Annotated in this window: 50 protein-coding genes (1 of these 50 running past the window's edge); 22 read left to right on the top strand and 28 right to left on the bottom strand. The window is 69.4% G+C overall.

The window, feature by feature from the left end; genetic code table 11:
- Positions 1-616 carry the 5' portion of a GNAT family N-acetyltransferase gene (locus G401_RS52830; RefSeq protein ID WP_169734201.1) on the bottom strand. Its footprint begins 305 nt before the window's first position, so the window shows 616 of its 921 coding nt (coding positions 1-616); its start codon is at positions 614-616; the stop codon falls past the left edge of the window.
- Positions 617-1,078: 462 nt separating this feature from the next.
- Here G401_RS52830 and G401_RS52835 point away from each other — a divergent pair, with 462 nt between their 5' ends.
- Both G401_RS52835 and G401_RS0117230 read left to right on the top strand, forming a co-directional pair.
- Positions 1,079-1,819 carry an AAA family ATPase gene (locus tag G401_RS52835; protein ID WP_027343490.1) on the top strand — a complete coding sequence of 247 codons (741 nt, stop codon included), beginning with the start codon at positions 1,079-1,081 and terminating at the stop codon, positions 1,817-1,819.
- Entirely contained in the window at positions 1,816-2,547 is a 732-nt protein-coding gene (locus G401_RS0117230; protein ID WP_027343491.1) for an HNH endonuclease, read from the top strand. Before G401_RS52835 ends, G401_RS0117230 begins: the two co-directional genes overlap by 4 nt.
- A gap of 9 nt (positions 2,548-2,556) precedes the next feature.
- On the opposite strand, the gene G401_RS0117235 is transcribed toward G401_RS0117230, so the two are convergent.
- Both G401_RS0117235 and G401_RS0117240 read right to left on the bottom strand, forming a co-directional pair.
- Positions 2,557-3,219 carry a hypothetical protein gene (locus G401_RS0117235; RefSeq protein ID WP_157545813.1) on the bottom strand — a complete coding sequence of 221 codons (663 nt, stop codon included), beginning with the start codon at positions 3,217-3,219 and terminating at the stop codon, positions 2,557-2,559.
- A 21-nt stretch (positions 3,220-3,240) separates the two neighbouring features.
- Entirely contained in the window at positions 3,241-4,071 is an 831-nt protein-coding gene (locus G401_RS0117240) for an alpha/beta fold hydrolase (protein WP_027343493.1), read from the bottom strand.
- Positions 4,072-4,125: 54 nt separating this feature from the next.
- Between G401_RS0117240 and G401_RS0117245 the strand changes: the two genes are divergently transcribed.
- The 3 genes from G401_RS0117245 (at position 4,126) to G401_RS46330 (ending at position 7,863) form a co-directional block, all read left to right on the top strand.
- Positions 4,126-4,767: a TetR family transcriptional regulator gene (locus G401_RS0117245; RefSeq protein WP_027343494.1), complete on the top strand. Its 642-nt coding sequence runs from the start codon at positions 4,126-4,128 to the stop codon at positions 4,765-4,767.
- Positions 4,768-4,936: 169 nt separating this feature from the next.
- The gene (locus G401_RS0117250; protein ID WP_084557283.1) at positions 4,937-6,829 is read left to right on the top strand and encodes a glycoside hydrolase family 6 protein; all 1,893 of its coding nucleotides are present in this window, start codon (positions 4,937-4,939) and stop codon (positions 6,827-6,829) included.
- 125 nt (positions 6,830-6,954) lie between these two features.
- The gene (locus G401_RS46330; protein WP_084557284.1) at positions 6,955-7,863 is read left to right on the top strand and encodes a DUF559 domain-containing protein; all 909 of its coding nucleotides are present in this window, start codon (positions 6,955-6,957) and stop codon (positions 7,861-7,863) included.
- A 153-nt stretch (positions 7,864-8,016) separates the two neighbouring features.
- Here the strand turns inward: G401_RS46330 and G401_RS0117260 are convergent, their stop codons facing one another.
- Entirely contained in the window at positions 8,017-8,913 is an 897-nt protein-coding gene (locus G401_RS0117260; protein WP_027343496.1) for a Gfo/Idh/MocA family protein, read from the bottom strand.
- 58 nt (positions 8,914-8,971) lie between these two features.
- Between G401_RS0117260 and G401_RS0117265 the strand changes: the two genes are divergently transcribed.
- Positions 8,972-9,484: a YbhB/YbcL family Raf kinase inhibitor-like protein gene (locus G401_RS0117265; RefSeq protein WP_027343497.1), complete on the top strand. Its 513-nt coding sequence runs from the start codon at positions 8,972-8,974 to the stop codon at positions 9,482-9,484.
- Positions 9,485-9,514: 30 nt separating this feature from the next.
- Here G401_RS0117265 and G401_RS46335 read toward each other — a convergent pair whose 3' ends face one another.
- The 3 genes from G401_RS46335 to valS all read right to left on the bottom strand — a co-directional run bounded on the left by G401_RS46335 (position 9,515) and on the right by valS (position 13,176).
- Positions 9,515-9,958 carry a MarR family winged helix-turn-helix transcriptional regulator gene (locus tag G401_RS46335; protein ID WP_051366757.1) on the bottom strand — a complete coding sequence of 148 codons (444 nt, stop codon included), beginning with the start codon at positions 9,956-9,958 and terminating at the stop codon, positions 9,515-9,517.
- 103 nt (positions 9,959-10,061) lie between these two features.
- Positions 10,062-10,586 carry a DinB family protein gene (locus G401_RS0117275; RefSeq protein ID WP_027343498.1) on the bottom strand — a complete coding sequence of 175 codons (525 nt, stop codon included), beginning with the start codon at positions 10,584-10,586 and terminating at the stop codon, positions 10,062-10,064.
- Between the two features lie 103 nt (positions 10,587-10,689).
- Positions 10,690-13,176: a valine--tRNA ligase gene (gene valS, locus G401_RS0117280; RefSeq protein ID WP_034591927.1), complete on the bottom strand. Its 2,487-nt coding sequence runs from the start codon at positions 13,174-13,176 to the stop codon at positions 10,690-10,692.
- Between the two features lie 464 nt (positions 13,177-13,640).
- On the opposite strand from valS, the gene G401_RS55880 reads away from it, so the two are divergent.
- The 3 genes from G401_RS55880 to G401_RS0117295 all read left to right on the top strand — a co-directional run bounded on the left by G401_RS55880 (position 13,641) and on the right by G401_RS0117295 (position 15,207).
- Positions 13,641-13,880, top strand: a complete 240-nt coding sequence (locus G401_RS55880) for a hypothetical protein (protein WP_157545814.1) — start codon at positions 13,641-13,643, stop codon at positions 13,878-13,880.
- Positions 13,881-14,181: 301 nt separating this feature from the next.
- Entirely contained in the window at positions 14,182-14,727 is a 546-nt protein-coding gene (locus G401_RS0117290) for a hypothetical protein (RefSeq protein WP_027343500.1), read from the top strand.
- 3 nt (positions 14,728-14,730) lie between these two features.
- Positions 14,731-15,207: an RDD family protein gene (locus G401_RS0117295; RefSeq protein WP_027343501.1), complete on the top strand. Its 477-nt coding sequence runs from the start codon at positions 14,731-14,733 to the stop codon at positions 15,205-15,207.
- Positions 15,208-15,347: 140 nt separating this feature from the next.
- On the opposite strand, the gene G401_RS0117300 is transcribed toward G401_RS0117295, so the two are convergent.
- The 6 genes from G401_RS0117300 to G401_RS46345 all read right to left on the bottom strand — a co-directional run bounded on the left by G401_RS0117300 (position 15,348) and on the right by G401_RS46345 (position 22,405).
- Complete coding sequence (locus G401_RS0117300; RefSeq protein ID WP_027343502.1) at positions 15,348-16,985, bottom strand: glycoside hydrolase family 13 protein; 1,638 nt, start codon at positions 16,983-16,985, stop codon at positions 15,348-15,350.
- A gap of 123 nt (positions 16,986-17,108) precedes the next feature.
- Positions 17,109-17,984: a carbohydrate ABC transporter permease gene (locus G401_RS0117305; protein WP_027343503.1), complete on the bottom strand. Its 876-nt coding sequence runs from the start codon at positions 17,982-17,984 to the stop codon at positions 17,109-17,111.
- Between the two features lie 39 nt (positions 17,985-18,023).
- Entirely contained in the window at positions 18,024-18,965 is a 942-nt protein-coding gene (locus G401_RS46340) for a carbohydrate ABC transporter permease (RefSeq protein WP_084557286.1), read from the bottom strand.
- Positions 18,966-19,021: 56 nt separating this feature from the next.
- Positions 19,022-20,401, bottom strand: coding sequence for an ABC transporter substrate-binding protein (locus G401_RS0117315; protein ID WP_034591929.1), 1,380 nt, complete (start codon positions 20,399-20,401; stop codon positions 19,022-19,024).
- Positions 20,402-20,871: 470 nt separating this feature from the next.
- Positions 20,872-21,864, bottom strand: a complete 993-nt coding sequence (locus G401_RS0117320) for a LacI family DNA-binding transcriptional regulator (protein ID WP_027343505.1) — start codon at positions 21,862-21,864, stop codon at positions 20,872-20,874.
- A gap of 244 nt (positions 21,865-22,108) precedes the next feature.
- Positions 22,109-22,405, bottom strand: a complete 297-nt coding sequence (locus G401_RS46345; RefSeq protein ID WP_034591931.1) for a DUF433 domain-containing protein — start codon at positions 22,403-22,405, stop codon at positions 22,109-22,111.
- 200 nt (positions 22,406-22,605) lie between these two features.
- Here G401_RS46345 and G401_RS0117330 point away from each other — a divergent pair, with 200 nt between their 5' ends.
- Both G401_RS0117330 and G401_RS0117335 read left to right on the top strand, forming a co-directional pair.
- Positions 22,606-24,126, top strand: a complete 1,521-nt coding sequence (locus G401_RS0117330; protein WP_027343506.1) for a long-chain-fatty-acid--CoA ligase — start codon at positions 22,606-22,608, stop codon at positions 24,124-24,126.
- A 10-nt stretch (positions 24,127-24,136) separates the two neighbouring features.
- Positions 24,137-24,919 carry a DUF1684 domain-containing protein gene (locus tag G401_RS0117335; RefSeq protein WP_027343507.1) on the top strand — a complete coding sequence of 261 codons (783 nt, stop codon included), beginning with the start codon at positions 24,137-24,139 and terminating at the stop codon, positions 24,917-24,919.
- A 509-nt stretch (positions 24,920-25,428) separates the two neighbouring features.
- Here G401_RS0117335 and G401_RS46350 read toward each other — a convergent pair.
- Positions 25,429-26,205, bottom strand: a complete 777-nt coding sequence (locus tag G401_RS46350) for a hypothetical protein (protein WP_034591933.1) — start codon at positions 26,203-26,205, stop codon at positions 25,429-25,431.
- Positions 26,206-26,262: 57 nt separating this feature from the next.
- Between G401_RS46350 and G401_RS0117345 the strand changes: the two genes are divergently transcribed.
- The 4 genes from G401_RS0117345 to G401_RS0117360 all read left to right on the top strand — a co-directional run bounded on the left by G401_RS0117345 (position 26,263) and on the right by G401_RS0117360 (position 32,390).
- Positions 26,263-27,600 (top strand): alpha/beta hydrolase, encoded by a 1,338-nt coding sequence (locus tag G401_RS0117345; RefSeq protein WP_027343508.1) that lies wholly within the window; start codon positions 26,263-26,265, stop codon positions 27,598-27,600.
- Positions 27,601-27,616: 16 nt separating this feature from the next.
- Positions 27,617-30,166 (top strand): rhomboid family intramembrane serine protease, encoded by a 2,550-nt coding sequence (locus tag G401_RS0117350; RefSeq protein WP_157545816.1) that lies wholly within the window; start codon positions 27,617-27,619, stop codon positions 30,164-30,166.
- 225 nt (positions 30,167-30,391) lie between these two features.
- Positions 30,392-31,213 carry a hypothetical protein gene (locus tag G401_RS46355; protein WP_051366758.1) on the top strand — a complete coding sequence of 274 codons (822 nt, stop codon included), beginning with the start codon at positions 30,392-30,394 and terminating at the stop codon, positions 31,211-31,213.
- Between the two features lie 157 nt (positions 31,214-31,370).
- On the top strand, positions 31,371-32,390 hold the full coding sequence (locus G401_RS0117360; RefSeq protein ID WP_027343510.1) for a hypothetical protein: 1,020 nt from the start codon (positions 31,371-31,373) through the stop codon (positions 32,388-32,390).
- A gap of 3 nt (positions 32,391-32,393) precedes the next feature.
- Here G401_RS0117360 and G401_RS46360 read toward each other — a convergent pair whose 3' ends face one another.
- Positions 32,394-33,605, bottom strand: coding sequence for an FAD-dependent oxidoreductase (locus G401_RS46360; protein WP_051366759.1), 1,212 nt, complete (start codon positions 33,603-33,605; stop codon positions 32,394-32,396).
- A 179-nt stretch (positions 33,606-33,784) separates the two neighbouring features.
- Between G401_RS46360 and G401_RS0117370 the strand changes: the two genes are divergently transcribed.
- Both G401_RS0117370 and G401_RS0117375 read left to right on the top strand, forming a co-directional pair.
- Positions 33,785-34,702: an ABC transporter ATP-binding protein gene (locus G401_RS0117370; protein WP_027343511.1), complete on the top strand. Its 918-nt coding sequence runs from the start codon at positions 33,785-33,787 to the stop codon at positions 34,700-34,702.
- Entirely contained in the window at positions 34,699-35,538 is an 840-nt protein-coding gene (locus G401_RS0117375) for an ABC transporter permease (RefSeq protein WP_027343512.1), read from the top strand. Before G401_RS0117370 ends, G401_RS0117375 begins: the two co-directional genes overlap by 4 nt.
- 35 nt (positions 35,539-35,573) lie before the next feature.
- On the opposite strand, the gene G401_RS0117380 is transcribed toward G401_RS0117375, so the two are convergent.
- The 3 genes from G401_RS0117380 to G401_RS58340 form a co-directional block, all read right to left on the bottom strand.
- Positions 35,574-36,176, bottom strand: coding sequence for a suppressor of fused domain protein (locus G401_RS0117380; RefSeq protein ID WP_034592048.1), 603 nt, complete (start codon positions 36,174-36,176; stop codon positions 35,574-35,576).
- Positions 36,177-36,374: 198 nt separating this feature from the next.
- Positions 36,375-37,109 carry a lysozyme gene (locus G401_RS0117385; RefSeq protein ID WP_051366760.1) on the bottom strand — a complete coding sequence of 245 codons (735 nt, stop codon included), beginning with the start codon at positions 37,107-37,109 and terminating at the stop codon, positions 36,375-36,377.
- Positions 37,110-37,865: 756 nt separating this feature from the next.
- The gene (locus tag G401_RS58340; RefSeq protein WP_281174190.1) at positions 37,866-37,991 is read right to left on the bottom strand and encodes a hypothetical protein; all 126 of its coding nucleotides are present in this window, start codon (positions 37,989-37,991) and stop codon (positions 37,866-37,868) included.
- 88 nt (positions 37,992-38,079) lie between these two features.
- On the opposite strand from G401_RS58340, the gene G401_RS0117395 reads away from it, so the two are divergent.
- Positions 38,080-38,688: a hemerythrin domain-containing protein gene (locus G401_RS0117395; RefSeq protein WP_027343515.1), complete on the top strand. Its 609-nt coding sequence runs from the start codon at positions 38,080-38,082 to the stop codon at positions 38,686-38,688.
- Positions 38,689-38,777: 89 nt separating this feature from the next.
- Here G401_RS0117395 and G401_RS56755 read toward each other — a convergent pair whose 3' ends face one another.
- Positions 38,778-38,954: a hypothetical protein gene (locus G401_RS56755; RefSeq protein WP_169734202.1), complete on the bottom strand. Its 177-nt coding sequence runs from the start codon at positions 38,952-38,954 to the stop codon at positions 38,778-38,780.
- A 98-nt stretch (positions 38,955-39,052) separates the two neighbouring features.
- Here G401_RS56755 and G401_RS0117405 point away from each other — a divergent pair, with 98 nt between their 5' ends.
- Positions 39,053-42,259 (top strand): penicillin acylase family protein, encoded by a 3,207-nt coding sequence (locus G401_RS0117405; RefSeq protein WP_084557289.1) that lies wholly within the window; start codon positions 39,053-39,055, stop codon positions 42,257-42,259.
- 123 nt (positions 42,260-42,382) lie between these two features.
- Here the strand turns inward: G401_RS0117405 and G401_RS52840 are convergent, their stop codons facing one another.
- The 3 genes from G401_RS52840 to G401_RS0117420 form a co-directional block, all read right to left on the bottom strand.
- The gene (locus tag G401_RS52840) at positions 42,383-44,278 is read right to left on the bottom strand and encodes a M23 family metallopeptidase (RefSeq protein WP_027343517.1); all 1,896 of its coding nucleotides are present in this window, start codon (positions 44,276-44,278) and stop codon (positions 42,383-42,385) included.
- Positions 44,279-44,382: 104 nt separating this feature from the next.
- Positions 44,383-45,909 (bottom strand): MFS transporter, encoded by a 1,527-nt coding sequence (locus tag G401_RS0117415; RefSeq protein WP_027343518.1) that lies wholly within the window; start codon positions 45,907-45,909, stop codon positions 44,383-44,385.
- 164 nt (positions 45,910-46,073) lie between these two features.
- Positions 46,074-46,676: a TetR/AcrR family transcriptional regulator gene (locus G401_RS0117420; RefSeq protein ID WP_027343519.1), complete on the bottom strand. Its 603-nt coding sequence runs from the start codon at positions 46,674-46,676 to the stop codon at positions 46,074-46,076.
- A 300-nt stretch (positions 46,677-46,976) separates the two neighbouring features.
- Between G401_RS0117420 and G401_RS52845 the strand changes: the two genes are divergently transcribed.
- Positions 46,977-48,206 carry a hypothetical protein gene (locus G401_RS52845; protein ID WP_051366761.1) on the top strand — a complete coding sequence of 410 codons (1,230 nt, stop codon included), beginning with the start codon at positions 46,977-46,979 and terminating at the stop codon, positions 48,204-48,206.
- Between the two features lie 25 nt (positions 48,207-48,231).
- Here G401_RS52845 and G401_RS0117430 read toward each other — a convergent pair whose 3' ends face one another.
- The 5 genes from G401_RS0117430 to G401_RS0117450 all read right to left on the bottom strand — a co-directional run bounded on the left by G401_RS0117430 (position 48,232) and on the right by G401_RS0117450 (position 53,656).
- Positions 48,232-49,140, bottom strand: coding sequence for a ribonuclease Z (locus G401_RS0117430; protein WP_027343520.1), 909 nt, complete (start codon positions 49,138-49,140; stop codon positions 48,232-48,234).
- A gap of 363 nt (positions 49,141-49,503) precedes the next feature.
- A complete protein-coding gene (locus tag G401_RS0117435) occupies positions 49,504-50,523 on the bottom strand; it encodes a LacI family DNA-binding transcriptional regulator (protein WP_027343521.1) in 1,020 nt (339 codons plus the stop codon).
- Between the two features lie 48 nt (positions 50,524-50,571).
- A complete protein-coding gene (locus G401_RS0117440) occupies positions 50,572-51,411 on the bottom strand; it encodes a carbohydrate ABC transporter permease (protein WP_027343522.1) in 840 nt (279 codons plus the stop codon).
- A complete protein-coding gene (locus tag G401_RS0117445) occupies positions 51,408-52,370 on the bottom strand; it encodes a carbohydrate ABC transporter permease (RefSeq protein ID WP_027343523.1) in 963 nt (320 codons plus the stop codon). The genes G401_RS0117440 and G401_RS0117445 overlap by 4 nt, the downstream gene beginning before the upstream one ends.
- A complete protein-coding gene (locus G401_RS0117450) occupies positions 52,367-53,656 on the bottom strand; it encodes an extracellular solute-binding protein (RefSeq protein ID WP_027343524.1) in 1,290 nt (429 codons plus the stop codon). Before G401_RS0117450 ends, G401_RS0117445 begins: the two co-directional genes overlap by 4 nt.
- A gap of 233 nt (positions 53,657-53,889) precedes the next feature.
- Here G401_RS0117450 and G401_RS0117455 point away from each other — a divergent pair, with 233 nt between their 5' ends.
- Positions 53,890-55,533, top strand: coding sequence for a glycoside hydrolase family 43 protein (locus G401_RS0117455; protein WP_051366762.1), 1,644 nt, complete (start codon positions 53,890-53,892; stop codon positions 55,531-55,533).
- Positions 55,534-55,563: 30 nt separating this feature from the next.
- Positions 55,564-56,718 carry an endo-1,4-beta-xylanase gene (locus G401_RS0117460; protein ID WP_027343526.1) on the top strand — a complete coding sequence of 385 codons (1,155 nt, stop codon included), beginning with the start codon at positions 55,564-55,566 and terminating at the stop codon, positions 56,716-56,718.
- A 40-nt stretch (positions 56,719-56,758) separates the two neighbouring features.
- On the opposite strand, the gene G401_RS0117465 is transcribed toward G401_RS0117460, so the two are convergent.
- Entirely contained in the window at positions 56,759-57,262 is a 504-nt protein-coding gene (locus G401_RS0117465; RefSeq protein WP_051366763.1) for a GNAT family N-acetyltransferase, read from the bottom strand.
- Positions 57,263-57,408: the final 146 nt, after the last annotated feature.

The raw sequence follows: 57,408 nt of genomic DNA on the forward strand, positions 1-57,408 counted from the left end.
GCGTACCCTCCGGCAGCAGCTCGTGGAACTGCTTCTCGGAATGCGCCTGGGCGGCCTCCGGCGTCATCAGCCCGTTGAGCACGAACGACTCCGCGTACCCGTCGACCTCCTGTGCGTACCAGCCCTGGTATTCCTCGTCGGTCATCGGGCGGGAGACCAGGCCGTCGGCCAGCGCCGGAACCTCCGTCAGGCTCTTGATCATGCGCTGGGCGCGTACCGGATAGGCGGCGAAGAGCGCCTGATGCACAGGATCACCACCGTTGACCGACATCGACAGCGGCAGCCCGCGCTCGTGCGCCCACTCCTCGGCCAGCCCGACCGCCGCCCGCCCGATGCCCTGCCGCCGGTGACCCTCGTCCACGTGGACGTCGTCGAGCCGCGCCTCGGGCGTACCCATGTCCTCGCCCTGGCACAACGCGAGAAAACCGACCGGCTCGCCGTCGACCAGGAGCCGCAGCACGGGAGCGTCCACCGCGTCGGCCCGCCGGCGCAACCGCTGCTCCATCCGCGCGTCCTGATCCCACGGCGCCAGCATCGCCTCGATCCGCCGCTGCCACAGGTCCTGCCACTGGTCGACTTCGGCGGCGGTGGCCGCGCGCGTCCTCACTTCAGCCATGCGCTGAACGATACAAGTCGGCGGCCAATCCCAAGATCCGTCAATCAAGTTCAAGATCCTTTTAAGATCATTATGTCCCGGGTTCGTCGACCTCACCTCCGCTCCTCCCGCGGGAGACCGCTCCGCCCCCTCGCTTCGCTCCGGGGACTCCACTGCCAGGTGAGCGGGGCGACGCATCATCCACCGCTGTTCGGTCACTGCTCCAACCCAACCCCGCCCGGCCCTTTGTCGTGACTGTCCGATATGCATGTCGGACACTCGCGACAGAGCTCGGAGCGAACTATCGACGGCCGCATCATCGGCAGCGAGGGCGGTTCAGCCTTTGGTCATGGTGAACTCGGCCGGCAAAGGGTCGCGAGTCGGCGCCGGGCGACGGTGAACGATGCGTCGCCCCACTGTGCCGGCAGTGGGATCTCGAAGGTGCCTGAAAAGATCTTGATGTCCCCCGATACGCTCTCCATCATGTACGCGGCACGCATCCGCCCGCCGGGCACCGGCCGCTGGCTGGACCTGACCGGGCCGGGCGGCGTTCCGGCGGGCTGGGTCGCGATCGTCGGGCCGAACGGCGCCGGCAAGAGCGTGCTGCTGGAGAACATCGCGGCCGGCGCGGCCGATGTGGAACTGGCCGGCGGCGGTGGTCCCGCGCTGTTCTACCGCGACGACCGGCACCTGTCGGGCCTCGACCGCCTCGCGGCACTGTCCGACGACATCGCCCGCCGGCTGGCCGCGGAGCCCGCCGGGCTCGTGCTCATCGACGAGGTCGAGGCGCATCTGCACCTCTCCGCGCAGCAGGAGGTCGGCTTCCTGCTCACCGCCCGCTTCCCCGCCGTGCAGTTCATCGTGAGTACGCACAGCCCCTACGTCTGCCAGGCGGCGGATGTGATCGTCCGGCTGGATCCGGCCTACGTGGCCGACGACGATCTCTGGGCGCGGGCGGCGTACGGCAGCGGGGACGACGCCGCCCTGTCGGATCTGTTCGGCCTGGCGTCGCCCTACTCCGTTCCCGCCCGCGAACTGCGCGAGGAGCTCGTACGCCTGGAGATGGCCGTGCTCGACGGCACGGCGGACGGCATCCAGCGCGAGCGATTCCGCGACCTGCAGGCCCTGCTGACCAGTTCGCCGTCGGCGCGGGCCGAAGAGGTGAAGGCGCGGCTGCGGCAGCGGGCGGCGTCGCGGGGCGGTCGACCGGGCGGGACCGGATGATCAGGTTGCAGCGGCTGGCCCTGCCGGCCGACGCGACCACCCGCATGACCACCCATACCGGAGAGATCGCCGGAATCCCCCACCAGCGACGATCCGCCGCGGCCCGCAAGATGTGGAGCGGCGACCGGACGCTGCGCGCGGTCATCCGCGCCCGGCTGGCCGAGATGGCGCCGGGCCTGGAGCGCTGCATGTACTGCGGCGACAACCAGGGGTCCGATGTGGACCATTTCGAGCCGTTGTCGCGCAACCCTTTGCGTACCTTCGACTGGCTCAATCATCTGCTGGCCTGCTCGATCTGCAACAGCCACTACAAGCGGGACCGCTATCCGCTCGCCGCCGACGGTACGCCGCTGCTGGTCGATCCGACGGCCGAGGATCCGTTCGACCACATCCGGCTGTCGCTGACCGTCGGCGCGTACGCCCCGTTGAGCGACCGCGGCGCGGCGACGATCGAGGTGTGCGGGCTGAACCGGCCGGTGCTGACGCGCGGGCGGCTCGCGGCGCGGACCGCGGTCGAGCGGGCGCTGCGGATGTGGGACCGGGCCCGGACCCTCGGCGACCCCGAACTGGCCGACGAGATGATCGTGACCGTACGCGAGCAGCCGTTCGCCGACGTGTGCCAGGCGATGCTGCGGACGGTGGACCGGCCCGGGGCGGCCGACGTGCTCGCCCCGGAGATCCTGCGGTTGCTGCGGTCGAGTGCGCTGCGCCGCCGCCTGCTGGCCTGAGCGGCCCGCCTATCCGAGGACGCGGGTCAACTCGATCGCGTAGTCCTGGGTGTTCTCGACGAGCTTGTCGCCGTTGCAGGCGAAGTACTCCGGCCCGACCGAGCCCCGCAGCGGCTCCGAGTCGATCTGATGCCCGTTGCGCTTCCAGGTGGTGGTGCCGGACCCCTTCGGATCGGCGTAGAAGATGATCCCCGGCTCGGTACGGTAGCTCCAGGTGATCTTGCCTTTGTTGATCACCGTGTAGGTGTCGCCGTTCGCCTTGCCGGTCTGGGTGCTGCCGGTCGGCCCCATGTCCAAAGTGATCTTGCCGTCGGCGGTGAACCTCTGGATGCGACCGCTGGTCTTCAGCTGGACGTCGACCCCGTTGATCGTCGCCGAACCGGTGTGCGAGGTCTCCCGCCAGGTGCCGACCAGGCACGCGGCCCCGCTCAACGGCTCCTCCGAGGAGACCTCGCCGGTCGGCGCGGCCGAGGGCTGCAGCCCGCCGGGCCCGGTCGCGCTCGGCCGCGGCGACGGCACGTCGCCCTGGTCCTTGTCGTTCTGCCGCTGGATGACGAAGATCCCGCCGCCGATGCAGCAGACGCTCAGCAGAACGGCGACGACGCCCCCCGCGATGATGAACGGCAGCGGATCGCGCTTCTTCGGCGCCACGGGCGGCGTACCAATCGTCACCGTCGAACTCTATCCGGCTCCTCAGGGCGCGGTGAAGAACCCTCGGAGCGTACGCGCGACCAGCAGCGGGCCGCCGTCGTCCTCGGGCCCCTCGTGGGTCAGCCCGTCGAAGCTGACCCGGTCCGCCGCCGGCAGCACCCGTTGCAGCGTGTCGAGCGGCTCGCGCAGGAAATGCGGGCTCTTCGTGCCGTCGAGGAGCAGTACGCGCGGAGTCAGACCGGCGTACTCGGCCTGGGTGTCGGCCATCTCGCGGATGAGCTGGAAGTCGTAGCGCTCGGTGGGGACCAGCTCCCCGATGGTCTTGTCCAGCCGCAGTCCCACGGCGATCATCGGCGTCAGCACGGCCCGGGGCAGCCGGGTGAACAACGGGTCGGCCTCCAGTCCTCTCAGGACGGTGATGAGCGCGGCGGCGTTGCGGCCTTCGTCGATTTCGCGCTCGTAGCGGGCCATGAAGTCGACGGGGATCCCGCCGGCGATCTGCAGCGGCGGCTCGTAGAGCGCGATCCGGTCCAGGGCACCGGCGTCCGCCAGCGCCGTACGCAGCAGGACCAGGGCGCCGGAGCTGAGCCCGAACCCGAGCCGGGCGCCGGTCGCCGCGAGGATCGCCGAGACGTCCTGCACCTCCTTGTGCATGCCGTAGCCGTCGCCGTGCGGCCCGCTCATCCCCCGGCCCCGGCGGTCGGGCACGTAGACACGGAAGTCGGCGGCGAGCTCGGTGGCCAGCCGGTCGAAGTCCCGGGCGCTCTTCATCCCGCCGTGCAGGGCCACGATGCCGGGTCCGGTCTCGCCGTAGACACGCATGCCGATACGCGTACCGTCGGCCGACTCGATCTCGTGCTGTGAATGTTTCATGCCGCCAGCTTAGGTAAACTCGGTATACTTTTCAACCCGGTGTACTCTAGCCGGATGGTGGACGAGGTCGGACTCCGGGAGCGGCAGCGGCGGCGTACCCAGCAGGCGATTCAGGACGCGGCAACGGATCTGTTCCTGCGCTCCGGCTTCGACGCGGTCGGCGTCAACGAGATCGCGGCCGCGGCCGAGGTGTCCAAGCGCACGCTGTTCAAGTACTTCCCGAGCAAGGAGGACCTGATCGTCGGCTCGTTCGCCGACCACCAGGACGAGAACGCACGGGTGGTGGCCGGCCGGCCCCCGGGCCAGGATCCGCTGACCGCACTGCGCGAGCACTTCCTCGACGCGCTCGCCCGGCGCGACCCGATCACCGGGCTCGACGACCGGCCGCAGGTCCTGGCCTTCGTCGCCATGGTGCTCGCGACCCCGTCACTGCAGGCCCGGCTGCTGCTCTACCAGCTCGACGCGGAACGGGCGCTGGCCGCCGCGCTGGACGAGATCCAGCCGGACGCCGGGGTGGGACGGGTGGCGGCGTACCAGATCTTCGCCGTGCAGCGGGCGCTCGCCGACGAGAACCGGCAGGCCCTCACCGACGGCATCACCGCCGACGACCGGTACCCGGCGGCGGTGGCGGCCGCGACCCGCGCGTACGCCTTCCTCGCCACCGGCCTCGCGGCCGCTCTCGCGCCACGGCATTGATCACGGCCGAAGGCCGCGCACCTAGGACAATGGTGACTATCGTTTCGATGAAGTTACACCACTGTTGCTATGGGAGCGTTCCCATGCCATGATGACGGTCACTTCCTGATCCGCCGCCGCCCAGGTGCCACAGGGTGCGGTGGCGGAACAACGCCCTAGGAGTGTCCACATGAGATCAGTCCCCCTCCGCGGAAAGGTCCGGCAAGCCCTGCGCTCTCCCGTTCGCCGCGCAGTGGTCGTGGCCAGCGTGATCGCGCTGAGCTCAGCCGGTGTCGTCGCCATGGCCACCTCGGCCAGCGCCGCCGCCGGCTGTTCCGTGACCTACAACAACCAGAACTCGTGGCCGGGCGGTTTCACCGCCAACGTCACGATCACCAACCTCGGTGACGCGATCACCAACGGCTGGAACCTCGGGTTCGACTTCCCGGCGGCCGGCCAGGCCGTGCAGCAGGGCTGGAGCGCCACGTGGACCCAGTCCGGCCAGCACGTCAACGCTGCGAGCCTCGACTGGAACAAGGCCCTCGCCACCAACGCGTCGACGTCGATCGGCTTCAACGGCCTCTGGACCAGCAGCAACCCGGTCCCGACCAGCTTCACGCTGAACGGTGTCGTCTGCACCGGCGGCGTGACGACCAGCCCGAGCGCGAGCAAGAGCGCCTCGGCGAGCCCGTCGGCCAGCGCGAGCCGTAGCGCGAGCGCCAGCCCGTCGGCCAGCGCGAGCCGCAGTGCCAGCGCCAGCCCGTCGCCCAGCGTCAGCACCTCTCCCCCGCCGCCCGGAACCCACGTGGACAACCCGTACGTGGGCGCCACCGGCTACGTCAACCCGGAGTGGAAGGCGCACGCCCAGGCCGAGACCGGTGGAAGCCGCGTCGCGAACAACTCCACGGGTGTCTGGCTCGACCGGATCGCCGCCATCGCGGGCAGCAGCACCTCGATGGGCCTCAAGGCGCACCTGGACGCGGCCGTCACGCAGGACGCCGCCAACGGCAGCACCCCGCTGACGATCCAGTTCGTGATCTACGACCTGCCCAACCGCGACTGCTCGGCACTCGCGTCGAACGGTGAGCTCACGGTCGCGAACGACGGCATCAACAAGTACAAGACGCTGTACATCGACCCGATCGCAGCGCTCATGTCCCAGTCGGCGTACGCGAACCTGCGCATCGTGACGGTCATCGAGATCGACTCGCTGCCGAACCTCGTGACCAACACCGGCATCGCCGCCTGCGCCGAGGCGCAGTCGTCGGGCGCGTACGTCCAGGGCATCCAGTACGCCCTGAACAAGCTGCACGCGATCCCGAACGTCTACACCTACATCGACGCGGCGCACCACGGCTGGATCGGCTGGAGCTCCAACTTCGGCCCGACCGCCGACCTGCTCGCCTCGACCGCCCGCGGCACCACCGCCGGGTACGCGAGTGTCGACGGCTTCATCGTCAACACGGCCAACTACTCCGCCCTGCAGGAGCCGTACTTCTCGGCGACCACCTCGGTCAACGGGACGACCGTCCGGCAGTCGAAGTGGGTTGACTGGAACGACTACGTGGACGAGCTCTCGTTCGCCCAGGCGTTCCGCACGAAGCTGGTGTCCGAGGGCTTCTCCTCGAACATCGGCATGCTGATCGACACCTCGCGCAACGGCTGGGGCAACTGTGTCGTCAGCCCCTGCCAGTCGATCCAGACCACCCGGCCGACGGCCGCGAGCACGTCCACCAACGTGGACACGTTCGTCACCGAGTCCCGGATCGACCGCCGCATCCACGCCGGCAACTGGTGCAACCAGGCCGGCGCGGGCCTCGGCGAGCGGCCGCGGGCGAACCCGGCCACGGGCATCGACGCGTACGTGTGGATCAAGCCGCCGGGCGAGTCGGACGGCTCCAGCAGCCTGATCTCCAACGACCAGGGCAAGGGCTTCGACCGCATGTGCGACCCGACCTACACCGGCAACGACCGCAACGGCAACAGCCTGACCGGCTCGCTGCCCAACGCCCCCATCTCGGGTGCCTGGTTCTCGGCCCAGTTCCAGCAGCTGATGGCGAACGCGTACCCGCCGCTCTCGTAAGGGAGAACGGGTAAGGCAGGAAGCGGCCCCGGGGTTCCCGGGGCCGCTTTCCACATTCGGCGGCCGTCCACACCCCGATCTTCTGCCGACTCGCGACCGGCCCACGGCCGGACGAGGCTCACGGCATGCACCCCGCCCTCGCCACCGCACTCAGCCGTGGCCCAGTACGCGCGGCCTCCCTACCGGCGAACATGCCCGGCTGGGCGTTGACGAACGCCGTCCGCGCCGGGCACGTCGTCCGCGTCCTTCCCGGCGTGTTCGCCGCCGCCGGAACCACTCCGGATCTGGTCCGGGCGGCTGCCGCCTATGTGGACGGACGTGGCGCCGTCAGCCACACGACCGCACTCGGCCTGTTCGGATGGACACTGGCAGACGGGAGAGTGCACGTGACGGTGCCGCCCCGGGTCCGCCTTCAGGGTTCCGACCTGATCGTCGTCCACAGTCGCAAGGACTTCGAGGTCGAAGCGCCGTGGGTGGTCCGGCGCAAGGGTTTCGTCGTGACCAATATCGAAGACTCGCTGGTCGCGGCCTGGCCCCTCGGTACAGAACCGTGGCGTACGGGAGTGGTCGTGGAAGCGGTGAATTCCCGTAGGACGACGGCGCTACGACTCGCCACCGCGCTCGCCGGAGCTCCCCACCTGCCCGACCGCCACGCATTGCGGCGCATCATCGATCTGCTGGCCGGCGGCTGCCGGAGCCCGTTGGAGATCTTCGGAGCAGAGCGGGTCTTCCACGGCCTGCCCGGACTCCGCCGTCAGGCCCCGATCACGATCGGCGGCCGCACCCACTACCTCGACCTCTACGCCGAGGCCGAACGCGTCAACATCGAAATCGACGGGGCGAGCTGGCACGCACGATCTGACCAGCGTGAACGAGACCTTCGACGGGACGCGGCGCTCGCGACCCGGGGCATTCTCGTCGTACGGTTCAGTTATCGCCGACTCATCGACACGCCGGCAGCGGTCCGCCTGGAGACCCAGCGAATCCTGGACACGCGACGGGACGGCCCACGATCGACAGCGGCTGTCCTGTAATTTTCGACCGTTCGCCATGATCGATAACGCCGCACATGCATGGGAGAGCCCGATCCTGCATGGGGGACGCTATCGATCATGACGAAATGGCAGTTCTTACAGCCCAGACGCTGTTGATCATCGAGCGCCGGCCGAGCCGCGCGAGCAGGTGTCCTACAGCGACACTGCTCGTCCCGACGCGATCGACTCCTCCGCGGCTGCCAGCACCCGGACGACCTCGACCCCGAACGCGACGTCGCAAGGATGCCGTGGCACCCCTTCCCCACTGGCCGCGATCAGCTGGTCGACCGCGTTCGCGTACGCCTCGACGGCCGTCACCGACGGATCCGCGACGTCGAGAACACCGGTGCCGCCGAAGAACGAGGATCCGGAGAATCCGAGGTCGGCCGGCGCGTCGATCGACAGCATCAGCTCGCTGACCGCTCCGCCTTCGTGGGCGACGAGCACGTGGGCCGTTGCCGCCGCGCCGAGGAAAGCTGTCACCGAGGTGGCCGGGCCGAGGACGGGCAGGACCCGCGACAGCGCGTGCGGCCCGACGTCCCACAGGCCGCCGAACTCGTGGCGCCATTGCGACTGGGCGTACGGGCTGCCGGGGCGGTGGATCGAGCCGATCATGGCGGCCCGGGCGCCGATCCAGCCGCCGGTGGCGGCGGCCTCGTCGAGGGATGCCGTGATCGCGGGGTCGAACCGGCCGGTGAAGAAGACGACGCTGGCGATGTTGGTCTCGCCGGCCGCCGCGGCCACGTCCTCGGCCGCGGCGACCGTCAGCGCGAGCGGTTTGTCCAGCAGCAGGTGGCGACCGGCCCTGGCGGCCTGCGCCGCGAGGGGGGCCTGGACCGCGGGCGGCAGGGCGATCGCGACGGCGTCGACGTCCGCGAGCAGCGCTTCCATCTCCGCGTACGCCTTGGCGCCCAGCTTGTCCGCCACCCCGGCCGCTTTCGCCGGGTCGCGGCCCCACACGCCGACGAGGTCGGCCTCCGGGTGGGCGGCGAGCGCCCGGCCGTGCACGTTTTCCGCCCAGTAACCAGTGCCCACCAGTCCGAATCGCATGCGGAACACGGTACCGGGACTAGGGTGGGCAGAGTCTGTCAGGACTTCTGGAGGTTCCATGCGAGCCAAGGCACAGTTTCCCTACGACGCCCTGCCCGAGGTGCCGGCGTTCGAGGTGGTCAGCGACGACGTACGGGCCGGCGACGCGATGGCGATGGTGCACGTGCATCCGGGGCTGGGCGGTGAGAACCGCAGCCCGCACCTGCGCTGGTCGGGTTTCCCCGCCGAGACGGCCGGTTTCGCGGTCACCTGCCTCGACCCGGACGCGCCGACCGGCAGCGGATTCTGGCACTGGTCGGTGGTCGGCATCCCGGCGGGCGTCACGGAGTTGCCGGCCGGCGGTCCGCTGCCCGAGGGCGCGTTCTGCGTACGCAACGACTACGGCGAGCGTGACTACGGCGGCCCGTTCCCGCCGGCCGGTGACGAGCCGCACCGCTACATTTTCGCCGTGCACGCGTTGAAGGCGCCGTTGACGGACGTCGACGCGGACGCGACTCCGGCGGTGGTCGGCTTCAATCTGACGTTCGCCACGATCGCCCGCGGATTCCTGGTGCCGGTCTTCGGGCAGTAGGGCCGCCCGCTCTTCGACCGCCGGCTGGGATCAGTCGAGGTGCTTGCCCAGTTCGTCGGCGAGGGCCCCGGCCAGTTCGCTGAGCCGGGCGAGGTCGGCCTCGGGCAGTCCGGAGAAGCGCAGCCGGTTGGCCGCGGCGTGGTACGCCTTCGCCGCCGCCAGCCGGTCCGCGCCGGTCTCGGTGAGGTACACCTTGACCAGCCGCTGGTCTTCCCGGTCCGGGCCGGTACGCACGAGCCCCGACTCCACGAGCCGCTGGACGAGCCGGGTCGCGTTGCCGCGCGTACAGAGCATGAGTTCGGCCAGGCGGGTGACGGTCACACCGGCCTGCCCGGCCGGGTCGAGCAGGCCGAGCAGCGTGAAGTGGGTCGGGGTCAGCCCGACCGCCCGCAGCGCCCGCCGGTCGCCGTCGTCGAGCAGCACGTAGATCTGCTGCAGGCGCCGGTAGAGCTCGCTGTGCGGATCGGCGGTCACCGGACACCCCTCGCAGCTCATCGTCGCAGCTCATCGTCGAGGCGGTCCCCGGAGACCCCTCGCATCCTTATAGTTGACGCGTCACCCAAATGACGCGGCGAGACTACTCCCCGACCGCCCCGTCCGCCAGTTCGCGGGCGATGTCCAGGTGTCCGGCGTGGCGGGCGTACTCCTGCAGGACGTGGAAGTGGATCCAGGCCAGGGTCGGCGCCTCGGCAGCGGTGGCGAACCGGCCGCCGAGGGCCGCGGTGTCCGCGAGATCCGCACCGGCGATAGCGAGATGCGACCGGGCGGGCTGAGCGGCGTACGCGGCGAACACCTGGGTGCTGCTCATGTCGGCCGGGATCGCCCAGGAGTCTTCCGGACCGTGGTCGGCCCAGGGGTCGTCGAACGGGCGGCCGGCGAAGCCCCACTCGTACCAGCGGCGTTCCATGCAGCGCAGGTGCCACAGCAGGCCGAGCGGCGTCCAGCCGGACGGCAGCCGGCTGCCCCGCAGCTCCTCTTCGGACAGTCCTTCCAGCTTGCGCAGGATGACCTGCCGGTAGAAGTCGAGGTACGCCTCGAAAAGCTCGGCGGGATCGGCCAGGTGCTTGGGCGGCTCCGTCTCGGGGCCGAGCGTGAACTCCATGATCGGTGATCGTAGACACCTGCCCCGGCCGCCGCATGCCAAACGCGGGCAGCCCCACGAGCACGGCAGCCCCCAAAGCGCGGTGGCCGGGGCAGGGCGGCGGTCAGGCCAGCGTCACGGTGATCGCGTCCGGCCCGTCGGCGAGATCCAGTTCCGCGATGTGCCCGGCGGCGCGGAGATCGTCGGACACTGTACGCAGCGCGTCCAGGAAGGCGGCCGATCCGCGCACGGACACGAGCGACACGGCCGCCTTCTGGGACACCTGGGCCGACGACTTCGTCTTCCGGACCGCCGCGATCACCGTCGAGGCCGCGGTCAGAGCGGCGTCACCGGGGCCGGCGGACGTGGGCGAAGCAGTGGGCCAGGCGGCCCGGTGCACCGACCCCGTACGCCACCACGACCACACCTCTTCCGCCACGAAGGACAGGACGGGCGCGAACAGCCGCAGCAGCACGTCGAGGGCCGACCGCATGGCGGTCACCGCCGATCCCGACGCGGCGGGAGTGAACGGTTCGCCGTAGGCGCGGGCTTTCGCGAGTTCGAGGTAGTCGTCGCAGAACTCCCAGAAGAACTTCTCGACCACGCCGAGCGCACCGGTGTAGTCGTAGTTCTCGAAGAGCGCCGACGCCTCGGCCACCACGCCGTCCAGCCGCGCCAGCATGGCGAGGTCGAGGGGTTCGGTCGCCGGCACGTCCACGGCGGGCAGGGACAGGATCAGCTTGGCCGCGTTGAGCAGCTTCGTCGCCAGCCGCCGCCCGATCCGCAGCTGCTCGTCGGAGAGCGCGGTGTCCACGCCGGGCCGCCCGGAGGCCGCCCAGTAGCGCAGCGCGTCCGGCCCGTACGCCTCGATCGCGTCGAGCGGCCGGGCGATCGTGCCCCGGCTCTTGGACATCTTCGTCCTGTCCTCGGCGAGCACCCAGCCCGAGATCACGGTGTCCTTCCAGGGCAGCACGCCGTGCTCGAGCTCGGCCCGCAGCACCGTCGTGAACAGCCAGGTACGGATGATCTCGTGCGCCTGCGGCCGCAGGTCCATCGGGAACACGTCGTGGTCCCCGGCGGCGAGATGCGGGCTCAGCGACGACGTCGCCCACGTGTCCATCACGTCGGGATCGGCCGTGAAGCCGCCGGGGCGGTCGCGCCGGTTTTCCGCGTACCCCCGGGGGGTGTCGGCGCGGGGATCCACGGGCAGTTGGTCGTCGTCGGGCGTGAGAGGCTTGGCGTAGATGGGTTCGCCCTGGTCGTCGAGGGGGTACCAGATCGGGATCGGCACGCCCGCGAAACGCTGGCGGCTGATCAGCCAGTCACCGGTGAGGCCGTTCACCCACGACTCGTAGCGGGCGCGCATGTGCGCGGGGTGCCAGGTGAGCTCGGCGCCGCGGGCCAGCAGCCGCGCGCGCAGCTCCGGGTCGCGGGAACCGTTGGTGATGTACCACTGGCGGCTCGTCACGATCTCCAGCGGCAGGTCGCCGCGCTCGTAGTACTTCACTGCGTGCCGCACCGCCCGCTGCCCGGTCACGGCCGGTCCCAGCAGCTCGATCATGCGCCGCCGCGCCTGCTTCGCGGTCAGCCCGGCCAGCTCCGCGTACCGGTCGCCGTCCACACCGGACGGTGCGTCGGGCAGCAGCCGCCCGTCCCGCCCGATCACGTTGCGGATCGGCAGGTCCAGGTCACGCCACCACACCACGTCGGTGAGGTCACCGAACGTGCACACCATCACCAGGCCCGAGCCCTGCGCCGGGTCCGCGTCCCGGTGCGCGCGGATCGGGATCTCCACCCCGAAATACGGCGTACGCGCAGCCGACCCGAACAGTCCCCGATACCGCTCGTCCTCCGGGTGGGCCACCAGCGCCACGCAGGCCGCCAGCAGCTCGGGGCGGGTGGTGGCGATCGTCAGCGGCCCGTCCGGCCCCTCGAAGGCGAGGTCGTAGAAGGTGCTGTCGGCGTCCCGGTACTCGATCTCGGCCTGGGCCACGGCCGTGCCGAACGTGGTGTCCCACAAAGTCGGCGCCTCGGCCAGGTACGCCTCGCCGCGCAGCACGTTGCGCAGGAACGCGCGCTGGGCGACGGCCCGCGAGCGTTCGCCGATCGTCTGGTACTTCAGCGACCAGTCCACGCTGAGTCCCACCGCGCGCCACACGTTCTCGAAGTGCCGCTCGTCGTGGTGGGTCACCGCGTCGCACAGTTCGAGGAAGTTGCGCCGGCTCACCGGCAGCCGGTCGCCGGCCTTGGCCGGTTTCTCCAGCGTTCCCGGCGTGCTCAGGTCCGGGTCGTAGGGCAGTCCCGGATCGCAGCGCACCCCGAACACGTTCTGCGTACGCTTCTCGGTCGGCAGGCCGTTGTCGTCCCATCCCATGGGGTAGAACACTTCCCGCCCGGTCATCCGCCGCTGCCGGGCGATCACGTCGGTCTGGGTGTAGGAGAACGCGTGCCCCATGTGCAGGGAGCCGCTCACCGTCGGCGGTGGGGTGTCGATGGCGTACACGCGCTCGCGCGGCGCCGACCGGTCGAAGGTGTAGATGCCGTCGGCGGCCCACCGGGCCGCCCACTTCTCGCCGATCCCGTCCAGGGCCGGCTTCTCAGGCAGATGCATTGTGTGCACCTTTCGATCTTGGGTTGTCAGGAAATGCGCGCGAGTTCGGCGCGCTGTACGAAGGCCGGGGTCAGCCGGCGGTCCGTACTCGGCGTACGCCTACGCCGCATACCTCGACTACCGGCCGCGGCTGTGCCTGCGGGACTCGGTTCATCGGGTTCGCGGTCGTGCGCACGTTCCCTCCCAGATCGATATGTCGGTGCGAAGAATCCACGATATCAGGCCGACTTCAAGATCTTTAAGATCAATTTCATGTCCCGGGTTCGTCGATCTCACCTCCGCTCCTCGCGCGGGAGACCGCTACGGCCTCTCCGCTCCGCTCCGAGGCCTCCACTGCCAGGCGAGTGAGGCGAAGCATCGTCCGCCGTCGCCCGGCGGCTGCTATGGATCTTCCGAGGGGTGGGACGTGCACCGGACTTTGTCCGGACTTTCGGGTTCCGCGGCCGCCTGGCCATGATCATGTGATGCGTATACGTCGAAAACCCGCGCCCGACGACGTATGTGCAGCACATGATCATGGGGACGTCGAAGGTGCCGCCCTGACTCCGCCTGGCCCTTTGTCGCGACTGTCCGACATGTACGGCGGGGTGCGCCGCGACCCCTTGATCATGTACCGCTACTTCGGCAGCGGGGCGCATATTTCCTTGATCATGTACCGCCATTTCGGCGAGAAAGCGCTCTCCCGCCGTTATAGCGGCACATGATCAAGGACCTCGGCGCGATCATGCCGTACACGCGGCCCGACCTGCCGCACATATCGGACAGTCGCGACAAAGGCCGGTCGAGGTTCAGGCTGAGACCGCGACCGGATCGCGGTGGACGATGCGTCGCCCCACCCACCTGGCAGTGGAGGCCTCGGAGCGAAGCGGAGAGGCCGGAGCGGTCTCCCGCGCGAGGAGCGGAGGTGAGATCGACGAACCCAGGACAATTTGATCTTGGATTTGATCTTGGTCGAGACGTCGATTCACACCGAATAAAAGCGTTACCCGCCCTAAACTGTGGCTTATGTCCGAGAGCAATCGTGCGTCCCTTCCCGAGCTGGCGCTGGGTGGCGCCGTGCTCGCCGCCGACACGGTCAGCGAGGCCGTGTCGGGATTCGCCCGGCGTACCGTCGCGGCCGGGCGGAAAACGGTCGCCGGCACCATCGGCGCCGGCAGCCGCGCCGTCACCGGAGCCCGCGACACCGCCGTGCAGAACCTCTACCGCCGCCGCGACGCCGGCCTGTCCAAGCTGCGCTCGACCGCCGAGGCCCAGCTCACCTGGGTCGAGACGACCATCGTGCCGCGCGTCGTCGACGACCTCATGCCCTACCTGACGAGCAGCGTCCTGCCCCGCATGATCGACGCGGCCCTGCCGCAGATCCGCGAGAAGGTCGTCCCGATCGTCATCGCCGACCTCGCCGAGAGTGAGGAGCTGCGCGAGCTGATCACCGAACAGAGCCGCGACGTCGTCGCCGACGCCGCCAGCGACCTGCGCGACAGCACGGCCGCCGCCGACGACCGGTTGGAGACCGGCTTCCGCCGCATCTTCCACCTCTCGGCCGCCCGGTAACGCGTGAGCACCGCCGGGGTCACGCTGAGACATTCGGCGTACGCGGGCCTGGTGTCGCGGATCGGCGGCCTGATCGTGGACGCGCTGATCGCCGCCGTCCTCGTGGCCGTCATCGCCAAGGGGATCCCGGAGCTGTGGAAGCTCGTCGCCGGGGAGCTGCCCGGCTGGGTACAGACCGTGCTGCGGTACGCGGCCGATTTCGCGCCGCTCGTCTACTTCGCCGGGGCGTGGCGGCTGACCGGCGAGACCATCGGCGGCTACCTGTTCGGCACCGTCGTACGCCGCACGGACGGCCGCCGCATCGGCGTGATCCGGGCCGTCCTGCGGGCCTTCATCGGCCTGCTGTTCGCCCCGGTCTGGCTGCTGGCCATGGTGACGGTGCTGTGGGACGAGCGCCGCCGCTCCCTGCTGGACATGGCCTTCGGGACCGTCGTCACGTACGCCCCCCGCCCCGGAACCCCCACTCCCCACAAGCCGTGATCCCGACGCCGTGATCCCGACGCCGTGATCCCGACGCCGTGATCCCGTTTGGATCAGGGAAATCACCCGAATCTTGGTCCAAGATTACGTGCCGATCCCTGATCCAAACGGGATCATGGAGCTGACGGTGGCCCCGGCGGTCAGGCGATGCGCAGCCAGACCGCCGTGTCGACCGGCAGCTCACCCTCGGCGGTCAGCGGTCCGCTGGTCAGCAGGATCTCCGCGTGCGGCGCGAGCGCCACCGGTCCCTCGGAGAGGTTGACCATGCACACCACCGGCTCCGCGCCGGGCCGCTCGAACGACAGCACGCCCGCGGGGGCGGCCAGCCAGTTCATCGGTCCGTCGCCGAGCACCGCGAGGGTACGCCGCAGTGCGATCGCCCGCCGGTAGAGGCCGAGCATCGAGTCGGGGTCGCCGGCCAGCGCCTCGACGGTGCGGTCGGCCCAGGTCGCCGGCTGCGGCAGCCAGGGCGAGTCGGTGGCGTCGGCCGGGCTGAACCCGAACGGCGCCGCCGAACCCGACCACGGCAGCGGGACGCGGCACCCGTCCCGGCCGGGGTTGGCACCGTGCGTACGGAAGAACATCGGGTCCTGGCGAAGCTCGTCCGGGATGTCCTCGACCTCCTCCAGACCGAGCTCCTCGCCCTGGTACAGGTAGACCGAGCCGGGCAGGGCCAGGTTGAGCAGCAGCGCCGCCCGGGAGCGGCGCAGTCCCAGCTCCCGATCCGTGTACGCGCCCAGCTGCCGGTAGTCCAGCGTGAACGACGTGTCGGCCCGGCCGTAGCGGGTCACGTGCCGGGGAACGTCGTGATTGGACAATACCCAGGTGGCGGGAGCGCCGACCGGGGCGTGCACCGCCAGCGTCTCGTCGATCACGGTACGCAGCGCGTCCGCCTGCCAGGCACAGCCGAGGAAGGCGAAGTTGAACGCGGTGTGCAACTCGTCCGGCCGCATGTACGCCGCGAACCGGTCCGCGTCCGGCAGCCACACCTCGCCGATGAGCGCCCGCTTGTCCGGGTAGGAGTCGGCGATCTCCCGCCACACCCGGTAGACGTCGTGCACCTCGTCCCGGTCCTCGAACGGATGCGGGTTCGGCGGGTCGGCCTGGTCGAAGTCGGCCAGCGTACGGTCCTTGAGCAGCAGGGCGGCCGAGTCGATCCGGACGCCGTCGGCACCCCGGTCGAACCAGAACCGCAGGACGTCCTCGAACTCCTCGCGGACCTTCGGGTTGTCCCAGTTGAGGTCGGGCTGCTCGGCGGCGAACAGGTGCAGGTACCACTCGCCCGGCGTACCGTCCGGGTTCTTGGTACGCGTCCACGCGGGACCGCCGAAGATGGACTGCCACTCGTTGGGCGGCAGTTCGCCGTCGGCGCCGCGCCCGGGCCGGAACCAGAACAGGTCCCGCGCGGCCGAGCCCGGCCCGGTACGCAGCGCCTCCTGGAACCACGGGTGCTGGTCGGAGCAGTGGTTCGGCACGACATCCGTAATGATCTTGATACCCAGCGCGTGCGCTTCCTGGATCAGCTCCTCGGCCTCTTCGAGGCTGCCGAACACGGGGTCGATCGCGCGGTAGTCCGACACGTCGTAGCCGGCGTCGGCCTGCGGAGAGGCGTACCACGGGTTGAACCACACCGCGTCCACCCCGAGTGCGGCCAGATGATCCAGGTGCGCGCGTACGCCCCTCAGGTCGCCGAGGCCGTCGCCGTTGCCGTCGGCGAAGCTCCGGGGGTAGATCTGGTAGATGACGGCGGAGCGCCACCAGGCGGCGGTGTCGTCCACGGTTGACCTCTTCCTTTGGTCGTCGGCCCGGACATGGGAGCGATCCCACGATAAGGGCGTGAAACGTGACTGTGCACGAGGCGGGCGGCGCCCATGCCGCCCGCCGGGGGTCGAACCGTTCTGCTACTCCTTGAGACCGCCCGTGGTCAGGCCGGCCATGATGCTGCGCTGGAAGATGAGGAAGAAGATGACGGTCGGGATCGCCGCGATGACGGCGGCCGCGATCACCACGTTCTGCGGCGTCCCGCCGGCGAAGGCGAAGATGCCGACGCTGATCGTGCGGGTCTCCGGCGAAGGCTCAACGAGCTTGGGCCACAGGAAGTCCTTCCACACCGCCGTCACCGCGAAGATGGACACCACGCCGAGGATCGGCCGCGAGATCGGCAGGATGATCGACCACAGCACCCGCAGCGGGCCCGCACCGTCGATGACCGCCGCCGACAGCAGGTCCTCGGGGATGGAGTCGAAGAAGCGCTTCAACAGGAAGATGTTGAAGGCGTTCGCCACCGCCGGCAGCCAGATCGCGAACGGCGAGTCCAGCAGGCTGATGTGCAGGAACGGCACGTCGATCGCGGTGAGGTACTGCGGGACGATGAGCACCATCGCCGGGATCATCAGGGTCGCCAGCATCGCGCCCAGCACGACGTTGCCGAACCGGGGACGCAGCTTCGACAGCGCGTACGCTGCCGCGGTGTCGAGCACCAGCTGGAACAGCAGCGCGCCGCCGGCGTAGTAGATCGTGTTGAACAGCAGCTTGCCGAGGTTCAGGTTGTTCCAGGCGTCGCTGTAGTTCTGCGGGTTCGGGTGCGCCGGCCAGAACGACGGCGGCGTCTGCGCGACCTCCTGGCCCGTCTTCAGCGCGCTGGTGACCATCCAGTACAGCGGGCCGATGAAGGCGATGGTGAAGATCAGCACGATCGAGATCAGCAGGACCCAGTAGACGACGGGACCCTTGCCCCGGGTCAGTTGGGTGTGCGAGATCAGCGTACGCGTGCCCATGTAGCGGTCGATGTTCTTCTTGGTAGCCACGTCGGTCCCCTAGTCCTGCTTCGCGCTCAGCCGCACGTACGCGAATGAGAAGCCGCCGAGCACCAGGAGCATGATGACGCCGAGCGCGGCCGCGCCGTTGAGGTCGTTCTGGAAGAAGCCGTGCTGGTAGATCAGGTACGCGACCGACGTCGCCGAGTCCTGCGATCCGGCGCCGTTGGCCAGGATGAGCGGCTCGATGAACAGCTGCATCGTCGCGACGACCTGGAGCATCGCCATCAGCGACAGGATCAGCTTGGTCTGCGGGATGGTGACGTGCCGGATCCGCTTGAACAGGCCGGCGCCGTCCAACTCGGCCGCCTCGTAGAGGTCGCCCGGGATGTTCTGCAGCGCGGCGAGGTAGATGAGGATCGCGCCGCCCATGTTCATCCAGGTGGACGCGAGAACCATCGCCGGCACGGCCATCTTCGGGTCTTGCATCCATTGCGACGTCGGCAGGTGCAAGAACCGGAGGATCGCGTTGAAAAGACCTGCGTCACTCGGGTCGTACGCGTAGTACTTGAAGAGGAACAGCGCCGACGCGGGCGGCAGCATCACCGGCAGGTACACCAGGACGCGCAGGTAGCCCTGGGCGTGGCGGAACTCGTTGAAGATGATGGCGACCACGAACGGCACCGCGTACCCGAGGATCAGGGCGAGGGCCGTGAAGTAGGCCGTGTTCTTCCAGGCCGTCCAGAAGCTCGGGTCCTGGACGATGCGGACGTAGTTGTCCCAGCCGACCCAGGTGGTCACGCCGCGACGGGTGCGCTGGAAGCTCATGATGATCCCGCGGATCATCGGCCACCAGCTGAACAGCGCGAAGCAGATGATCGCGCCGATGAGGAACGCGTACCCCGTGAGGTTGTTCCGGGTCTTGCCGGAACGGGACCGGCGCCTGAGCACCGCGGGGTCCGCGGGCAGCGTGGTCTCGTGGTGCATCGTCGCCGACGTCATCGAAGAAGCTCCTGCAGGTGAGGGTGGGGGCCGGCGAGGCCGGCCCCCACCGGGGATCACTTGGCGGCGGCGAGGGCCTGGTCGACCTTGTCGGACGCCTTCTTGAGCTGGTCGTCGATGTTCGCGTTCGGGTCCGTGAGGATCGCCGACATCGCGCCGTCGAGGATCGCGTAGATCGCCTGCGCGTTGGCCGGCTCGAACTTGATCGGAACCGGGTTGTTCGCGAAGAGGGCGAAGTCCTCCACGGTGACGTTCGCGTTCGCCATCTTCAGGTCGTTGTCCTGCTTGAAGGCGTCGCTGCCGGGCGTGAAGAGCTGCGGCTGCGGCAGACCCACCGGGTTGTTCTCCGGCTTCGACCGCACGTAGTCGAACTGGCCCTTACCGGGGGTCAGCTTCTCGTACGCCAGCCACATCAGGCCGGCCTTGACCTGGTCGGCCGACAGGCCCTTCTTGAAGAAGTAGCCCTCGCCACCGCCCAGGGTGCCCTTGGCGGCGCCGTCCTGGCCGGGCAGCGGAGCCATCGCCCAGTCCTGGTACTTGCCCTGGAACTGCGTGACGATCGCGGTCGTCGCGTCGGGCGCGCCGACGAACATGCCGACCTTGCCGGCGCCCGCGTTGGTCAGCAGGTCCGGCCACTGCAGGAGCTGCTTGGAGCCCATGCTGTTGTCGGTGTAGCGCATGTCCTTGAGGTTCTGCAGAACCTGCTTGCCCTGCGCGTTGTTGAAGTTGGCCTTCTTGCCGTCGTCCGTCACCGGGTTGCCACCCTGCGAGAACAGCTCGGCGGTGAAGTGCCAGCCGCCGGTGTTGCCGGCGCTGTAGTCGGAGTAACCGGCGATCCCGTTGCCCAGGGCGGCGATCTTCTTGGCCGCGTCGCGAACCTCGGCCCACGTCTTGGGCGGGTTCTTGACGTCGAGGCCGGCCTGCTGGAACAGGTTCTTGTTGTAGAGCAGACCCATCGAGTAGTTCTTGGTGGGGATGCCGTAGATCTTGCCGCCGTCGGTGAAGGCGCCCTTGGCCCCGTCACTGATGCTGTCCCAGGTCGGGATCGTGTCCTTGGTGACGTACTGCGTGATGTCCTGGGCCTGGCCCGAGTCCAGCACCTGCTGCAGGTCGGTCATGTAGCCGTAGAACACGTCCGTCACGGTGCCGCCGGCGAGCCGGGCGGTGAAGTCCGGCGGGTTGTCGCACTGCGCGCCCACCGAGACGCTCTTGATCGTGATGTTCGGGTGCAGCTTCTGGAACGCGTCGACGTCGGCGTTCCAGTCGCGCAGCAGATCCTTCTGCGCACCGACGGGCTGGCAGTCGACCGTGATGGTCACCTTGCCGTCGGCGCCCGTGGAGCTGTCACCCTTCGTGGAACAGGCCGCGAGGGCCAATCCCACGCCGGCCACGAGCGCGATGCTCGCGACCTTGCGGTATCGCGGTACGGACAACATCTATCCATCCCTTCGGGGAACGGGTTTGTCGCTGAGTGGAGTCACTGTAACTATCTCGACTCACGACGGCAATAGTCTGACAACCTTATGCAAAATTACGACTCGGTCACGACGACTGGGTTACGGACCCGGCCAGGGCAGGGTCTAGCTGCGCAGGACCGGTTTCAGCGCGATGACCTCAAGCAGCAAAAGGGGCGAACCGGGTACGCCTGACGCGACGCGGCCGCACCGTCGAGGAAGGGACGGCGGGGCAGCCGAGCGTCAGCCCGTTCGCAAATCGTAGAACTTGGCCCGCAAGAAATCCATAGAACACTGCAAGATTCTTACTGTCGGCCTTGGCCCGCTCCGGGAGACACCTCGACGGGAGCGGGCCGTTACGGCTGTGGTGCAAGGAAAAGCGTTCTCGTGCAAGAACCGGGGTGGGGCAGGAACAGGGTCGTGCGTCAAGCCACCGGACAGGAGGAAGGCGCTCAGGCCGACGGGGCCGGCCCGGTCGAACCGCGTACCACCAGTTCGGGTTCGAACAGCAACTCGTCGGTGGGCACCGGGTTGCCGGCGATCGCGCTGACGAGCAGGGCCACGACCGCCTGCCCCATCGCCTCGATCGGCTGGCGGATGGTCGTCAGCGGCGGGTCCGTGCACGTCATGAACGAGGAATCGTCGTATCCCACCACCGACACGTCGCCGGGAACGGACTTGTTCAGCCGGCGGGCCGCCCGGATCGCGCCGAGGGCGAGGACGTCGGAGGCGCAGATGAGCCCGGTCGCCCCCTTGGCGAGCAGGCGGCTGCCCGCGGCGTGGCCGCCCTCCAGCGAGAAGATCGTGTGCTCGTACAGCTCCGGATCGGCGGCCTTCGGCGTGAACCCGGCCAGCTTGCGCATGGAGGGCATGTGGTCCTCCGGGCCGACGATCAGACCGATCTTCTCGTGGCCGAGCGCGACCAGGTGCGCGTACGCCTGCTCGACCGCGTGGATGTCGTCGGTGGAGACCCGGGGGAACTTCACCCCCTCTATGGCGGCGTTCACGAGCACGGCGGGCAGCCCGCGATCGGCGAGCCGGTGGTAGTGCTCGTGTTCGGCGGCCGCCTGGGCGTAGTTGCCGCCGGCGAAGATCACCCCCGACACGTGCTGTTCGAGGAGCATGTCCACGTAGTCGCCCTCGGACACGCCGTGGGTGGTACGCGTACACAGCACCGGGGTGAACGCCCGGCGCGCGAGGGCGTCGGCGACGACCTCGGCGAAGGCGGGGAAGATGGGGTTGCCCAGTTCGGGCAGGACCAGGCCGACGAGGCGGGCTCGCTCACCACGCAGCTTGGTGGGGCGCTCGTAACCCAACACGTCGAGCGCTGTCAGCACGGCGGTACGTGTGGCCTCGGAGATGCCGGGCTTTCCGTTCAGCACCCGGGACACCGTGGCCTCACTGACCCCGACGTACTTTGCTACCTCAGCAAGTCTGCGCGTCATGTGTGCAAGCGTAATGCATCAGCGTGCAAGTGGCTTGCACGGATCCCTCGTCTAGTGGGTGAGAACTGATCCCCCATCCGGAGGATGTCCCTGATCTGCGGATTCACCCTGGGCCGAATCCATGATCTGCGAGGTCCGCGGCGGGCACGAGGCCGACTGGGACGTTACCGCTCCGATCGCGTACTTGCCACCCGTCACCCGTCCGGCGTCCCCGGAACGGCCGGTACGCCCGGGATCGCCCCGCCTACCAGCGGCGGTTGGGAACCGAGACGCCGGCGCGGACCAGGACGGTGCCGGGGCGGGTCAGCGGCCGGGAGGCCCGGGCCCGCAGCGGTCCCCCGCGCTCGCGCAACTGGCCGTAGTGGTAGACGAGCGCCGCGACGACGTCCCTCTTGCTGATGTCGGGCAGCTGCGCGCGGATCTCCCGCGGCGTCATCCCGTCGGCCACCATCGCGACCACGCAGCTCACCGGCACGCTCCCGCGTACGCAGGGCGCGCCCCCCATGACCAGGGGATCGACACTGATCCGGCTGTGTGCCATGGGCGCAATCTACCCCGCGGCCGCCGAAGTCACGCACCGTGTACCCGTTCATTCCCCCGGAAGGGCCTTCGGAGGGACCCTCGGATCGCCCGCCGAACCGGCCGGACGGATCTTGGATGGCCGCCGGGCACGCGCTATCGTCGCAGGCGTGACGCCCGTCACACGAAGCGCACAGTCCGACAGAGCCGTCCGGAGCCGACATGCCGAACCTCGCCCGCAACCTCGCCGCGACCGCCGAGCGCCTGCCCGGCAACGTCGCCGTACGCCTCGACGACCTCGCGGTGACCTATGCCGACCTGGCCGCCCAGGCCCGGTCGACCGCGGGCGCGCTGCGGGAGCTGGGTGTGCGGCCGGGTGACCGAGTCGGGCTGATGCTGCCGAACCTGCCCGCCTTCCCCGCCCTGTACTACGGGATCCTGTGGGCCGGCGGCGTGGTCGTGCCGATGAACCCGCTGCTGAAGTCGCGCGAGATCGAGTACTACCTGAGCGACTCCGGCTCGCGGATCCTCATCACGTACGCCGACGCCGCGACCGAGGCCAAGACGGGCGCCGACGCGGCCGGCACGACGCTGCTGATCGCCCACCCCGTGACGGGGATCGAGGCGGGCGGCGAGCCGGCGGGCGACGTGACCGAGCGGGACGACGAGGACACGGCCGTCATCCTCTACACGTCGGGGACCACCGGCCGGCCGAAGGGCGCCGAGCTGACCCACGCCAATCTCGGCCGCAACGCCGAGGTCGCGGCGCGTACGCTCTTCGAACTCACGTCCGACGACGTGATCATGGGCTGCCTGCCGCTGTTCCACTCCTTCGGCCAGAGCTGCGGCATGAACACCGCCGTGCTCGCCGGGGCGGCGCTGACCCTGATCCCCCGGTTCGACCCGGCCAAGGCGCTGCAGGTGATCGGGCGCGACCGGGTCACCATCTTCGAGGGCGTCCCCACCATGTACGCGGCGATGCTGCACCACCCCGACCGGGCCCAGGCCGACCTGAGCTCGCTGCGGCTGTCGGCCTCGGGCGGATCGGCGCTGCCCGTGGAGATCCTGCACGGCTTCGAGCAGGCGTTCGGGGCGGCGATCCTGGAAGGCTACGGCCTGTCGGAGACCTCGCCGGTGGCGTCGTTCAACCACCCGGACAAGCCCCGCAAGCCCGGCAGCATCGGTACGCCGATCGAAGGCGTCGAGATGAAGCTGGTGGACCTCGACGGCAGCGACATCCCGGCGGGACCGGGCCCGGACGGCGACCCGGACGGGCTGAGCCCGGTCGGCGAGATCGCGATCCGCGGCCACAACATCATGAAGGGCTACTGGCGCAACCCGGAGGCCACCGAGCAGTCCATTCCGGACGGTTGGTTCCGCAGCGGCGACCTCGCCCGGCAGGACGCCGACGGCTACTACTTCATCGTCGACCGCAAGAAGGACCTGATCATCCGGGGCGGTCTCAACGTCTACCCGCGCGAGGTCGAGGAGGTGCTCTACGAGCACCCGGCAGTGGCCGAGGCCGCCGTCGTCGGCATGCCGCACGCCACCCTCGGCGAGGAGATCGGCGCGGCCGTGGCCCTCAAGCCCGGCGCGTCGGCGACGCCCGAGGAGCTCAGCGCCTTCGTCAAGGAGCGGATCGCGCCCTACAAGTACCCCCGCCGGGTCTGGATCGTCGAGGCGCTGCCCAAGACCAGCACCGGCAAGATCCTCCGCCGCGAGGTGTCCGCGCCCGAGGCGTAGCCTCCCCCGCATGACCGATGACTTCACCGTTCGCTGGCACGCCTGGCACGACCGGCGCGAACAGCGGCTGCGCGCACCCTACGGCTGGCTCAGCCTCACCGGGCTGCACTGGCTCGGGCCGGATCCGCTGACCGTCGACGGGCTGCCGGGAGTGTGGCGTACCGACGCCGGCGCCGTCGTGGTCGAGGCCGCCGCGGACGCCGCGCTCGCCTACGGCGGCACCCTCCTCGACGGCTCGCTGCGCATCGCCACCACCGACGGCGAGGCCGAACACCCGGTCATGCTCGGCGAGCGGCGGATCGAGGTCATCGAGCGCGGCGGCTGGCTGGGGCTGCGCGTCCGCGATCCGCACTCGGCCACCCGCGCTTCCTTCACCGGCATTCCGGCGTACGCTCCGAGCGGCGACTGGGTCCTCGAAGGACGGTTCTCGGCGTACGCGCAGCCGAAACCGGTGCTCGTCCCGTCCGTCGTGGACGGCCTGAGCCAGCCCGACAACGAGACCGGAGTGATCCATTTCGAGTACGCCGGGAACGCGTACTCGCTGGTGGCCCTGGACGGGGGCGACGGCGCGCTGGACGTGCTGTTCCGCGACGCGACCAGCGGCGACACGACGTACGGCGCGGGCCGCACCCTGACCGTCGCGGCGCCGGACGCGGGCGGGCGGGTGACGCTGGACTTCAACCGCGCCTACAACCTGCCCTGCGCCTTCACCGAGTACGCGACCTGCCCGGTCGCTCCCCCGGAGAATCGCCTCCCCTTCCCCGTCACCGCCGGCGAACAATCCACCCACTGACCGATCTCCCCGTCCCTAGCCTTTGTCGCGACTGTCCGATTTGCACCTGCGGACGTCCGACGATCTTGCGCGAATGTCTCAATCTCCGTCCGGAATGCCCGATGTGTCCGGACATTCGCGCAAGATCGTCGGCAGGGTTGCGGGTTGGGGGGGCACTGTTCGGCTTGGCGTGGTCGGACTTTGTCGCGACTGTCCGATACAGGTTCGGCGGGCCGGCTCATCGGTGATCGTTCGCGGTGTGGATGTAGTTTTCGGCCCATCCCCTCGATCAACTGCAGTTGGTATGTAGCTACGGGCCGACTTCCTCCATCCGAACCGCTTTCGATCTTGGGCGAGGGTGCGATTTTTACATCTCGGCCGCTGTGGATCACGCCCGAGCCGCTCCGCCGCCAGCCCAGTCCGCAACGACCCTGATCTTCTCGGCGATCTTGCGCGAATGTCCGGGCATTTCGGGTACTCCGGACGAAATTCGAGGCGTTCGCGCAAGATCGTCGGGTGGCGACGGGGAGTCAGGAGTCGCGATCGGGGCGGCCCGCCAGCAACTCCTGGAGTTTGATCTTTCCCTGGATGAGCGGGCGGCGGAGCCGCCGCTCCCGCCACTGCGCTTTGGCCATCTTCTTGCGGCCCTTCGCGGTGTACGCGTGGTAGCGCCAGCGCGCCCACGGTGAGTCGGGCCGGGCGAGGCGGATCGCGCCGATGATGAGCAGGACGGGGATGAACAGGCCGACGAGCCCGGTCCAGATCTTGCGTTTGAGCAGCGTGATCAGGGCGAGGACGAGGTTGAGGACCGCGCCGATGATGCCGGTCGCGTAGAGCAGCGGTCCCCCGCCCTCGTCGTGGGCTTCCACCAGATCGGACACGCCGATCGGCTGGAAGCCGAGCAGCAGCAGGCCGGAGACGGCGACCGCGACGAAGATGGCGTCCACCGAGGTACGCCCCTTCTCCGACCAGTAGACGTCGTCGAGGTGCAGGATCAGGGCGAACTCGTCGAGGACGAGGGCCGAGCCGATCCCGAAGATCGCCGCGACGACGGAGAGCGCGGCGGTCTGGGTGTTCGGCAGGACGATCGCGGCGACGCCGCCGACGAGCATGAAGACCACGCCGAACACGACGTGGTGGATGTGCAGGCCGCCGGGGGTGACGTTGCCGGGCCACCAGCTCACGTTCGCGCGGATCAGCCGGACCGACAGCCGGATGAAGCCGAAGCCGACGATGACCCCGCAGAAGAAGCAGAACAGCGGCAGTCGGCCGGTCGCCACGATGTGCTGGTGGAACCATTCCCCCATCCCTCAATTCTGGGCAATCCACGCATCTTGCGTTCATGGAATCCGTAGCCTCAGGACATGCGCGACTGGTCACTCGTCACCGGGGTCGTCCCCGGGGTCGTCGTGATCATCGGTGCGCTCGCGCTCGTCTACCTGCTCGCGCGGCGCAGCCGGCGGTGGTGGCTGGTCCAGGTCCCGGTCGCGGCGGCCGTCTCGGCCGGGCTGGTGCTGCTGGCGGCGTACCTGGTGAACAACGTGTTCCAGCTGTTCCCGGATCCGCTGCCGACCGAGGTGCTGGTCTGGCTCGGCGTGGCCGTCTTCGCGCTGCTGCTGGCGGTCATGCGGCCGACCGCACGTCTGGCGGCTCGGGACAAGCCCTCCCCGGCTCCGGGGTCGCGCTGGTACGCGTGGATCGCCTCGATCGTCGCCGCGCTGCTGGTGATCCTGGCCTGCGGCGCCCAGATCAATTCGTTCTACGCGCAGTACCCGACGCTCGGGTCGCTGTTCGGCACGGACGCGCCCGAGCTGACCGCCTTCGGCGACGTGAACGGCAAGCAGGTCACCCTGATCGCGCCGCCGCCCGGCGGTACGCTCAGCCAGGTCTGGTCGCCCCCGGCGGGGATGCCGGCCCAGGGCGCGGTGTCGGAGGTGCCGATCCCCGGCACGATCTCCGGATTCCCGGCGCGGCCGGCGTACGTATATCTGCCGCCGGCGTACCTGGTGCAGCCGCGGGCGCAGCTGCCGGTGCTCATGCTGCTGCCGGGCCAGCCCGGCGGTCCGTCGGACTGGTTCGACACAGGACAGATCACGAAGACGCTCGACGCGTACGCGCGCTCGCACAAGGGGCTCGCTCCGGTGGTGGTCGCGCCCGACGCGACCGGGTCGACGTTCGCCAACACTCTGTGCGCCGACACGAGCCGAGGCCACGCGGCGACCTACCTGACCCAGGACGTACCGAACTGGATCAAGGACAACCTGCAGGTGGCCGGGGACCGGGGCGGGTGGGGCGTCGGCGGCTACTCGTTCGGCGGCACGTGCGCCCTGCAGACCGCCCTGTACGCGCCGGCCACCTTCGCGTCCTTCATCGACATCTCCGGTCAGGACGAACCGACGCTGGGCTCGCGCGAGCGGACCGTGAACGAGGCGTTCGGCGGGGACGCGGCGGCGTTCGCGAAGGTGAACCCGGCCGACATCCTGAAGTCGGTCCGGTTCCCGGCGACCGCGGGCTACTTCGCCGTCGGCGACCACGACTCCACCTACCGCCCACAGCAACAGGCCATGTACGCCGCCTGCCAGTCGGCCGGCCTCGCCGCCGAGTACCACGAGTTGCCGGGCGGCCATTCGTGGGGCGTCTGGCGACCGGCCATCGCCCAGGCCCTGCCGTGGTTCGCCGCCCGGGCCCAGCTGAGCAACTGAGTCCCACTGAGTCCCCGTGGAAGCGACCGACCGAGCCGAGGAGGGCGGCGTGACCGACCAGGCCGTCGAGGAGATCGAACCGGCGGCGCCCGCCGCACCGGAGCCGGTGTCGCGCTGGCGGGCGCTGGTGGCGTGGTTCGCCGACGTCCTCTGGCATTCGCCGGTGTCCCTGGGCCTGCTCGCCGCGCTGTGGGTGATCGGCGCGGTCACCGGCAGCCTGCGCGGTCCGGACGAGGCACTGCTCGCCCGGTACGGGGCCGGCGTCATCCCGCTCGAACTCGGTCGCTGGTGGACACCGATCACCTCCGGGCTCTGGTGCGCGTCGCTGGCCGCGTACATCGCCACGACCCTGATCCTCGTCCTCGTCTGCGCGCCGGCCGAGCGGCGGATCGGCTCGCTGCGTACGCTCGGCGTCCTGCTCGCCTGCCAGATCGCGGGCGTCCTGCTGGCGGTGGGGCTGGCGAAGGTCGGCAGCTTCGGGGACTGGTGGCTCACCAGCATCGCGGCGACCCTGGCGGTCGGCGGCTCGACCGGGCCGATCGGCGCGGCGCTGGCCGCGAGCGCGCTGTACCCGACGCTGTGGCGGCGGCGCCTGCGGCTGTTCATGATCCTGACGCTGGCCATCCTGGCGCTCTACATCGGCGAGTTGCAGGACCTGATCCGGCTGCTCGGCGGGCTCGTCGGTCTCGGCCTCGGCGCCCTGCTCTTCCGGCGCGTCCGCGACCGCTCCGTCCCGCACCGCTCGTCGCACACCGAGGTACGCGTCCTCGTCGCGCTCGTCGTGGCGGCGGCCGGGATCGGCGCGCTCGCGGCGACCTTCGTCCCGTTCCCGGTCGGGCCGCTGTCGGCGTACTCGGACTTCTTCGCGGCGCGGCCGGAATCGGTGCAGCACGTCAACGAGGTGTGCGCGGATCCGTCGCTCGCCGGCTACTGCCGGTCGCTGCGTACCGAGCGGCTGTTCGCGGCGTACCCGCCCCGGCTGATGGCGGTCATGCCCGCACTGTTCCTGCTGGTGGCGGCCGAGGGGTTGCGGCGCGGCAAGCGGCTGGCCTGGTGGGTGGCGGCGGCGCTCAACGCCGCGGTCCTCGTCCTCGTCGTCGGGGGGATCTTCGTCACACCGCCCGACGAGCAGGACTCCGGCTTCCTCTGGAACAACCTCGAACCGCTCCTGCTCCCCGTCGGCACCATCGTCGTCTTGCTGCTCACCCGCCGTCACTTCGACCGGCCCGTCCCGCGATCGAGCGGCCGGCGGATCGCGCTGGTCTCGGGCGTCGTACTGGCCGCGCTGATCGTGCTGCACCTGGTGGCAGGCTGGTTCCTGCGCCACCAGTTCGACCCCGTCGCCACCCTGAGCAAGCTCGTCCGCGGGCTGCCGGCCCGGCTCCTCCCACCGTTCTACTCCGACCTGGTACGCGTACCGGTCGTGCCCACCGGCGGGCTGCCGAAGGCGATCTACATGTACGGCGGGCTGATCTTCTGGCTGACCGTCCTCCTCGGGCTCCTCTGGGCCTTCACGCGCGCCGGGACGGCTCAGGACTCCGCCGCCCAGACGAAGGCCCGGGCGCTGCTCGCCTCCGGCGGCGGCTCGACGCTGTCGTACATGACGACCTGGCCCGGCAACACCTACTGGTTCGCGGCCGACGGGCGGGCGGCGGTCGCGTACCGGGTGGTCGGCGGCGTGGCGGTCACCACAGGCGATCCTTTCGGCGAACCCGACGCCCGGGCGGCGGCCGTCGGCCGGTTCGCCGCCTTCTGCGGGGACAACGGCTGGACACCTTGTTTCTACAGTGTGACCCAGCCCATACGCGCCGCCGCCGAGGCGCTGGGCTGGAAGTCCGTGCAGGTCGCCGAGGACACCGTGATCCCGCTCGGCGACCTCGCCTTCACCGGTAAGAAGTGGCAGGACGTGCGTACCGCCCTGAACAAGGCGAAGAAGGAGGGCATCACCGCCGAGTGGTGGACCTACCCCAAGGCGCCGCTCGCCATCACCGACCAGGTACGCGCGATCTCCGAGGAGTGGGTCGCCGACAAGGGGATGCCGGAGATGGGCTTCACGCTCGGCGGACTGGACGAGCTGAACGATCCGGATGTGCGCTGCCTCATAGCCCTCGACGAGCAGCGGACCGTACACGGAGTAACCAGCTGGTTACCGGTCTATGCTGACGGGATGGTCACGGGCTGGACTCTCGACTTCATGCGCCGCCGGGCGAACGGGTTCCGCGGCGTCGTCGAGTTCCTCATCGCCTCCGCCGGGCTCGGCGCGCAGGAGGAAGGAGCGAAGTTCCTGAGCCTCTCCGGCGCTCCGCTCGCCCGCCTCGACAGGGGCGAGGACTTCGGCCCGCTGCAGAAGCTGCTCGACGGAGCGGGCAAGGCGCTCGAGCCCGTCTACGGGTTCCGCTCGCTGTTCGCGTTCAAGGCGAAGTTCCAGCCGGCGTACGAACCGCTGTACATGGCGTACCCGGATCCGGCCGCGCTGCCGGCGATCGGCAATGCGATCGGGCGGGCGTACCTGCCGCACATGACAGCGGGTCAGGGCCTCCGACTGGTACGCCGACTCGTTGGGTAGCGCTCTGCGTAATGACCGTGTTACGCTCTGTGGTAACGAGTGATGTGCTGGTTTGGGGGTATCACTTCCGCGGCACCCTAAATGTATGAATTGCCTATTTCGTACCGTCGTCGTCTTGGCGCAACCTGATCGGCCACGAGTACGAAGAAATAGACAGCCATACCAGTGACGCATGCCATTAAATGCAGGTGGGCAGCGGGTTTATCGCCCGTCTAAGCTCGACCAATGCGCCAAGACAACGACGTCCAGGCCGGACGCACGCGAATTCTTACGCAGAAGTTCGCCAGCCTTCGGTCCACCCTGACCACCAACCTGCGCGAGCACCTCAACCTGGAGAACGCGGTCGCCCTGCGCCAGCGGGCCAAGCCGCAGCACGCGGTCATCCTCGGCCTCGTGAGCCTCGCCGCTGTGGGCGCCCTGTCCCACAGCACTCCCGCGAACGCGGAGGCCACCAACTCGACGAAGGCGACCACCGTCGCCGAGGCCGCCCGTGCGCAGGTCTCCGCAGCGGACCGCTCGCAGCGGGCCGCCACGGTCAAGACCCCCGCCACCGCCAAGGCCGCCACCCCGGCGAAGACCGCCAAGGCCACTCCCACGACGATCGCCCCTGTCGCGGGTCTCGACCAGACCCAGATGAAGAACGCCATCGCCATCGTCAAGGCGGGCCAGGAGCTCGGCATCCCCGAGCGCGGCCAGATCGTCGCCGTCGCCACCGCGATGCAGGAGAGCAAGCTGTACAACCTGGCGAGCTACGTCGTCCCCGAGTCCCTGAAGTACGCCCACGAGGGCACGGGCGCGGACTACGACTCCGTCGGACTGTTCCAGCAGCGGTACACCACCGGCTGGGGCACTGTGAAGAGCATCATGAACCCCAGCGAGTCGGCGAAGAAGTTCTACCGCGCGCTGCAGGGCGTCGGTGGCTGGCAGAACATGCCGATCACCGTGGCCGCGCAGACCGTGCAGGGCTCGGCCTTCCCGGACGCGTACGCCCAGCACACGGGCAACGCGACGGCGGTCGTCAAGGCGATCAACGCCGCTCAGAAGTGACGTAAACCCCTTCAGCGACAACCCCTATAGCTCGAACGCCTCGTGCGGTGGCTCCCTTCGGTGGGACCCACCGCGCGAGGCGTTTGCGGCTACTATCCTTCCCGGCGACCAGGCGTCCACATGCGACGCCCGCCGACGGCGAAGGAGCGTTACGGGGATGCGGCGGATCACCTGGCTGGCGGCGGCGCTTCTGCTGACGGCCTGCACCTCGGACCCGGGTGAACCACATCTCACCGCGTCGCCGTCGGCATCGCCCGCGACGGTGGTCGCGGGCGACTTCCTCCAGGTGACGTCGGGCCGCCCGGAGGCCACCAGCGACGTCTCCCACGCCCAGAAGAGCATCGACCCGCAGCAGGCCACGCTGATCGGACCGACCTTCGCCGCCCGGTTCGACTGGACCGCGACGGTGCCCCGGATCGGAGCCGAGGACGCCGTGTCGCTCCGGCTCGACGGGCCGATCGAAGCTCCGGCCGGGCAGGAGCTCTTCCTCGCCCACCTCGCGAAGGAACAGCCGAAGACGCTCGGCGTACCGGACACCACACCCGCCGCCGTGAAGCTGACCGTCGGCGACCACACGCGTACGCTCGCCGGGACCGTCCCCTATGGTGACGCGACCTACATCGTGGCGGTGCCCGCAGGTGCGCCGGTCCGCTACGCCGTCACCGACAAGCAGCGTACGCAGACCCTGGATCTGCGTACGGGCAAGCGGGCGGCGGACGCGATCGCGGGGTTCTATCCCACGTTCGAAGCCAAGTCCGTGTGGCTGAAATCCGAGGTCCGCCTCGATCCGCGCAAGGGCGACCTGACCGTCGCCGGCGGCCTGACCCTCGTCCCGTGGACCCAGGAGCACGGCTGGGCGGCGGCCGGCCGGGGCTGGCTGGTCTACGAGGCCAGCTTCAACCAGATCATCGGCTACGAGGACGACGAGAAGGTCGACGTCCGGCGCAGCCTCACCGTGCTGGCCGGCGGTAAGGCGTACCCGGCCGTGGCGGACATCGTCACACCGGGGTTCACCGGATCGCTGACCGACGCCGGCCGGGCCACGGTGTACTTCAGCGTCCCGGCCGGTACGCGATCGGCGACGATCAAGCTGACGCCGCACGGGACCTGCAAAGGCGGCTGCCTCTTCGGCCCCGGCGACTCGACGACCGTCACCCTGGCCGCCCGCGCGGCCTGACGCTCAGGTGTTGATGGACAGCGTACGCATCTCGTGATGGTGCTGCAGGTACGCGCGTACCTGCAGCAGTGCCGCGATCCCCTCGCCGACGGCCGACCCGAGCTGCTTGGTCGATCCGGCGCGGACGTCGCCGGCCGCGAACACGCCCGGCACGGTCGTCTGGAAATCGTCCCCGGTACGCAGGAAGCCCCACTCGTCGGTGTCGATGCTGCCGTCGAGGAAGCCCGTGTTCGGGTCGAGGCCGATGAAGATGAACGCCGCTTCGGGCCGCCACCGCAGCTCCTCGCCGGTCGCCCGGTCGCGGCCCACCACCTCGGTGAGCTTGCCCCCGGCCCCGATCACCTCGACGACCTCGACGTTCGTGTGGATCTCGAATTTGGGGTGCGCGCGTACCTTGTCCTGCAGCAGCTGCGAGGCGGTCAGCGCGGGTCCACGCTGGACGATCCGGATCCGGTCGGCGAACTGGGCCAGGAACAGCCCTTCCTCCAGGCCGGAATTGCCGCCGCCGACCACGAGCAGCTCGTGCGCGCCCTTGTAGAAGGGCCCGTCGCAGGTGGCGCAGAAATGCAGCCCGGCGCCGATCAGGTCGTCCTCGCCCGGCACCCCCATCCGCCGGTACGTGGATCCGGTCGCCACGATGGCAGCGGTGGCCTCGATCTGCTGACCGGTGCCGAGAGTGATCGCGACGTGCCCGTCGTCCGGCTCGATCGTGGCGACCGAGACCGCCGACAGCAGCTCGACGCCGTACCGCTGGGCCTGCGTGACGAACCGCTCGGCCAGGTCCGCCCCGCCGACGCCGTCCGGGAATCCGGGATAGTTGTCGATCCGCTCGGTCACGCCGGCCTGACCGCCGAGCGAGCTCTTGTCGATGACCACCGCGTCGATGCCCTCGCGCGCCGCGTAGATCGCCGCCGCCAGGCCCGCCGGGCCGCCGCCGACGATCGCGAGGTCGTACACCTCGCGCTCGGCCTGCAGGGTCAGGCCCAGCTTGGTCGCCAGCTCGTCATTGGACGGTTCCAGCAGGATGCTGTCGTCCGGGAAGACGACCATGGGGATCGTCCGGCCGCCGTTCTGCCGCTCCTGCACGATGCGCAGGCCCTCGGCGTCCTGGTCGATGTCCGTCCAGTCGTAGGGGACGCGATGCTCGCCGAGGAACTTCTTCGCCTGCCGGCAGTCCGGGCACCAGGGTGCGCCGTAGACCTTCAACCGCTCCATTCCCCGCATCCTATGGTCGCCGGCCGCGATTCGTTCCTTACGAAATGCGGATGAGCGGTTCTGCCTGGACGGCCGGCCGCGATGAGCGCGTCGAAGCGCGTCGGCGGGGCGGGGATGATCACACATGGTGAGGGTATCCCCGGATGGTCGCGGTTGACGGCTTGGTACACACTGTGCCGATGGGCAGTGAGATCACGGACGGTGAAATCGTCGTCTCCGGCCTGACCAAGCACTACAAACAGGTCAGGGCCGTCGACGGGCTGTCGTTCACGGTGAAGCCAGGTCGCGTGACCGGCTTCCTCGGGCCGAACGGCGCCGGCAAGACGACCACCTTGCGCATGGTATTGAACCTGGTAACTCCTACGGCGGGCACCGCCACCATCGGCGGCAGCCGGTACGCCGACCTCGCCGCCCCGTTGCAGTCGGTCGGCGCGGTGCTCGAGGCGTCGAGCGCGCACAAGGGCCGGACCGGCCGCAACCATTTGCGGGTCCTCTGCGCGGCGGCCGGCCTGCCGGACACCCGCGCCGACGAGGTACTCGAACTGGTCGGGCTGGCCCCGGCCGCGAAGCGGAAGTTCAAGGGCTACTCCCTCGGCATGAAGCAGCGGCTGGGCATCGCCGCCGCCATGCTCGGCGACCCGCAGGTGCTGATCCTGGACGAGCCGGCCAACGGCCTCGACCCGGAAGGCATCCGCTGGATGCGCGATTTCCTGCAGGCACTCGCGAAGCGGGGGCGGACCATCCTGGTCTCCAGCCACCTGCTCTCGGAGATGGAACTGCTGGCCGACGACGTCGTCATCATCGCCGCGGGCCGGCTGGTGGCGCAGGGCTCGGTCGAGGAGATCATCGGCAACGCGTCGTCCGTCGCCAAGGTACGCGTACGCACGCCGAAGCCGGACGCGCTGCTGGCCGCCCTGACCGGGGCGACCGCGGAACGCCCGGAGGACGGCGTCCTGCTGCTGTCCGGCGTGACCGCGGAACAGGTCGGCGACGCGGCCCTCGCGGCCGGCGTGGCCCTGCACGAACTGGTCGCCGAGATGCCCGACCTGGAGCGCGTCTTCCTCGACCTCACGGCCGGCAAGGAGGCGATCCGATGAACCTCATCCGCAGCGAGTTCCGCAAGATCCGGACGACGAACGTGTGGTGGCTGTTCGCCATCGGCGCCCTCGTCCTGCTCGCACTGTCGTTCACGATCAACGCGCTCAACATGCACTACGGCGTGCTCCACCAGCCCGACGGCGGTGGCGTCGACCCGAACTCGGAGGAGGGCGCACAGCTCGCCGCGCTGGCCACGCCGGTCGCGCTGACCTCCTACATGGTCACGTCCGGGCAGTACTTCGGCCTCATGTTCGTGATGCTGCTCGGTATCATCACGGTCACGAACGAGTACTACCACCAGACCGCGACGACGACGTTCCTCACCACGCCGCACCGCACCCGGGTCATCGTGGCGAAGGCCGTCGCGGGCGGGTTCTTCGGCGTCCTGCTGTGGGTGATCACGACCGCGATCACGATCCCAGCCACCGCGATCTTCCTCAACGGGGAAGGAATCACGCCGAAGTTCGGCGACCCGGACGTCATCCGGGCGATGCTGCTCAACGGGGTCGCGTACGCGCTGTGGGCGTTGATCGGCATCGGGATCGGCGTACTGATTCGCAGCCAGATCGGCGCGACGATCACGGCGATGGTGGTCTACACCGTCGGCACGATCGCGGTCTCGATCATCGTGACCGTCCTGAAGAACGTGCTGCACTGGAACTGGGTGGACAACATCCAGTGGGCGATGCCCTCGATCGCGTCGGGGCTGATGACCTCCGGCACGGACCTCCCGGGCCAGCCGCACTACTGGGTCGGCGCGCTCGTGCTGATCGCGTGGGCGGCGGTCACCGGCGTCATCGGCACGCTCATCCTGCGCAAGCGCGACATCGCCTGATCCCTGTTCGACCTCCGGCCCCGCGGGCGGTTCCGCTACAACAGGGAACCGCGCGCGGGGTCGATCACGTGCAGGGGTATCTCCTTCGCCAGCCGGTCCAGCACCGCGGACGCGTCGCCGTCGGCCGCCGCGTACTCGCCGGCGGTCAGGGCGACGATCTGGATGAAGGTCAACGGCCCGGCCGGACCCTCGACCGTGGCCAGCTCGGCGTCCTCGACGAAGGCCAGGGTGGACAGCTCGGTCGGCCCCGGCCCGAGGGTCAGCACGCCCGGCCGCAGCGTCTGCCCCGGCTCGAACCGCTGCCCCGTCCCCACCACGTACGCCGACAGCTGTTGCACCAGCAGCACCGCCCAGGCCGGCGGCTCGACCGCGTCGGGCCGGCGTACCGCCCGGAGGGTGAACTCGAAGTTGCGGCCGGTCCCGGCACCGTAGAGATCGGACATCCCGTAGCTGACGAGGTGCCAGTGCGGCACGGGCTCGTCGCGGACGAAGATGCTGATGCCGTCGAGCGTCTCGGTGCCGCCGAGATAGCTCGGCAGCTCCGGAGCGACGTGCAGGGGTACGGCGTCGCCGTAGAGGGCGTCGAGGGCGGCGTCGATGGCGTCCCAGCCGGCGGTCGATCCGTTCTCGCCGATCATGACCACACGGTACGCCCATCGATCCCAGGCCGTCCCTACTCGGTATCGATGTTCTCGATCCTTGGCCTGGCACCGCGGTCAGCCAGTGCGCCGGGATCCAGGCGGCGTCCGGCAAGGCTTGACCTTCCCCCGCCATACGGACGTATGCGGGAGAAGATCAAACGCCGCCGGTCGCCGTCTGGGCCCGGCGCACGGTCACTAACAAGTACCGTTGCAGGCCATGACCTTGAGGCGGTCCAGGGTGCCGTTCCAGACGTCCTGGTCGCCCGGGAACGTGCCGGAGTCGGCCCACTGCCAGAACGAGTACACCGAGTACCCGGTCGGGAGCGTGCCCACCGAGCTGGAGTAGCGGGCGATCCACAGCGGAACGTTCGCCGACCAGGCGTTGTACGCGCCGATGCAGGAGTTCCACCAGTTCGTCGTGGTGTAGATGACCGGGTACCTCGTCGTCCGGGCGTGGTACTCGTTCACGAACGAGGTGATCCAGCTGCGCATCGACGCCTGCGAGAGGCCGTAACACGTTGCGCCGTACGGGTTGTACTCGATGTCCAGCGCGCCGGGCAGCGTCTTGCCGTCCTTGGACCAGCCGCCGCCGTGGTTCACGAAGTAGTCGGCCTGCGTAGCGCCGGAGGTGGTGTCGGGCCGCGCGAAGTGGTACGAGCCGCGGATCATCCCGACGTTGTAGGAGCCGTTGTACTGCTGGGTGAAGTAGGCGTTGGTGTAGTAGGTGCCCTCGGTCGCCTTGATGTACGCGAACCGGGCTCCGTTGTTCCAGGCCGCCGTCCAGTTGACGTTGCCCTGGTAGCTGGACACGTCCATGCCCTGTACGCCGGCGGGCGCGGCCGTAGAGGCGGTGCCGGTGAACGTGACGGCGGCGATGACCGCCAGGGCGACGGGGGTGACGCGGGACAGGAGTTTCCGGGGTGTGGGCATCTGTCCTCCTCCAAGAGGCTGTGAAACTCTTTCGAGATTGGAGCAGACGCCGGTACAGATTTTCAAGAGGAGATCGGCATTTCTCGACATTTTCATGTGCCGATTTACCGTTTGCGCCGATCTCCAAGATCCAGCCTTGCGGAGCAGTGGCGCTGTTCGACTTGGCCCGCTTCGAATGTGTCTCGACTGTCCGATACGGGGTTTGGGCGGCCCGGCTCGTCGGTGATCGTTCGCGGTGGGATGTAGTTTTCGGGTCCGCCCGCTTGATCCATTGCGGCCGGGATCGGCCGCCTCCTGTGATGCGGGAACGATTTTCCACCAGATGAACCACGGCCACCGATTTCTTGATCGTTTGCGGCCGAGGTGTAAATCCGGCCCGATCTGCATGATCGTTTACGGGTCAGGTGTAGCCAGCGGCGGTCAGCGTGCTCCGCAACCGTAGTCGATCATGCAACCGGCGGCCGTATTCACACCTCAGCCGTAAACGATCACCCCACCGGCCACCACCGAGCGCCCATATCGAACAGTCGGGACAATGCCCAACGCGCCCGTGTGCCCCTGATCTTCGAGGCGGGCGGCGATCTTGCGCGAATGCTCGGGCATTTCGGGTAGTCCGGACGAAATTCGAGACATTCGCGCAAGATCGTCGGGCACTCCTGCGTACAAGTCGGACAGTCGCGACAAAGGCAAGTGGGTGAAGGAGGTTCAAGAGGGTGAAGGGGGTCAAGGTATGAAAAGCCCTTGAATGAATTTCGGCTAGTTCTTCTTGCCGAGGATGAACCGGATCGCGACGATCACCACCGCGATGCCGATCGCGAGCCCCACGACCCTGAGAAAACCGGACTCGCTGGACGCCTTCGAAAGCGTCTGAGCGATCACCATCACGTCTCCCCTTTCGTGGCACCAGGTTTCGCCCGAGAGCGCCGCGGGCAGTTGGACGATAACCGACGGGGCGAGCGGAGGAGGAGTCGTGAGCGTGACCGATGCGAAGGATTGGGACACCGGCGAGTGGGGCGGCCGCGGGGTGGCCGACATCCTGGCCGACGAGCATGAGCGCATCGATCGGCTGCTGTCCGACGTCGTCGCGATGGACGCGGCGAAGCAGGGGCGGCGGGACGTGGCGGACGCGTTCATCTCGTCGCTGACGCGGCACCTTTCGGCCGAGGAGCAGGATCTGCTGCCGGCGACCCGCAAGGCGGCGCCGGATCTGGAGTCGACGATCGACGCGGAGCTGGCCGCCGACGTGGAGCTGCTGCACACGCTGGCCGCCCTGCACAAGGCGGACGCGACGAGCGAGGAGTTCGACGCGCTGCTGGCCCGTACGCAGTTGCAGGTCCGCCGGCACATCTCGGCCGCGCACGAGGACATCCATCCGGAGGTGCGGCGCCGGATGACGCGCGAGGAGCAGGTGCGGCTGGGCAACCGGGTGGACATCTTCGCCGAGGCGGCGCCGACGCGGCCGCACCCGAAGACGCCGATGACCCCGCCGCTGAACAAGATCGTCGATCCGGCCATGGGTGCGGTGGACAAGATCCGCGATGTGCTGTCGGGCCGGAAGACCCGGCCGCAGGATCTCTGATCGGTTCCCACTCTGATCGGTTCCCACAAGGAAGCCCCGGGCGATCCGCCCGGGGCTTCCTTCATGTGCGGCAGGGCACTGCGCGAAGATCAGCGCCGCCGGCCCCGCCAGTTGCCACCGACGCCCCAGCCGGACAGCTGCAGCGCGACGAACAGCAGGCCGGCCGTCGTCATGGTCGTGGCGTTGATGTATTTGTTGCTGTCCACCGGGAGCAACTCGATGAGCAGTGCGATCAGAAACAGAACCGCGGCGATTTTGGCGAACATCTATATTCCTCCCCTTCACATCGAGCGTCCCGGACGTTACTGTCCGGTAAACGCGAAATATGTTCGCGCCCACGCTTCGTCGTGAAGGGACACTGCCCATGTCCAACTCGTCGCAAACCCCGGCGCCGTCCCGTGGGCGGTGGTTGCGCGCCGGGGTCGCCCTCGTCCTCGCCGCCGCGTCGGTGACGTTCCTCGACGCCGCCCCGGCGGCGGCCGCGAGCGCGTACCTGACGGGCACCGACTACTGCCTCGACCAGTGCAACGACATCCTGCCGCCCGGCGAGAACGGCAACGCCACCCTCGCCGGCATCCTCGCCCATCAGACGCTCGGCACCCGGCCCGCGCACTCGGCCGACCAGCTCGGCAAGTACGCGAATCTGCTCAACGCGTACACCGGACTGAACGACGAGCAGATCGGGCAGTTCTACAACGACTCGGCGTTCGGCGTACCGGCGTCGCAGGTGGAGAGCACGACTTCGCCGCGGTCGGACGTGAGCATCGTGCGGGACAAGGCGACCGGCTCCCCGCACGTCTACGGCACCACCCGCTCGGGCACCATGTTCGGGGCCGGGTACGCCGGCGCCCAGGACCGCCTGTTCCTCATGGACCTGATGCGGCACGTCGGCCGGGGCAGCCTGACCGGCTTCGCGGGCGGGTCGCCCGGCAACCAGTCGCTGGAGCAGAGCGTCTGGCGCAACTCCCCCTACACCGAGGCGGACCTCCAGGCCCAGGTCGACTACCTGCACGGCCAGGGTACGCGCGGCGCCCAGCTCTACGACGACATCGTGGCCTACATCGCGGGCATCAACGCGTACATCGACCACTGCATGTCGCAGTCGCCGATCGACTGCCCCGGCGAGTACGTGCTGACCGGGCACCTCGACGCGATCACGGGCGCGGGCGGGCCGGTGCACTTCTCGCCGACCGACCTCGTCGCGATCTCGGGTGTCGTCGGCGGCCTGTTCGGCGGCGGTGGCGGCGGCGAGATGGCCTCCGCCCTGGTACGCGTCGAGGCCGAGGCGAAGTACGGCGTGGCCGTCGGCGACCAGGTGTGGCAGGCGTTCCGGGAGCAGAACGACCCGGAGACCGTGTTGACCCTCCACAACGGACAGAGCTTCCCGTACGGCCAGTCACCCGCCAGCCCGACCGGCGTGGTGCTGCCCGACCGGGGCACGACCAACGGCGTACCGGTGGTGTACAACGCGACCGGCTCGGCGGGGACGAGCGCGGCGGCCATCGCCCCGGCCACCAAGCAGAAGGGCATGTCCAACGCGGTCGTCGTGTCCGGCGCGCTGACGCAGTCCGGCAACCCGATCGCCGTCTTCGGCCCGCAGACCGGCTACTTCTCGCCGCAGCTGCTGATGCTGGAGGAGCTGCAGGGCCCGGGGATCAGCTCGCGCGGTGCCGCCTTCGCCGGCGTCAACCTCTACGTGCAGCTCGGCCGCGGCCAGGACTACGCGTGGAGCGCCACGTCGGCCGGCCAGGACATCACCGACACGTACGCCGTCCAGCTCTGCGAGACCAACGGGAGCGCCGCCACGGTCAACTCGCTCGCGTACCTGTATCACGGCACGTGCACGGCGATGGACAAGTTGCAGGTGAACAACAGCTGGACGCCGACCACGGCCGACTCGACCCCGGCCGGCTCGTACTCGCTGATCACCTATCGCACCAACTACGGGCTGGTCACCCACCGGGGGCTCGTGGGCGGCGTACCGACGGCGTTCACGTCGCTGCGCTCGACCTACCGGCACGAGGCGGACTCCGCCATCGGGTTCCAGATGTTCAACGACCCGGCCCAGATGGGCGACGCCGCGGCGTTCATGAACTCGGCGAGCAACGTCGGGTACGCGTTCAACTGGTTCTACGTCAACAACACGCAGGCGGCGTACTTCAACTCGGGCGCCAACCCGGTACGCCCCGCGGGCGCCGACCCGAACCTCCCGCAGCGCGGTGACGCGGCGCACGAGTGGACGGGCTGGAACCCGGCCAACAACACGGCGACGTACACCGCGGCGAGCGCCCACCCGCAGGCGGTGAACCAGGACTTCTTCGTCAGCTGGAACAACAAGCAGGCGGCCGACTTCAGCGCGGCCGACGGCAACTTCAGCTTCGGCCCGGTGCAGCGCGTCGACATGCTCGACTCGGGTGTGCGGGCGGCGACGGCCGGCGGCCACAAGGTCTCCCGCGCCGACGTCGTGAAGGTCATGGAGAACGCGGCCAACACCGACCTGCGGGCGACCGAGACCCTCGCCCTGATGCTGTCGGTCATCAACAGCCAGCCGGTCACCGACCCGACCCAGGCGTCCGTCGTCGGTGGACTCCAGACGTGGCTCAGTTCCGGCGGCCACCGGATCGAGACGTCCTCGGGCAGCCACACCTACGCGTACGCGGACACGATCCGCACGTTCGACGCGTGGTGGCCGCTGCTGGTGTCCGGCGAGTTCAAGAGCGCGCTCGGCGACTCGCTGTACAACTCGCTCGTCGGGGCCATGCAGATCAACGAGTCCCCGTCCGGCGGCCAGCAGGACGCGGCCGGCAGCGGCGGGTCGCTCAACGACACGCAGGGCCACAAGGGCTCGTCGTTCCAGCACGGCTGGTGGGGCTACGTCAGCAAGGACCTGCGCAAGGTGCTCGGCCAGCCGGTGAGCAACCCGCTCGCCTCGACCTACTGCGGCGGCGGCAGCCTCGCCTCCTGCCGGTCGATGCTGCTGTCCACGCTCAGCACCGCGTACGCGACCCCGGCGGCGACCACCTATCCGGCCGACAGCCACTGCTCGGCCGGTGACCAGTGGTGTGCCGACAGCGTCATCCAGTCCCCGCTCGGCGGCATCACCGACGACATCATCGGCTGGCAGAACCGGCCGACCTACCAGCAGGTCGTGTCGTTCCCGGCGCACCGCGGCGACAACCTCGCCAACCTGGCCAACGGCAAGACCGCCACGGCGTCGAGCGTGCAGTTCCTGACGAGCAACACCGCGAACAAGGCCGTCGACGCGAGCGACTCCAGCCGCTGGAGCAGCTCCTACTCCGACAGCAACTGGCTCAAGGTGGACCTCGGCTCGGCGCAGAGCTTCTCGCGCGTACTGCTGCACTGGGAGTCGGCGTACGGGAAGGCGTACCGGATCGACGTGTCGAACGACAACAGCACGTGGACCACGGTGTGGTCGACCTCGGTCGGTGACGGCGGGCTCGACGTGGACACCTTCGCCCCGGTCACCGCGCGGTACGTCCGCATGCAGGGCGTGACGCGCGGCACGTCCTACGGCTACTCCCTCTACGAGCTGGAGGTCTACACGAAGTAGCCCTCCGCGCTCCTGTTCCGCGGTCTCTGAAGATCCCGTTTGGATCAGGGAAATCACCCGAATCTTGGGCCAAGATTACGGTGAAATCCCTGATCCAAGCGGGATCTTGGGGTTTACGGGCGGCTACGACCAGGTGGCGGTGAAGCGGGCGGCACCGTCCACCGTGTAGCCGGCGACGGCGGTCAGGAACGCGCCCTCGGACTGGAGCGCGAGGTCGGCGGCGCGCAGGCCGGTCTCCGTCAGGTCGCGCAGGACCCTGGCCTCACCGCGGCTCACGACCCCGCTGTAGCGCGGCTTGCCGTCCACGACCGCCACGCTCAGCTGACCGACCGCACAGCCGTCGACCGCACGGTCGAACGTGTCGCCGTCGAGATCCAGCAGCGCCGTCGCCGTCGCCGCCGAGCGCCCGAAGCACGCGGCCACGAGCCCGCCCGCGACCGCCACGCTCAGCGGCTGGTAGCCGTCCGCCGCCAGCGTCGCGGCCCGTCGCCCGAACTCCTCCGGTCGCACGCCCACCACGCTTGCCGTCACGGCGCCCGCCGCCAGAATCGCTCCATATCGGATAGTACGCGCAACCGCGTGCGAACTGATGGCGATCGGGTACCGGCCGGATCGGGCGGCCTGCGCGAGGGCCTCGGTGAACGCCCCGGCTTCGAGATCGGCCAGGACCGTGCGGTCGTCGCGTACCGGGCGGAGGACCGCGGTGGTCAGCGTACCGTCGCCGTCCGCCCGCGCGGTCAGGGCGACGGGACCGAAGCCGAGCGGGCGCGCCTCGTCGATCCCCCACAGCCACGGCCTCGGCGGCCAGTCGATGGCGAGGTACTGCCCGAGATGCGGCCAGAGGTAGTGGGGCGGCTGCTTGTCCGGCCAGATCAGCGACGGGACGTCCGGTATTCCCCGGTCGGCCGTCGGCCCGACCTTCGTGACGATGTCCCACGGGGCGAGGTCGAGCCGCTCGACGAGCCACGCGTCGCGTACCGGCCAGGGGCGGGCGTACCGTTCGGCCTCGACCGGGCTGTCGAGCGCGGTCTGGACCCGCAGATGGGGCAGCGAACTCCCGCCCGAGTTGCCGACCCGGCCGAGCACCGCGCCGGCCGTCACCGACTGTCCCTTCACGACGGTCACGCTGCCGTGCATCAGATGGTGGTACGCCGTCGTGGTCCCGTCGGCGTGCCGCAGGTGGACGAGGTTGCCCTCCTCCTGCCCCGGGTCGAAGACCGCCTTGTGCGGATGGGGATTCTCGTAGACGTCGTTCGCCACCCGGATCACGACGCCGTCGGCGACCGCCCGGACGGGCATGTTCCAGGCGCGGAAGTCGGCGTTCTGCGTGCCGTCGGTGCCGGGCAGCAGGTCGCTCCACTCGCCGGACGCGTAGCCGGTCAGCCCGATCTGGTACGCCCACACCCGCCCGCCGTCCGCGCCGCCGCTGCTGTTGCGGCCGACGGCCGAGGCGTACTCGTCCTGGCGCAGATCCTTGGCGGCGAACGGAACCGGCCGCCCCACCGGGTACGCGACGAGTTCCCAGGTCTTCGTAGCCGCCTCGGTGTAGCCGTCGGCGCTGATCTCGACGCGTACCGTGGCGGAGGGCAAGGTGGCGAGGTAGATCTCGTTCGAGTGGAACATCTGGTCGGCGCCCAGCCAGTCGACGTTGGTCCACTCCCGGACCTCGCCGGGCGCGATCGGATCGGCCAGCGTGATCTCGACGCCGCCCATGGCGAAGACCGGCTGGGCGAGGCCGGGGAAGACGACCGAGACGCCGGTGACGTGGACGGGCTCCGCACCGGTGTTGCGCAGGAAGAGATGGGCGACGACCTTCGAGCCCTCGGCCTGCCCGTAGGCGACCGGCGTCAACGGCAGGTACGCCAGCCCCGTCCCCACGGCGGGCTGCGCCCAGATCTCCAGCGGCGGCGCGAACTGCGGGCTGGGCGGGGCCGGCGGGTCGGCGAGCGCCCGGCCGGGAACGAGCAGGGTGGCGAGGGGGGCCGCGAGGGCGGCGCCGAGGAGCGTACGGCGATCCATGGAAGGATCATCACGCCTTCGACGAAGCAACTATGTCACTTCTCCGACACGGCGTAGGGCCGGTGTCCACGAGGGACACCGGCCCCGGCCGGAGAACTACGCGATCAGCCGATGTGGACGGCCGGGCGCGCCTCGCTCTCGATGTCGATCCGCGGGTCCTTCCGGATCATCGTGAAGATGATGAGCGTCGAGACCGCGAACAGGATGGCGCTGATCGTGAACGCCACGTTGTAGCCGTGGATCGCGGCGAGACCACCCAGTTCCTGCGGCGGCGTGGTACGCGCATGCGACGTCACGTAGTTCGCCACGGCCGTCGTGAAGACCGTGTTGAGCAGCGCCACGCCCAGCGAACCACCGATCTGCTGGGACGTGTTGACCATCGCGCTGGCGACACCGGCGTCGTGGTTGGCCACACCGGTGAGCGCCGTGTTGCCGAGCGGCACGAACACCAGGCCCATGCCGATCGCCATGATGCACAGCGCCGGCAGGATCATCGCCGGGTAGGACGAGTCCGCCGAGAGCTGCGTCAGCCACACCATCGCGGCGGTCGCGAACAGGCCGCCGACGGTCATCATGACCCGCGGGCCCAGCCGCGGCAGCAGGCTGCTGCCGATGATCGCCGTGATGATCAGGGCCGCCGAGAACGGCAGGTACGCGATGCCCGTCTTCAGCGGCGAGTAGTGCAGCGTGAGCTGGAAGTAGTAGGTCATGAACAGGAACATGCCCATCATGCCCGCGCCCAGCGTGACCGAGGTCAGGTAGGAACCGCCCCGGTTGCGGTGCAGCACGACCCGCATCGGCAGCAGCGGGTTCTTGCTGCGCAGCTCCACCACCACGAATCCGACCAGCAGCACCACCGCGATCGCGAAGAAGGACAGCGTCACCGCCGACCCCCAGCCGTCCGACGCGGCCTTCGTGAAGCCGTAGACCAGTGTGGCCAGACCACCCGTGGCCAGCAGCGCGCCCGGGATGTCGTAGCGGGTGTTGCCCTGCGCCTTGCTCTCCCGCACGATCGGGATGGCCGCCAGGATCGCCGCGAACGCGATCGGGATGTTGACCAGCAGGCACCAGCGCCAGTTCGCGTACTCGGTGAGCAGGCCGCCCGTGATGAGGCCGATCGCCGCGCCGACACCCGAGATCGCACCGAAGGCGCCGAACGCCTTGGCCCGGTCCTTCACGTCCGTGAACGTGACGGTGATCAGTGACAGTGCCGCCGGCGCCAGCAGCGCACCGAAGGCACCCTGCAGGCCACGCGCGGCGAACAGCATCGCGGAGTTCTGCGCGGCACCACCGAGCGCGGACGCGAGGGCGAAGCCCGCGAGGCCGATGATGAACATGCGCTTACGGCCGGCGTAGTCCGCGATCCGGCCGCCCAGCAGCAGCAGACCGCCGAACGTCAGCGTGTACGCCGTGACGATCCACTGCCGGTTCGCGTCGTCGATGCCCAGCGCGACCTGGGCGCTCGGCATGGCGATGTTCACGATGGTGCCGTCGAGCACCACCATGAGCTGGGCTATGAGGATCACCAGCAGGGCCAGCCACCGCTTCGGATCCGGCGGATGACCGGCGGTTCCTGAAACGATGGAAGCCGGACTGGTCGACGAGGTCGACCGAGTTGTGGTTTCCGACATTGAGATTCCCCTCCCGAAGAGTCGTGTCCCCGGGGTCCCGATCAGGCTGATCGGACCCGCGCGAAGACTACGACCGGCCACCGACATTTTGGTGGCCATATATCAGCATTTTTCGACGTCTGCGTTTCCCACCCGTTGCGCGCTGGGGAATTCTCCGCGTCTTGTCAGCGCGAACGGGCGTGCAGAACCGGCAGCAGTACGTCGTCGACCACGTGCCGGACGAACTCGGCGTCCAGCGGGCCGTCCTGCCAGATCTTGCGGTTGAACACCATGGCCTGCATGACCTCCTGCAGGACCAGGGGATCGGTGTCGGCGGCGATCTCCCCCCGTCGCGCCGCGCGCTCGATCATCACCTCGTGCAATGCCCGCTTCTCGTCGACGATGCACCTTTGCAGGGCCGAGTTGAGGGTCGGTTCCCGTCGCGCCGCGGTCAGCACACCGCTGATGACATCGCCGTCGACACTGTCGGCGACCGCGCACGCGTGGGTCAGAACGACCAGCAGGTCCTCCCGCAGCGATCCCGTGTCGGGGATCTGCGGTCCGCCGTCGAAGTGCTGGATCAGCGCCTCGACGACCATCTGCGGCTTGTCGGGCCACGTGCGGTAGATCGTGGCCTTGCTCGCATGCGCCCGCTCCGCCACGAAGTCCATGGTCATCCTGTCATAGCCGACCTCGGCGAGCAGGCTGAACACGGCTTCACAGATGGCCTCGCGCCGGTCCGCGCCACGCCGGGCGGGGCGCCGGGTCGATGCCTGTGTGTCGGTCATCGCCTCTCCCCTTCCCCGTCGGCAGCCGTCAGGCTCGCGCACCGTGGCTCGCACACCGTGGCGTTCACACCGTGGTGCACGAAACCCGGTGGTGTACGAAACCGTTCCGTACCCGAACCTACGCTTCCCCCCGGCTTCCCCGACAGCCCCTGTGAGGTATGCCACCGACCCGGAGCCAGCAGCCGGTACGCGCGCTCGGCCGGGGTGATTCCGCGATACGGGGACGACCTGGCTGGTGCGGGCCGGTTAGGCTCAGAACTTCCTCTTGACGATCAATGTGACTCACCCCTGGAGGCCGTGATGGCCGAATCGACGCCGTCCCCGTCCGACCCGAACCAACCCTGGAACCCGCAGCCGCCGTACGGGCAGCCCCAACCCGGGCAGCCGCAGTACGGCCAGCCCGCGCAGGGACACCCGGCGCCGAGCGACCCCTTCGCCGACCCGACGACGGCCACGCCCGCCTACGGCCAGCCCTACGGACAGCCTGCCTCGGGACAGCCCGCCTACGGCCAGCCGCAGTACGGGCAGCCCACGTCGGGTCAGCCGCAGTACGGGCAGCCCACGTCGGGTCAGCCGCAGTACGGGCAGCCCTACGGGCAGCAGCCGACGTCCGGCACGCCGTACGCGCAGCCCTCGTCGGGCCAGCCCGCCTACGGCCAGCCGCCGGTCTCGGGCTCGCCCTACGGTCAGCCTGGTTACGGGCAGCCTGGCTACGGGCAGCAGCCGGGCTATGGACAGCCTGGTTACGGACAGCCCGGTTACGGTCCCGGTGCGGATCCGACGGCCGCGTACCCGGCCGTGGGGCAGCCGGCGCCCGGATTCCCGGGCATGCCGCCGACCCCGCCGCGCAAGTCGCGTACCGGGCTGTGGATCGGGCTGGGCGCGTTGCTGCTCGTGCTCTGCCTCGGCGGCGGTGTGGCCAGCGTCTTCATCTTCCGCAACGCGGACAACCTCACCTCGACCGGCACCGGTGCCGACCCGAGCACCCCGGCCGGCGGCCGGACGCCCGATCCGACTGCCTCGGGCGCCGACCCGAGCCCCAGTGCCGGTGGCGGCGGCGACACGACGGCCGCCTCGGTCAAGGTGGTCGCCCCGGCCACGCTCCTCGGCCAGCCGAAGCTGAACGACAAGCAGCTCAAGTCGCTCGCCCAGCAGGTGACCGACGAGATGAAGTCGTCCGCGCCGAACGCGACCGACGCCGTGTCGGGCTTCTACGGCAAGCCCGCCAACAAGCAGCTGACCATGCTCATCGCGGTCGCGGCGCCGATCGACCAGCCGGAGCTCTTCATGTCCGGCATGCAGACCGGCCTCAAGACCAGCCTCAACGCGGGCGAGTTCAAGGACGTCGCCCCCGGCCCGCTGGGCGGCGTCGCCAGCTGCGCCGACGCCAAGGCCAGCGGCATCGACTTCGCCGTCTGCCTCTGGAGCGACAAGGGCAGCTTCGGCATCGTCGGCTTCTACTACAAGAAGGTCTCGGCCGTGCAGGCCAACTTCGTCAAGGCGCGCGGCCAGGCCGAGAAGGTCGGCTGAGCGTACGCGCGACCGGGTCGCCCTCTCACCGTCGCGGCGGGAGGGCGACCCGTTCCAGTTCCGCCCCGAGCACGATCTCGCCGTCGAAGTGGCGGGCGGCCTCCTCGGCGTACACGGTGCTGTCGGGGTGGCGCTGGGAGAAATGGGTCAGCACGAGCTTGCGTACGCCGGCCGTGGCGGCGATCCGCCCGGCCTGTGCCGCCGTGAGGTGACCGGCCGCGTCGGCGAGTTCCCGCTCCGACTCCAGGAACGTCGACTCGATGACGAGCAGGTCGGCGTCCTGGGCCAACGCGTACGCGGCCGGGCACTCGCCGGTGTCCATGACGAAGGCGACGATCTGGCCCCGGCGCGGGACGCTCATCTCCTCCAGCGTGACGCGTCCGGCGGCCGTGTCGAGGAACCCGTCCCGCTGCAGCCGGCCGACGCCGGGGCCGCTGATCCCCCGCTCCGCGAGCCGGTCGGGCAGCATGCGCCGGCCGTCCGGTTCGACCAGCCGGTACCCGAACGCTTCGACGGGGTGTCGCAGCCGGTACGCGTACAGGTGGAAGGGCTCTGTAGCGATGAGCCCGTCCCCGGCGACGGGCGAGGGTACGACGGGAGCGTGGTCGTCGAAGGCGCTCGCGTGCCGCAGGCGGTCGAAGTAGGCCTGACCACTGGCGGGATAGTGGATCGGGACCTGGTGCCGGACGCCGTCGAGCGACATGCGCTGGATGATGCCGGGCAGGCCGAGGCAGTGGTCGCCGTGGAAGTGCGTGACGCAGACGCGGTGGACGTCCGATGCGGACAGTCCCGCGAGGAGCAGCTGGCGCTGGGCGCCCTCGCCGGGGTCGAACAGGATCCCGTGGGCGTCGAACCGCAACAGGTACGCGTTGTGCACACGCTGGCGGGTGGGCACCTGGCTGGCCGTGCCGAGGACGATGAGCTCGCGGTTCACCGCTGAAGCTTACGGAACAACGCCTTCGGACGTCCGCACCGGGCCACGATCTTCGGGTCGACTTAACCGCATCAGTCCAGGCCGGACGGTTTCTCGGCGATCAGACTGTTCCGATAGTTTTCCGGAAGTTGTTGACGCTCTTACGGGACTCTTTACAGAATGATGCTCACGGATGGAATGCCGGCCCGCCCGGCCGGACCCGCTCCCGGTGTGGCGAGTCCGCCCGGCTCGCCACACCACCGGGATTCCCGCCCGCACGGGAAATCGAGCCGCGGTCGGCCGTCGGGCCGGCTGACCGCGTACGAACCCGGCCGGCCACCGCTGACGGATCGGTGGCCGGCCGGGTCTCCCCCGTGGACTGTCCTACTTGTTCAGTGGAGCGGTGCTGTCCCGGACGATCAGCTCCGTCGCCAGCTCCACCCGCGGGCTCTCGATCTTCTCGTGCTGGGCGAGCCGCAACACCGTCCGCGCGGCCAGCATCCCCATCTGCGACAGCGGCTGGCGTACCGTCGTCAGCGGCGGGGACGACCAGCTCACCTGGGGCAGATCGTCGAAGCCGACGATGCTGACGTCGTCCGGTACGCGTAGCCCGCGCCGCCGGACGGCCTCGTAGACGCCGAGCGCCATCTGGTCGGACGAGGCGAAGATGGCCGTCGGCGGGTCGGGCAGGTCGAGCAGCCGCATCCCGCCCTCGAATCCGGTGACGTGATAGAAGTTGCCCGCGTGCACGAGCTTCTCCTCGAACGGCAGGCCGGCCGCCTCCAGCGCGGTGCGGTACCCGTCGAGCCGGGCCCGGCTGCACATCATGTGCGGCGGCCCGGCGATGAAACCGATCCGCTGGTGGCCGAGGCCGATCAGGTGCTCGGTCGCGGCGAGGCCGCCCGACCAGTTCGCGGCCCCGATGGTCGGCGCGTCCAGCGCCGGTACGCCCGCCGGGTCGACGATGACGACCGGGATGTGCAGCCGGCGCAGCTCCGCCTGCAGCGGCGGGGCCAGTTCCGACAGCACGAAGATGACGCCGTCGGTGGTCCGCGCCCGCAGGTTGTCCAGCCACTGCTTGGCCGAGGTCGACCGGCGGTGGATGGCCGACACGACGGTGCCGACGCCGGCCGCGTGCGCGACGTCCTCGACCCCGCGGATGATCTCGACCGCCCACGGGCTGTCCAGGTCGTTGAACACGAGGTCGATCAGTCCGGTCGTCCGCCGCGCCGCCGTCGCCCGCCGCTCGTAGCGGTGCCGCGTCAGCAGCTCCTCGACCCGTTCCCGGGTCTCGGCGGAGACGTCGGACCGCCCGTTGATCACCCGTGAGACGGTGGGCACGGACACCCCGGCCTCGCGCGCGATCGCGGCGATGGTCACCTTGCGACTGTTCTCCGCTACCACGGGCGGCTCCCTCCTCAACGTGCTGCTCAGCCTACGGGCAGATCTTTCTCACCCTTTGACCCCACCGGCCAGGCCGCCGATCAGCTGCCGCTCCGCGATGGCGTAGAACGCGAGCGCCGGAACCATCGACAGCGTGACGTACGCCAGGATCCGGGCGGTGTCGGCGACGTACTGCCCCTGGAAGGCCTGTACGCCGACCGGCAGCGTCCACCAGCTCTGATCGGTGAAGACCACGAGCGGCAGCATGAAGTTGTTCCAGCTGGACACGATCGCGAGGACCGAGACCGTGGCCAGGGCGGGCCGAGCCATCGGCAGCAGGATGCGCCAGAAGAACCCGAACGCGCCGCAGCCGTCCAGCGTCGCCGCCTCCTCGATCTCGCCCGGGATGGTCCGGAAGAAACCGCGCAGGATGACGATGGTCACCGGCAGCCCGAACGCCGCCTGCGGCAGGATCACGCCGAACGGGTTGTCCAGCAGGTCCAGCGAGCGCAGCAGGATGAACAGCGGCAGGATCGCGACCGCGAACGGGAACATCAGCCCGATCGAGAAGAACGTGAACAGCGCCTCCCGGCCGCGGAAGGCGAACCGGGCGAAGATGAACGCGGCCATCGCGGCGGTCCCGACCACGACGAGGGTCGTGGCCACGGCGATGAACGTGCTGTTGAACAGCTGCCGCCAGAACACGCTCGAGGTCAGGATGCCGGTGTAGTTCTCCGGGTGCCACGGGTCGGGCAGGGCCAGCGGCTTGGTGGCGAGCTGGCCGTTGTCCTTGAAGCCGCCCAGCACGCCGAAGAGGACCGGCACGATGATGACCGCGCCGATCATGATCGAGACGACGTGCAGCGAGAGGTGGCGTACGCGTACCCCGGCGGGCGTGGGTCGGCTCATCGTTGGACTCCCCGGGTGGTCAGGGCGCCCTCGACGTCGCGGCGCATGACCAGCCGCTGGTAGAAGAGCGCGAAGATGAGGCTGAGCCCGAACATCACGATGCTGATCGCGCTCGCGTAGCCGACCTCGAAGCGGCGGAAGCCGTACTGGAACATCGTCACGGCCATCGTCTCCGATCCGTGGATCGGGCCGCCGCTGGTCATCACCCAGACCATGTCGAACAGCTGGAGCGTGCCGATGACGGACAGGAAGATGCTGATCCGGATGGTCGGCCCGAGCAGCGGCAGGGTCACGTGCCGGAAGATCTGCCACGGATTGGCGCCGTCGGTCGAGGCCGCCTCGGTCAGCTCCCGCGGGATGTTCTGCCGGGCCGCCAAGTACAAGATCATGTGGAAGCCGAAGTACTTCCACGAGATGACGAGGAACAACGCGTACAGGACGGTGTCGGGGTCGGCGAACGCCGCGCCGCCGGTCGCGCCGAGGATGCTCGAGATCGTGTCGCCCAGGCCCTGGCCCGGTGAGAACACCATCATGAACAGCACCGCGGTGGTGACCTCGCTCAGCACGTACGGTGCGAAGAAGATCAGCCGGTAGACCGCGCGGCCGCGCAGGTTCTGGTTGAGCAGCATGGCCAGCGCCAGCGAGGCGGGCAGCTGCAGCACGAGCGACAACACGATGAGGATGCCGCCGCGACGCAGGTCGCCGAGGAAGATCGGGTCCCCGAAGGCGCGGGTGAAGTTGTCCGCGCCGACGAAGTTCTGGGGCAGGCCGAAGCCGTTCCACTTGAACATGCTGGTGTAGCCGGCCACCACGATGGGGACGATGACCAGCAGTACGAACAGGACCAGGGCGGGCAGCAGGAAGCCCGCGATCGTCAGTACGCCCCGCCCCGGACGGCGGGGCCGGCGGCCACGCTCCTGCGTGGCCGCCGGGGTGCGGGTCAAAGTCGCCGTGCTCACTGGCTCTTCGCCACCGCGGTGATGTCCTTGACGATCTTGTCCGGTCCCTTGGTACCGGCGATCAGCTCCGCCACGCTGTCGTTGACCTGCTGGCCGACGGCCGGCGCGTACGCCTGGTCGAGGTAGAGCTGGAAGCCGGTGGCCGCGGCCAGCGACGACGCGACGACCTTGTTGTTCGGGTCGGCGATGGCGTCGGCCGCCACCTTGACCGTCGGGAGGATGGACCCGGAGGCCGTACCCTTCCGCTGGTTGTCCGCGCTCATGATGTACTTCAGGAAGTCCGTCGTGGACTTCGGCGCGTTCTTGCCGACGGCGAAACCGTTACCGCCGCCGAACGCCTCCGACACCGAGCCCTTGCCGCCGTCGACCGCCGGGAACGGGAAGAAGCCCAGCTTGTCGCCGAGGCCCTTCTTGCTCGTCGACTGAGCGGCCTCGGTGCTCGGCGCCCACTGGCCCATCAGCTCCATGGCCGCGCCGCCGTTACCCATGATCCCGGACTGCCCGTCGGGGGCCGTGTACGCCGCTCCCAGGAATCCCTTCTGGAACGGCGACAGGTCGACGAGGTCCTTGAGGTGCTGGCCGGCCGCGACGAAGTCGGGGGTGTCGAAGTTGTTGTCCGCCGCGGCCTGCTTGAGGGCGGCCAGGCCGCCGACCCGCATGGACAGGTAAGCCCAGTAGAAGTGGCCGGGCCACTTCTCCTTGCCGGCCAGCGCGATCGGGACGATCCCGGCGGCCTTGATCTTCTTGACGGCCTCCAGGAACTCGGCCCACGTGGTCGGCGCCGCGGTGACGCCGGCGCGGCCGAAGAGTTCCTTGTTGTACCAGAAGCCGACCATGCCGACGTCGAACGGGATGCCGTAGATCTTCCCGTCGATGGTGTACGGCTGGACCGCCGCGGGCAGCAGCGTGTCGATCCACGGCTGCACGTCGGCGGTGATGTCCTTGACCAGGCCGGCGTCGACCTGCTGCTTGAGAACGCCGCCGCCCCAGGACTGGAACAGGTCCGGCGGCGCGCCGGCCTGCGTGGCGGTGGTCAGCTTCGCCTTGAACGCCTCGTTCTCCAGGGGCTGGATCTTGATCGTGACGTCGCTGTGCGCGTTCTGGTATTCCTTCGCCATGTTGGCCCAGATGCCGAGCATCGGGTCGGTGTTGCTGACGTGCCACCAGTTGATGGTCTGCGGGCCGCTCGACGTGCTGGGTTCGTCTTTTCCGCAGGCTCCGAGCAGGAGCGCGCCGGCGCCGGCGCCAGCCAGCCCCAACAGTGACCTTCGGGCGAGGTGAGTCATGAGCCATCCCTTCGAGATGGATGCCAGGTGCTCAGATGCGGATACTGACCGCCGAAACTTTCGGAACAGCGGTCGGTATTTTCTAATGGATGGCGGGCACGTTACGACGCCAGTACAGGCTTGGTCAAGGGGCTGTTGCCGAAGAGGCCGAACGGTTATCGTGGGCAAAATTCAGCGGCGACCGGCGAAACTTCCGGAACTTTCTCGGAGCCGAGCCCATCGAAGGAGCACACATGTCGACCGACCTCGCGGGCGTGGCGGGTCAGCACCCGGATGCGCCGGCCGCTCAGGCGATCCGCAATCCGATCCTGAGCGGTTTCCACCCCGATCCGTCGATCCTGCGCGTGGGAGACGACTACTACCTGGCCACCTCGACGTTCGAGTGGTACCCGGGGGTACGCGTACACCACTCCCGCGATCTGGTGCACTGGCGGGCCCTCGGCGGCATCATCACCGAACGCCGGCTGCTCGATCTGCGCGGCGCGGGCGACTCCAACGGCGTGTGGGCACCCGACCTGTCCTACGTGGATGGCGAGTTCCACCTGGTCTACAGCGACGTGGCCAGCTTCGCCGCGGGCTACTGGGACCCGCAGAACTACCTGATCACCGCGACCGACATCAACGGGCCCTGGTCCGACCCGGTGCCGCTGCACGGTCACGGGTTCGACGCCTCGCTGTTCCACGACGAGGACGGCACCAGCTGGCTGCTGGCCATGAGCGCGGACTGGCGGCCCGGCCGGGACCGGTTCGCCGGCATCGAGATCCAGCAGTACGACCGGGCGCAGCGCAAGCTCGTCGGGCCGACCCGGATCATCTTCGAGGGCACCAAGGCCGGGCTCACCGAGGGCCCGCACATCTACCGCCACGACGGCTGGTACTACCTGCTCGTCGCCGAAGGCGGCACCAGCTGGGAGCACCAGGCCACGATGGCCCGCTCCCGGCACCTGCTCGGGCCGTACGAGGCCGACCCGGCCGGGGCGCTGCTCACCTCGCTCGGCCGCAGCGACCTCACCCTGCAGAAGGCCGGCCACGGCAGCCTCGTGCGCACGCAGAACGACGAGTGGTACCTCGCGCACCTCGTCGGGCGCCCGTACAGCCCGCTCGGCAACTGCGTCCTGGGCCGGGAGACGGCCTTCCAGCGCGTGGAGTGGCCCGAGGGCGGCTGGCCGTCCATCGCCGGCGCCATCCCGGCCGACGAGTTCCCCGCACCGGACCTGCCCGCGCACCCCTGGCCGGCCGAGCCCGCCACGGACGACTTCGACGCCCCCGCCCTCGGCCCGCACTGGTCGACCCTGCGCCGCCCGGCCGGCCCGGAGTGGACGGACCTCACCGCCCGCCCCGGCTTCCTGCGCGTACGCGGCGGCCAGTCGCCGGTCGGCCGGCAGAGCCCCAGCCTCGTCGCCCGCCGGGTCGGCGACGTGCGCTGCGAACTCGAGACCGCCGTCGAGTTCACCCCGGCCGACCACCGGCAGCTCGCCGGGATCACCGGGTACTACAACCAGCTCAACTGGCACTACCTCTACCTGACCCGCTCCGACGACGGCAAGACCGTCCTGGAGCTGCTCAGCTGCGACTCGGGACGGCGCATCACGTACCCGGAGATCTCCGTCGACGTCACCGGCGAGCCCCGTGTGGGCCTGCGGGTGAGCTTCGACGGCCCGGCCCTGCGGTTCGCGTACCGGACCACCGGCGACTGGCACGCCCTGCCGGTCGAGCTCGACGCGACGATCCTGTCCGACGAGCACGCCGCCCGTTTCATCGACGGTGAGCCCGAAGCCTGGGGCTTCACCGGCGCCTTCCTCGGCCTGTGGGTGCAGGACCTCGGCGGCGACGGCGCGTACGCCGACTTCGACCACGCCACCTACCGGGAAGGGTGATCTCTTCTTTTCCGTCCAGAAAGGACACCGATGAAGTTACGACGATCCGCCCTCGTCGCCACCGTCGCGCTGGTCGCCGCCGGCGCGCTCAACGCCGTCCCCGCGTCGGCCGGGCACCCGGAGCGCCCGGCCGACCTCAGCCTGCGGGCCCTCGGCCAGCGCAGCGACCTCGCCATCGGTACCGCCGTCGACATGGCCGCCCTCGACGACACCACCGACCCGCAGTACCGCAAGCTCGTCGCCGAGCAGTTCTCCTCGGTCACCCCCGAGAACGTCATGAAGTGGGAGGTCCTGGAGCCCACCCAGGGCACCTACAACTGGGCGCCGGCCGACGAGCTGATCGCCTTCACCAAGCAGAACAAGCAGCGCGTACGCGGGCACGTGCTGGTCTGGCAGAACCAGTTGCCGGCCTGGCTCACCGACGGCGTGAACAACGGCACGATCAGCGACGACCAGCTGCGCGACATCCTGCACAAGCACATCACCGACACGGTGAGCCACTTCAAGGGCAAGATCTGGCAGTGGGACGTCGTCAACGAGGCGGCCAGCGACCCGTGGGACTCGCCGTCGACCATCCACTACAAGGGTTTCTGGACCCAGCACCTCGGTGGCGGCATCATCGCCGACGCCTTCCGCTGGGCGCACCAGGCCGACCCGAAGGCGCTGCTGTTCTACAACGACTACAACATCGAGGCCTTCGGCGACGGCGGCCCCGGTGACAAGACGCAGTTCGTCTACAACATGGTCAAGCAGCTGAAGCACGACGGCGTACCGATCGACGGCGTGGGCAGCCAGGGCCACCTGGGCACCCAGTACGGCGACTACGACGCGCTGCAGATCAACGACACCCTCAACCGCTTCACCGACCTGGGCCTCGACGTCGCCTTCACCGAGGTCGACGTGCGCAGCCAGATGACCGCGGGCGTGCAGGCCGGCGACTCCAACGAGATCAACCCCCGCCTGCAGGCCGCCGCGGCCGACTTCAGCGCCCTGATGCAGGGGTGCCTCGCCAACCGGCGGTGCATCTCGTTCACGGTCTGGGGCTTCACGGACAAGCACTCCTGGGTGCCCGGCTGGTTCAAGGACCCGCTGGAGGGCATGGCGACCCTCTACGACGAGAACTACCAGCCCAAGCGCGCGTACAACACGCTCAAGGCGGATCTGATCTTCGCCGGCCGGCGCTGATCCACCCGGAGGAGCCGGCGTCCGTCGTGGCGCCGGCTCCTCACCGCACCTCGCGCGTCATCATCAGATTGAGATCATCATCGACGCGTACGCTCTGCCCGGGTTCCGCCGTCACGTGCGCGTACGCGACTCCGAGCCCGTCCGGCCGGTAGCCCCGGGCCAGATAGATGCGGTGCGCGGCGGCGTAATCCGCGTACAGGCCGACGCCGAGACCGGACGTGGGCCCGCGCTCACCGATCGCCGCCTCGGCCGCGTCGAGCAGGGCGTTGCCGATCCCGCGGCGGCGAAAACCGTCGAGAACGTTCAGATCAGCGATTTCCGGAACATCCCGCTCCCGGAACGGCGCGTAGCGACTGCGCCACAGCACCGTGACGTAACCGGCGACGGCATCGTCCACAGTGGCCAAGAAGGTCGCCCGCTCCCCCTGTTCCTGCTGGTCGAGGTATCTCCGGAAGGCCGCCTCGTCCTTGCCTGGCCAGCCGAGGGGCGCGAACGCGGCCGCGATCCGAGCGGGATCGCCGGGCCGGAACGGCAAGATCTCCATCCGATGAAAGTTACGCGCCCCCGCCCCCATCGTCGCGGTCATTTCCACAGCCATGACCCAAGATCCCGTTTGGATCAGGGAAATCACCCGAATCTTGGGCCAAGATTACGGGCGAAACCCTGATCCAAACGGGATCTTGGACCGGG

The sequence above is a fragment of the Hamadaea tsunoensis DSM 44101 genome (assembly GCF_000428945.1).
Lineage (GTDB): Bacteria > Actinomycetota > Actinomycetes > Mycobacteriales > Micromonosporaceae > Hamadaea > Hamadaea tsunoensis.

Coding starts and splice junctions, on each gene's coding strand:
- G401_RS0117250 (WP_084557283.1), top strand. CDS start 4,937: ATGAGATCAGTCCCCCTCCGCGGAAAGGTCCGGCAAGCCCTGCGCTCT.
- G401_RS0117420 (WP_027343519.1), bottom strand. CDS start 46,676: ATGACCGACACACAGGCATCGACCCGGCGCCCCGCCCGGCGTGGCGCG.
- G401_RS0117305 (WP_027343503.1), bottom strand. CDS start 17,984: ATGGGCACGCGTACGCTGATCTCGCACACCCAACTGACCCGGGGCAAG.
- G401_RS56755 (WP_169734202.1), bottom strand. CDS start 38,954: ATGTTCGCCAAAATCGCCGCGGTTCTGTTTCTGATCGCACTGCTCATC.
- G401_RS52845 (WP_051366761.1), top strand. CDS start 46,977: ATGGCCGAATCGACGCCGTCCCCGTCCGACCCGAACCAACCCTGGAAC.
- G401_RS0117265 (WP_027343497.1), top strand. CDS start 8,972: ATGCGAGCCAAGGCACAGTTTCCCTACGACGCCCTGCCCGAGGTGCCG.
- G401_RS0117230 (WP_027343491.1), top strand. CDS start 1,816: ATGATCAGGTTGCAGCGGCTGGCCCTGCCGGCCGACGCGACCACCCGC.
- G401_RS46350 (WP_034591933.1), bottom strand. CDS start 26,205: ATGGGGGAATGGTTCCACCAGCACATCGTGGCGACCGGCCGACTGCCG.
- G401_RS0117360 (WP_027343510.1), top strand. CDS start 31,371: ATGCGGCGGATCACCTGGCTGGCGGCGGCGCTTCTGCTGACGGCCTGC.
- G401_RS46360 (WP_051366759.1), bottom strand. CDS start 33,605: ATGGAGCGGTTGAAGGTCTACGGCGCACCCTGGTGCCCGGACTGCCGG.
- G401_RS0117320 (WP_027343505.1), bottom strand. CDS start 21,864: ATGACGCGCAGACTTGCTGAGGTAGCAAAGTACGTCGGGGTCAGTGAG.
- G401_RS0117460 (WP_027343526.1), top strand. CDS start 55,564: ATGAAGTTACGACGATCCGCCCTCGTCGCCACCGTCGCGCTGGTCGCC.
- valS (WP_034591927.1), bottom strand. CDS start 13,176: ATGCATCTGCCTGAGAAGCCGGCCCTGGACGGGATCGGCGAGAAGTGG.
- G401_RS0117380 (WP_034592048.1), bottom strand. CDS start 36,176: ATGATCGGCGAGAACGGATCGACCGCCGGCTGGGACGCCATCGACGCC.
- G401_RS0117415 (WP_027343518.1), bottom strand. CDS start 45,909: ATGTCGGAAACCACAACTCGGTCGACCTCGTCGACCAGTCCGGCTTCC.
- G401_RS0117345 (WP_027343508.1), top strand. CDS start 26,263: ATGCGCGACTGGTCACTCGTCACCGGGGTCGTCCCCGGGGTCGTCGTG.
- G401_RS52840 (WP_027343517.1), bottom strand. CDS start 44,278: ATGGATCGCCGTACGCTCCTCGGCGCCGCCCTCGCGGCCCCCCTCGCC.
- G401_RS46345 (WP_034591931.1), bottom strand. CDS start 22,405: ATGGCACACAGCCGGATCAGTGTCGATCCCCTGGTCATGGGGGGCGCG.
- G401_RS0117450 (WP_027343524.1), bottom strand. CDS start 53,656: ATGACTCACCTCGCCCGAAGGTCACTGTTGGGGCTGGCTGGCGCCGGC.
- G401_RS46355 (WP_051366758.1), top strand. CDS start 30,392: ATGCGCCAAGACAACGACGTCCAGGCCGGACGCACGCGAATTCTTACG.
- G401_RS0117405 (WP_084557289.1), top strand. CDS start 39,053: ATGTCCAACTCGTCGCAAACCCCGGCGCCGTCCCGTGGGCGGTGGTTG.
- G401_RS0117335 (WP_027343507.1), top strand. CDS start 24,137: ATGACCGATGACTTCACCGTTCGCTGGCACGCCTGGCACGACCGGCGC.
- G401_RS0117275 (WP_027343498.1), bottom strand. CDS start 10,586: ATGGAGTTCACGCTCGGCCCCGAGACGGAGCCGCCCAAGCACCTGGCC.
- G401_RS0117245 (WP_027343494.1), top strand. CDS start 4,126: ATGGTGGACGAGGTCGGACTCCGGGAGCGGCAGCGGCGGCGTACCCAG.
- G401_RS0117260 (WP_027343496.1), bottom strand. CDS start 8,913: ATGCGATTCGGACTGGTGGGCACTGGTTACTGGGCGGAAAACGTGCAC.
- G401_RS46340 (WP_084557286.1), bottom strand. CDS start 18,965: ATGACGTCGGCGACGATGCACCACGAGACCACGCTGCCCGCGGACCCC.
- G401_RS0117330 (WP_027343506.1), top strand. CDS start 22,606: ATGCCGAACCTCGCCCGCAACCTCGCCGCGACCGCCGAGCGCCTGCCC.
- G401_RS0117315 (WP_034591929.1), bottom strand. CDS start 20,401: ATGTTGTCCGTACCGCGATACCGCAAGGTCGCGAGCATCGCGCTCGTG.
- G401_RS0117455 (WP_051366762.1), top strand. CDS start 53,890: ATGTCGACCGACCTCGCGGGCGTGGCGGGTCAGCACCCGGATGCGCCG.
- G401_RS0117240 (WP_027343493.1), bottom strand. CDS start 4,071: ATGAAACATTCACAGCACGAGATCGAGTCGGCCGACGGTACGCGTATC.
- G401_RS0117385 (WP_051366760.1), bottom strand. CDS start 37,109: ATGCCCACACCCCGGAAACTCCTGTCCCGCGTCACCCCCGTCGCCCTG.
- G401_RS52835 (WP_027343490.1), top strand. CDS start 1,079: ATGTACGCGGCACGCATCCGCCCGCCGGGCACCGGCCGCTGGCTGGAC.
- G401_RS58340 (WP_281174190.1), bottom strand. CDS start 37,991: ATGGTGATCGCTCAGACGCTTTCGAAGGCGTCCAGCGAGTCCGGTTTT.
- G401_RS0117370 (WP_027343511.1), top strand. CDS start 33,785: ATGGGCAGTGAGATCACGGACGGTGAAATCGTCGTCTCCGGCCTGACC.
- G401_RS0117440 (WP_027343522.1), bottom strand. CDS start 51,411: ATGAGCCGACCCACGCCCGCCGGGGTACGCGTACGCCACCTCTCGCTG.
- G401_RS0117290 (WP_027343500.1), top strand. CDS start 14,182: ATGTCCGAGAGCAATCGTGCGTCCCTTCCCGAGCTGGCGCTGGGTGGC.
- G401_RS0117465 (WP_051366763.1), bottom strand. CDS start 57,262: ATGGAGATCTTGCCGTTCCGGCCCGGCGATCCCGCTCGGATCGCGGCC.
- G401_RS0117375 (WP_027343512.1), top strand. CDS start 34,699: ATGAACCTCATCCGCAGCGAGTTCCGCAAGATCCGGACGACGAACGTG.
- G401_RS55880 (WP_157545814.1), top strand. CDS start 13,641: ATGCGTATACGTCGAAAACCCGCGCCCGACGACGTATGTGCAGCACAT.
- G401_RS46330 (WP_084557284.1), top strand. CDS start 6,955: ATGCACCCCGCCCTCGCCACCGCACTCAGCCGTGGCCCAGTACGCGCG.